This is a genomic window from Bacteroides cellulolyticus (assembly GCF_025567135.1).
Lineage (GTDB): Bacteria > Bacteroidota > Bacteroidia > Bacteroidales > Bacteroidaceae > Phocaeicola > Phocaeicola cellulolyticus.
The window spans coordinates 57672-98369 of record NZ_JAOQJJ010000012.1; the positions used below are offsets into that span (position 1 = coordinate 57672).

At 39.7% G+C, this 40698-nt stretch carries 31 protein-coding genes (1 of these 31 cut by a window edge); 23 read left to right on the top strand and 8 right to left on the bottom strand.

Going from position 1 to position 40698, the window contains the following annotated elements; translation table 11 throughout:
* The 4 genes from OCV82_RS11025 to OCV82_RS11040 form a co-directional block, all read right to left on the bottom strand.
* Positions 1-2445, bottom strand: the 5' portion of a protein-coding gene (locus OCV82_RS11025) for a carboxypeptidase-like regulatory domain-containing protein (RefSeq protein ID WP_154044433.1). The gene continues 126 nt to the left of window position 1, outside the view; only the first 2445 of its 2571 coding nucleotides appear in the window; the start codon lies at positions 2443-2445; the stop codon falls past the left edge of the window.
* A 2-nt stretch (positions 2446-2447) separates the two neighbouring features.
* Positions 2448-3263, bottom strand: a complete 816-nt coding sequence (locus OCV82_RS11030) for a FecR family protein (protein ID WP_154044434.1) — start codon at positions 3261-3263, stop codon at positions 2448-2450.
* Positions 3264-3329: 66 nt separating this feature from the next.
* Positions 3330-3842 (bottom strand): RNA polymerase sigma-70 factor, encoded by a 513-nt coding sequence (locus tag OCV82_RS11035; protein ID WP_154044435.1) that lies wholly within the window; start codon positions 3840-3842, stop codon positions 3330-3332.
* A 159-nt stretch (positions 3843-4001) separates the two neighbouring features.
* Positions 4002-4913: a cation diffusion facilitator family transporter gene (locus OCV82_RS11040; protein WP_154044436.1), complete on the bottom strand. Its 912-nt coding sequence runs from the start codon at positions 4911-4913 to the stop codon at positions 4002-4004.
* Between the two features lie 162 nt (positions 4914-5075).
* Between OCV82_RS11040 and fldA the strand changes: the two genes are divergently transcribed.
* The 6 genes from fldA to OCV82_RS11070 all read left to right on the top strand — a co-directional run bounded on the left by fldA (position 5076) and on the right by OCV82_RS11070 (position 8730).
* Positions 5076-5579, top strand: coding sequence for a flavodoxin FldA (gene fldA, locus OCV82_RS11045; RefSeq protein WP_154044437.1), 504 nt, complete (start codon positions 5076-5078; stop codon positions 5577-5579).
* Positions 5580-5607: 28 nt separating this feature from the next.
* Positions 5608-5976, top strand: a complete 369-nt coding sequence (locus tag OCV82_RS11050; protein WP_154044438.1) for a DUF2023 family protein — start codon at positions 5608-5610, stop codon at positions 5974-5976.
* 49 nt (positions 5977-6025) lie between these two features.
* Positions 6026-6400, top strand: coding sequence for a YbaN family protein (locus OCV82_RS11055; protein ID WP_154044439.1), 375 nt, complete (start codon positions 6026-6028; stop codon positions 6398-6400).
* Positions 6388-7383 carry an aminodeoxychorismate synthase component I gene (locus tag OCV82_RS11060; protein WP_154044440.1) on the top strand — a complete coding sequence of 332 codons (996 nt, stop codon included), beginning with the start codon at positions 6388-6390 and terminating at the stop codon, positions 7381-7383. Before OCV82_RS11055 ends, OCV82_RS11060 begins: the two co-directional genes overlap by 13 nt.
* A complete protein-coding gene (locus OCV82_RS11065; protein ID WP_154044441.1) occupies positions 7367-7972 on the top strand; it encodes an aminotransferase class IV family protein in 606 nt (201 codons plus the stop codon). The genes OCV82_RS11060 and OCV82_RS11065 overlap by 17 nt, the downstream gene beginning before the upstream one ends.
* Before the next feature lie 128 nt (positions 7973-8100).
* On the top strand, positions 8101-8730 hold the full coding sequence (locus OCV82_RS11070) for a DKNYY domain-containing protein (protein ID WP_154044442.1): 630 nt from the start codon (positions 8101-8103) through the stop codon (positions 8728-8730).
* 261 nt (positions 8731-8991) lie between these two features.
* Here OCV82_RS11070 and OCV82_RS11075 read toward each other — a convergent pair whose 3' ends face one another.
* Positions 8992-9864: a pyridoxamine kinase gene (locus OCV82_RS11075; protein WP_375338099.1), complete on the bottom strand. Its 873-nt coding sequence runs from the start codon at positions 9862-9864 to the stop codon at positions 8992-8994.
* A 197-nt stretch (positions 9865-10061) separates the two neighbouring features.
* Entirely contained in the window at positions 10062-10670 is a 609-nt protein-coding gene (locus OCV82_RS11080; protein ID WP_154044444.1) for an HU family DNA-binding protein, read from the bottom strand.
* A 388-nt stretch (positions 10671-11058) separates the two neighbouring features.
* Here OCV82_RS11080 and OCV82_RS11085 point away from each other — a divergent pair, with 388 nt between their 5' ends.
* The 14 genes from OCV82_RS11085 (at position 11059) to OCV82_RS11150 (ending at position 34580) form a co-directional block, all read left to right on the top strand.
* Positions 11059-12690 (top strand): InlB B-repeat-containing protein, encoded by a 1632-nt coding sequence (locus tag OCV82_RS11085; protein WP_154044445.1) that lies wholly within the window; start codon positions 11059-11061, stop codon positions 12688-12690.
* Positions 12691-12871: 181 nt separating this feature from the next.
* On the top strand, positions 12872-14188 hold the full coding sequence (locus OCV82_RS11090; RefSeq protein ID WP_154044446.1) for a DEAD/DEAH box helicase: 1317 nt from the start codon (positions 12872-12874) through the stop codon (positions 14186-14188).
* Between the two features lie 257 nt (positions 14189-14445).
* Positions 14446-15516, top strand: coding sequence for a 3-phosphoserine/phosphohydroxythreonine transaminase (gene serC / locus OCV82_RS11095; protein WP_154044447.1), 1071 nt, complete (start codon positions 14446-14448; stop codon positions 15514-15516).
* Between the two features lie 86 nt (positions 15517-15602).
* Positions 15603-16526, top strand: a complete 924-nt coding sequence (locus OCV82_RS11100) for an NAD(P)-dependent oxidoreductase (protein WP_154044448.1) — start codon at positions 15603-15605, stop codon at positions 16524-16526.
* A 14-nt stretch (positions 16527-16540) separates the two neighbouring features.
* The gene (locus tag OCV82_RS11105) at positions 16541-17788 is read left to right on the top strand and encodes a DUF1015 domain-containing protein (RefSeq protein WP_154044449.1); all 1248 of its coding nucleotides are present in this window, start codon (positions 16541-16543) and stop codon (positions 17786-17788) included.
* Between the two features lie 311 nt (positions 17789-18099).
* Positions 18100-22092 (top strand): hybrid sensor histidine kinase/response regulator transcription factor, encoded by a 3993-nt coding sequence (locus OCV82_RS11110; protein ID WP_154044450.1) that lies wholly within the window; start codon positions 18100-18102, stop codon positions 22090-22092.
* A 266-nt stretch (positions 22093-22358) separates the two neighbouring features.
* Positions 22359-23279: a glycoside hydrolase family 16 protein gene (locus tag OCV82_RS11115; RefSeq protein ID WP_154044451.1), complete on the top strand. Its 921-nt coding sequence runs from the start codon at positions 22359-22361 to the stop codon at positions 23277-23279.
* Positions 23280-23307: 28 nt separating this feature from the next.
* Positions 23308-26499 (top strand): SusC/RagA family TonB-linked outer membrane protein, encoded by a 3192-nt coding sequence (locus tag OCV82_RS11120; RefSeq protein ID WP_154044452.1) that lies wholly within the window; start codon positions 23308-23310, stop codon positions 26497-26499.
* Between the two features lie 33 nt (positions 26500-26532).
* Entirely contained in the window at positions 26533-28227 is a 1695-nt protein-coding gene (locus tag OCV82_RS11125; RefSeq protein WP_154044453.1) for a SusD/RagB family nutrient-binding outer membrane lipoprotein, read from the top strand.
* A gap of 38 nt (positions 28228-28265) precedes the next feature.
* Positions 28266-29561 carry a hypothetical protein gene (locus OCV82_RS11130; RefSeq protein WP_154044454.1) on the top strand — a complete coding sequence of 432 codons (1296 nt, stop codon included), beginning with the start codon at positions 28266-28268 and terminating at the stop codon, positions 29559-29561.
* Positions 29562-29590: 29 nt separating this feature from the next.
* Positions 29591-31930, top strand: a complete 2340-nt coding sequence (locus tag OCV82_RS11135; RefSeq protein ID WP_154044455.1) for a glycoside hydrolase family 3 N-terminal domain-containing protein — start codon at positions 29591-29593, stop codon at positions 31928-31930.
* Between the two features lie 107 nt (positions 31931-32037).
* Entirely contained in the window at positions 32038-32661 is a 624-nt protein-coding gene (locus tag OCV82_RS11140) for an IMPACT family protein (RefSeq protein ID WP_154044456.1), read from the top strand.
* A gap of 88 nt (positions 32662-32749) precedes the next feature.
* Positions 32750-33766, top strand: a complete 1017-nt coding sequence (locus tag OCV82_RS11145) for a L,D-transpeptidase (protein WP_154044457.1) — start codon at positions 32750-32752, stop codon at positions 33764-33766.
* A gap of 160 nt (positions 33767-33926) precedes the next feature.
* Positions 33927-34580, top strand: a complete 654-nt coding sequence (locus OCV82_RS11150) for a murein L,D-transpeptidase catalytic domain family protein (RefSeq protein ID WP_262543553.1) — start codon at positions 33927-33929, stop codon at positions 34578-34580.
* On the opposite strand, the gene OCV82_RS11155 is transcribed toward OCV82_RS11150, so the two are convergent.
* Positions 34575-35684 (bottom strand): sensor histidine kinase, encoded by a 1110-nt coding sequence (locus OCV82_RS11155; RefSeq protein ID WP_262543554.1) that lies wholly within the window; start codon positions 35682-35684, stop codon positions 34575-34577. The genes OCV82_RS11150 and OCV82_RS11155 overlap by 6 nt on opposite strands.
* A 181-nt stretch (positions 35685-35865) precedes the next feature.
* Positions 35866-37233 (bottom strand): sigma-54-dependent transcriptional regulator, encoded by a 1368-nt coding sequence (locus tag OCV82_RS11160; protein ID WP_154044459.1) that lies wholly within the window; start codon positions 37231-37233, stop codon positions 35866-35868.
* Between the two features lie 209 nt (positions 37234-37442).
* On the opposite strand from OCV82_RS11160, the gene OCV82_RS11165 reads away from it, so the two are divergent.
* The 3 genes from OCV82_RS11165 to OCV82_RS11175 are packed head-to-tail and all read left to right on the top strand — an operon-like array spanning position 37443 to position 40637.
* Positions 37443-38918, top strand: coding sequence for a TolC family protein (locus OCV82_RS11165; RefSeq protein ID WP_154044460.1), 1476 nt, complete (start codon positions 37443-37445; stop codon positions 38916-38918).
* A 20-nt stretch (positions 38919-38938) separates the two neighbouring features.
* Positions 38939-40186 carry an efflux RND transporter periplasmic adaptor subunit gene (locus OCV82_RS11170; RefSeq protein ID WP_154044461.1) on the top strand — a complete coding sequence of 416 codons (1248 nt, stop codon included), beginning with the start codon at positions 38939-38941 and terminating at the stop codon, positions 40184-40186.
* A 52-nt stretch (positions 40187-40238) separates the two neighbouring features.
* Entirely contained in the window at positions 40239-40637 is a 399-nt protein-coding gene (locus OCV82_RS11175; RefSeq protein WP_154044462.1) for a hypothetical protein, read from the top strand.
* Positions 40638-40698 lie beyond the last annotated feature (61 nt).

Consider the following 40698-nt stretch of genomic DNA (forward strand, 5'->3'; position numbering starts at 1 on the left):
ATACAGACTGACATTCCAGATTCTCTCAAATCCTCTTTTAGTGGTCTTGCGGAAGTTTATACCTAAATCCAATCTGTGATAAGCCGGAAGAGATACGTTGTTAGGGGATTCATAAACCATAATACTTTCGTTTTTATTCTCTGTTCCGGGTATGGCAGGTGCTTCTATCTTTTGCGTAGGGATTGTCATGCGATTTCCACTATGGAAGTTCCATGATGCGTATGCGTCAATCCTGTCACTGAACTTGTGGCTCAGGTTGATAGAGAATTTATGACGGTTGTCGAACTTGTCCGGGTACCATGACTGATGGAAGTCCGGGAAGAATCTTTTGCTCCACGAAAGGGTGTAGGATGCATCGACGGATGTTTTTCCGTTACTGTAACTGATGTCAGCTTCCGCACCATATGCCTTTCCTTTTCCTGTCCGTACATTCTCTTCCCAGTCATCAGCAGAAGGGTTGAGTTGGTTATCGCCATTGTATTCTATCAGATTGTTCATTGTCTTATAGAAACCTTCTATGCTTAATCTGATGTTATACGGAAGTCTGCTGTATATTCCTGCTGAGTATTGTCGCGACCTCATAGGGGTGATTTTTTCAGTAGAAGGTACCCAATAGTCTGTCGGCAGGTTCAGGTATGTAGCCGATAGCTGATGCATGAACTGACTCATCTCGGTATATGAAACCTTGAAACTTGCATTGTCGCATAGTTTGATGTTCATTGCTGCGCGTGGCTCTACAGAGTGATATTTTGTATTTGCAATTCCGAACATGGTGTAGTGTATTCCACCGTTCAGCTTCAGACGGCTGCCAAGCGAGATGTCATCTTCGGCATAGAGGGTAAATTCATTACTCTTGTACTGACTTTTTATTCTGTCTGTCAGTTCGTTGTTCGCCGCATTGTCGTACTTTGAGTAGAAATTCTGCGGCATGAAAATGTGGCGCATATAGTTTGAACCGAAACGGATGTGGTTCCATGTGTTGGGACGATAGTCGAACTCCATCCTGTAGCCGAAATCGTTTATGGTGGAATAGTTGTTCTGGATTTTTATTATTGCACCGTCCAATCCCTCTATATATCCCAAGCGTTCTTCACTCAGATAGTCGAATTTGGAGCGGTTATGGGTATATACTCCGGTAAAATTTGCAAACAGTTTGTGAGAAAAGATATATTTCCAGTTGACCGATGCGGTGAAGTTTCCCCATTGCAGATTGAATTTGTCTATATTTGAAAGTTCAGAAGAATAAGAATATGCCTTATTGTTCACTTTTAGAAGATCATTACCGGAATACAGGCTGATATCCGCACGACTCTTTTCAGAAAATATGTGAGTAACTTTCGCATTGATGTCGTGGAAGGCATATCTTGTATTTATCTTGTCCCTTCTGCTTGTATTCATTATGGCTAATGAGGGGGCTGTGAGTAAATCTATCCATGTGCGTCGCATAGCCACGTTGAAGGAGGTGCGGTCTTTTACTATCGGTCCTTCAAACTGTATTCTGCCTTCAAGAAGTCCGAGCGTGAAACTTCCGTGATACTCTTTCATGTTTCCGTCGTTTGTGCGGACATCCACTACCGATGACAGTCGTCCGCCGTAACGGGCTGGGAAGCCGCTCTTGTAGAAGTCGATGTTCTTTACAATGTCAGTATTGAATGCAGAGAACAGTCCTCCGGCATGATTCACCTGATATAGTGGTGTACCGTCGAGCAGGAAAAGGTTCTCGTCGTTTCCTCCGCCGTGTACATAAAGTCCGGAGATTAGCTCCGTACCGCTGGCTACTCCCGACAGACTTTGAAGCTTCTTCACTACATCAGGCGAGCTCATGAAGTTGTTTCCGCTTACAAAGTCCTTTGCCGTAAGCGAAACTTTTCCGGTCTGCGTAGTGTAGATAGGGGAGTTTAGGTCGGCAGTAACCACCACCTCATTTATGCGGTAATCAGCTTTCAGGTATATGTTCTGCGATTTGTTTCCTTTTAGTGTAATATCTTCCGTTTGCTCACCGCAGCTGATATGCGAGAAACGGATTTTATGTTTACCTTCGTTGAGTGTAAGACTGTAGAAACCATGTTCGTTTGTCAGTGTGCCTGTATTGGAGGTGATGTCCCAGACTGTGGCGTTTATCACTGTCTCGCCGTTCTCCTGATAGATATATCCGCTCAATGTATATGACGACAGTCTTTTCAGTATAACATAGTCACCGTTTATCTCCCATTTGATACCGGTATTGCTGAATATTGTTTCAAGGCTGTTTTCAAGGCTTACCATACTTGGTTTCTTGCCTGAATACGGTATGTTCAGCTTTATTGACGAGTCGTAAACAAAGCTTACAGGGTATATACTCTTCACCTGCTCCATCATGTCTTCTACAGTGACTCTGCCTTGTGCATTTATTGATGAAACGCATATTGTAGAAAACAGAAGGATTATTGATATAATTCTGTTCATGTTCAGTCTTTTTTACTTATTTTGATGTCTAGTGTTTTCTCTATAAGAGATATTATTTCATCTAAGCTGTCCGTTCTGAACTCGGCTGTAATGGTCTTGAAATGTTCGGACGCATAAAGGCTTGTTCCGTAATAAATTGAGAGTTCCTTCATTACGGCATCTATAGGAGTATTCTTGTAAACGAACTTTCCTGTAGCCCATGCTGACGGGTTAGGGAAGGCGGTGTTAGTCATTTCTGGCATTTCGTTTCCGTGCGTCAGTGTTCCGCTCATATCTTTTGTGAGGATAATTCCTTTGGAACTGTTCCTGCCCTTGAACATTACCTTTCCGGATTTTACATATACATTTGTTACAGTATCCTGCATACGCTCGTCAATTTCAAATTCAGTCCCGAGGACTTTGACCTGTGCATGCATTGCTGTGGCCGTGAATGGTGACTGCTCGTTTCTGCGGACAGAGAAAAAGACTTTTCCTGACATATTTACTTCTCGTAACTTCTTTCCGTAATTATAGGAGTCGTATTCCAAAGTGGAACCTTTGGAGAGTATGGCAAGTGTGCTGTCCGGCAGGAAATGTCTGGTGATTCCTGCATCCGCAGTGACTGATATCATGTTGTTGTCACTTCGGCTTAACAGTGTATAGCTTACTATACATATCAGTATTGCGGCAGCTACTCCAGACGAGTATATCCATAATCTGTGCAGATTATTCTGCTGCCTGATGCCTGTTATTTTGTTCAGGGCCTTGGCCGTGTCCAGTCTTCCGTATCTGTAATATCTGAGGACAAACTGCAAGTTTTTTTCTTCTTTATCTTTCATGATTGTACTTTGTTTTTAGATAAGACGCAAAGTATTGAAAAAACTACTATGCCGAAATGAAAAAAATTATCCGAAAAAGAACATATATACTTTGCGGATACCTTCTTTGATGTTTTTAAGAGCCTTGTTCATCTGATTTTTTACCGTGTTCACGGAGATGTTCATCCTGACGGCTATTTCCTCATACTTCATTCCGTCGCGTTTTGCAAGCAGGAACACTTCCCTGCACTTTTCCGGCAGTGAGTCTATTGCGGTCCATAGTCGGGCTTCGTCGTACGAACGTTCCTCGCATTCCTCTTCGGAGATGATGCCTTCAAGATCGGACGGCTGTACATTGTTGTCTATCAGTGAGTCTTTCTTTACGATATCTATACAGCGGTTCCTTACCATAGAATACAGATATGATTTTATATTAGAAATCTCCATTCCTGAGTCTTTCCGTTCCCAGAGTTCGGCAAAACAGTCCTGTACTGTGTCTTCCGCATTGTCTATATCGTGGAGATAATGCAATGCGAAAAGGCATAGCGGACGGTAGTACATACGAAAATTGTCCTTAAAAGTTTCGGTATTTATAGCCATAATGTGTTTATTCGTGCGTTTATATTTTAAGGAAGACTATAAATATATGTCATACTACTATGGAAAGGTTGGTTGATTTAACTATATTTAAAAGATTAAGCTTCGGTTTAGTATATGTTCAGTGAACAGTCACTGGATGTTCACTGAACACGTTATGAATTATTTACATGAGTATGCCTGACATTCCGTTCCTGCTGTTTCTGTCTCGATTGTGCAATGATGCACTCCTGATTTATGGAAAATCTCTCTTACTTCTGTCTTGACATTTTCCATGTCATTAAGGTCTTTTATAACAATGTGAATGGTAGCGGCAAAATCAGTGGTGCTGATAGCCCAGATATGAAGGTGATGCCAGCTTTCTATCTTGTTGTAATTGCGTAAGTCTTCGATGATGTGCTCTTTGTCAACGGATGATGGAACGGCATCAAGCGTCATAAGCAGACTCTCTTTGAGCAGATTATAGGTGGAGAACATGATTATTATTGCCAATACGATACCGATTATCGGGTCTATCCATATCCATTCCGTGTAACTTATTATAATTCCCGATACTACAACACCAACTGACACAAGTGTATCCATAAGCATGTGAAGGTATGCGCCTTTTACGTTTATGTCCTGCTTGCTTCCACCCATCAGCAGCCATGTGGTCAGTCCGTTTATCAGAATTCCAACTCCGGCAGTCCAGCTTATGGCTGTGCCTGATATAGGCTGAGGATTCTTCAGTTTATATATACTCTCTATTATGATGGCACCTACGGCAACAAGCAGTATCAGGGCATTAATCAGAGAAATAAGTATAGTGGCTTTCTTATACCCATACGTAAACTGTGGGGTTGATGCAGTTTTGCTCATTCTGAACGCGACAAGCACAAGTACTAGGCTGAAAACATCGCTAAGATTATGTCCGGCATCCGACAAGAGTCCTACAGAATTGTATAGTAATCCTACAACAGTTTCAATCCCTACGAATAAAAGATTTAGCGCAATGCAGAAAATGAAAATCTTGCTCATAGAAGCAGAAATTTCATGATGATGGTGATGATGATTGTGGTGGTGATGAGTGTCCATAACATATATATTTTTCTTCAAAGATATGGAATTAGTTATAAAACTACCAAAGGTTAGGTAAGAAACCTGTTTCTGCCGACATTAAAATCATTATTTTTAGGTATTTCAGAAACACTTTGTTTGCACTTATTTTGCAATGTCAAATCAATTAAATGTAAGGAAATGAAAAAGACTGGAATTTTTTATGGTTCCACTACAGGAACTACAGAAACGGTAGCAGGAATGATTGCAGGTAAATTGGGCGTTTCATCTGCCGATGTACACGATGTGAGCAAGATGACTGCGGATATGGTAAACTCATACGATGTTCTTCTGCTGGGTACATCTACTTGGGGTGACGGCGAGTTGCAGGACGACTGGTACGATGGTGTGAAGCTGTTGAAAGGGCTTGACCTCAGTGGCAAACTTGTCGGACTGTTTGGCTGTGGAGACTCTGAATCGTATGCCGATACGTTCTGCGATGGTATGGGAATCATCTATGAAGATTTGAAAGGTACCGGATGTGAGTTTATCAATGGAGTTTCTGATGCTGACTATACTTACTCTTCGTCTGTAGCGGTTGTTGACGGTATGTTTGTAGGTCTTGCCATAGACGAGATGAACGAGAGCGGCAAGACTGATGATAGAGTGACTGCATGGACTGACCATATCAAGACATTATTGTAAAAATATTTATACTTAAAACCAATAGCCTATGATGATGCAAAATGTAAATCCTACTGATATGAAGGTGTTTCTGAACCATGTGTATGAGTTCAAGAAAGGAGTGCGACAGATGGTGCTTTACACCATGAACAGGAAGAATCAGGAGTTTGCCGTGAACCGCCTGAAGAAACAGCGTATAAAGTTCGTCATACAGACCGTTGACGATGAACGCATCAACTTGTTCTTCGGCAAGGACGAATGTATCAATGCCATACGGATGATAGTCACCCGTCCGCTTAACCAGCTCACTCCGGAAGAGGATTTCATTTTGGGGGCCATGCTCGGGTATGACATCTGCGGGCAGTGCAAGCGCTATTGCGACCGCAAGATGAGAAAAAAATGTGTTATGATAAACTAAAATCAGGTTCGTATTTGTATTTCAGTACCAATCATACTATTTTTGCAATATGAAATACATATACAGTGTCATAGGCTTTGTTTCGGTGTTGCTGGGCATTATAGGAATATTTCTTCCTGTATTGCCCACAACACCTTTTCTTTTGCTGGCGGCCGCATTGTTTTTCCGCAGTTCGCCGCGTGCCTATAAATGGCTGACAGAACATCCGCAGCTGGGACCTTATATAAAGAGCTTTCGCGAGGACAAATCAATTCCTTTGCGAATCAAGGTTATATCCGTAGGAACACTGTGGATTACGGCTGTACACTGTATTGTTTTCATTTTTGATACTTGGTGGCTGAAACTTTTTATGGGGGTACTAGCCACTTGCATCACACTTTATATTCTTTCTTTTAAAACACGCAAAAACAAATGTCAAGACTAAACTTCCTGTCGCGCCAGGATGCCATAAAGAGAATGAACTATTATGGCAGAAGGGGAATCCCGTTCTTCTTTCTGATAGACTTTGATGAGGAAAACTGCATTGTCGAAGAACCTGACAATCTGCCTGACGATGAAATACTGTTCAGTTTCCCGTCCGGCGGAAATTATGGTGAAATGCCTTCTACTATGAAAGATCATTTCATGTGGGAGCCTCATCCGCAGACGATAGAGGAATATTCCCGTTCGTTCGACATTGTCTATAAAAATCTGTATGCAGGAAATTCATTCCTTACAAACCTTACTTGTGCAACACCGGTTGAAACCGATCTTACACTCTGGGATATATTCGTTCATTCGCGTGCAAAGTACAGGCTCATGATGAAAGGCCGCTTTGTAATGTTCTCGCCGGAAATTTTTGTGAGGATAACGGATGGTATGATCTATTCTTATCCGATGAAAGGGACAATAGATGCGTCATATCCTGATGCGGCTTCCGTGATATTGAACGATGAGAAGGAGTCGGCCGAGCATGCAACAATCGTGGATTTGATAAGAAACGATTTGAGCCAGATGGCATCAGAGGTGACTGTCACCAAATACAGATATATAGATGAGGTTCAGACGAACAACGGTACTTTGCTTCAGGTAAGCTCCGAAATACGAGGAAGACTGCCGGAGGATTTCTGCGATACACTGGGAGATATGTTTTTCAGACTATTGCCTGCAGGATCAGTGACAGGAGCACCTAAGAAAAAAACAGTTGAGATAATTCGTGAGGCAGAAACTTACGATAGGGGATATTACACAGGTGTTACCGGATTCTTCGACGGAAAAAATCTTGACAGTGCTGTTATTATAAGATTTGTGGAACAGCTACCTGACGGCTCTTTGGTGTTCAAAAGCGGTGGAGGTATAACCATCAAAAGTGATATGGAAAGCGAATACGAAGAAATGATTCAGAAAGTATATGTGCCGTTTTATTGAGACAATATGTATAAACGACGGAGTGATAGAGAATCTGTCGGCCCATAATGAGAGGATGAACAATACAATCCGTGTGCATTATGGCAGTTCTGTCATGCCTGTTTCTTTGAAGGACTTCATTACTGCTGAAGGCTGTAAAGGAAGAACCCGTTGCCGAGTGGAATATACTTCAGCGGTAGAAAAAGTGGAATATTTCCCGTACAGTATTCGTGAAGTGAAATCGCTGCAACTGGTAAACGACGATACGGTAGAGTATTCATTCAAATACGCTGACCGTTCGGTGCTGGATCGAAACTTTGCCTTGCGTGGCAATGCGGATGATGTAGTAATTGTCCGCTCCGGTATGCTGACTGACACTTCAATAGCAAATATCGCTTTATATAAAGAAGGAAAATGGTTTACCCCTAAATATCCATTGTTGAAAGGTACACGCAGGGCGAGACTTCTGGCGGAAGGTATTATCGAGGAGGATATTATTATGGCAGACAGTCTGCACAAATATGAAAAAATCCGCCTCTTTAATGCCATGATCAGCTTTGGTGAGGTGGAAATGGATATAAAAAATGTCTTTCCGATACTTGAAAAATAATTTTGCAAACAGTAATGGTATTTTTCTAAATGTCTTGGTCTTAATAAAAAAGGATGCAATATTGATGCAATCCGGTAAATATTTCTATATTTGTAAAACAGGTGTTTTAACTCATAAATTGAGATATTATGACAAGCAGACTTTCGAAACTATTTGTAATTCTATTATTGTTTGTGCCTTCTCTGGCGTTTGCACAATATTATTCGTATTCAAAGAGAAACGGTCAGGTTTATTATGACGGTAAGATCATTCATGGAGCAGATTCTCATTCCTTTTGTGATTTAGGTTACGGTTATGGTAAGGACAGAAATCATGTTTACAGATATGGAACAATATTAGAGTATGTAGATCCTTCCTTTTTTAGGGTTGACAGAAGATTTTCTGCCGATAATCGTCCGTCGCATGGTCGTCCAGATGGAGGGCATCATCATTGTGACAGACCGGGATATTATGTATCAACCTTTGATGTATTTTATAATGGAGAGAAGATTTCGGGAGCAGCAAGCAACAGTTTTGTTATCCTGAAAGAGGAATATGCTAAGGATGCATTCAACGTATATTGGATGGGAAAGAAAATTTCTGGAGCGTCAACTTCTTCCTTCGTCTGTCTTGGAAATGGTTATGCCAAGGATGCTTTCAATGCATATTGGGAAGGTCGCAGGATAAATGGAGCTTCAACTTCATCATTCAAGGTTACGAGGGGATTCTATGCCGAGGATGCTTTCGATGTGTATTTTAAGGGAGAGAAACTTAAATAATCGATCTCTTTTTAAGGCCTAAAAATCAAAACAAAAAGTTTTTTATTGACAGTTCTATTATTTAACTTTGTATTTAGCTTTATTTCTTATAGGTATTATGAAACATATATACTGTAAAGGCATATGGCGAAAGATCGATAAATTCATTGAAAGAATTATTGATTGTATAATTATCTTTTTCGGTTGAGAAGGATAAGGTTATTTGTGAATATAACATAATATAAAAGCGGTCAGAAGCAACTGACCGCTTTTATATTATTGTCATTCCAAAACCTCGTAACTGCTTATTTGTATCGGCATATCAAGATTGTGGAGTACCTTCTCAAGCATTATACCGTCAAGGTTGTTGTATTCATAACCGAAGGTAGCACGTATTCCCTGAAGGATGAATTGCGTGGCTCTGTCAAGTGCTATCGGAAGACTGTCTCCTTGCATAAGCGAACCGGTTATTACGCTTGTAAATGTATCTCCTGTGCCGGGATAGTGTGCCGGAAGATACGGACAGGTCACTTTCCAGTATCTGTTGCCGTGACGGTTATATGCAAAAACTGAAGTCATATGGGCGTTTTCAGGCACAGGTACACTTGTTGCTATCACAATGTCCGGTCCTGCGTCAGAGAGTTGTTTGAGATATGATTTCATCTCCTGTACACTGACCTCGCTTTTGTATTCTATATCCAGGAGTTTGAAGACCTCAGTCATGTTTGGGGTAATCACATCGGCATATTTTATGAGTTTCTTCATTTCTGTTACCATGTCTTCTGTGATTCCTTTGTAGAGATTGCCGTTGTCGCCAAGCACTGGATCCACCACCACCATATCTTGCGGACGGCGGAACTTTGATATGAAATTTTCTACTATCTGTACCTGTTGGGGCGAGCCAAGATAACCTGTGTAGAATGTATCGAACTTCATATCAAGCTTTTCCCAGCTCTCTATTATTCGTTTCATCTCCTCGGTCAGGTCAAGGAACGAATAGTGCGGATATTGTGTATGTGCCGATAGTACTGCCGTAGGCAAGGGACACACCTGTATCCCCATGGATGAAAGAATAGGTATTACAGCCATGAGCGATACTCTGCCGGCTCCGGACAGGTCGTGTACCGCCGCCACACGTTTGACATGGCTTTGCATGTATGTTTTCTGCATGCCTGAGCCAACTGCAGATGTATGTGCTGTGGATGTCTTTTTCTTTTTCATTCCCGATTTTTGCCATGCAGCCTTTCTTGCCTGATATTGCTCGTATTTGTTTTCTATATAATTATCTGCCATAATGATTATAAATGTATTGTGCAAATTTCGTTATTTTTATGGATATGGCAAATTTTTGTCTAATCATTCAATGTGTAAACAGGATGTGATTTGTATCCTATATTTTTTATTACTTTTTTTTCGACTAAAGTTTTTATTAATCTGCTTGCTTTATATCTTGTTATATTGAAAAGTCCTTCAAACTGTTTTCTTGTTATAGTTTTGTTTATTTTGAGATATTCTAAAAGTATATTTATTACATTATAATCCGAAATGTCAGAGGAGTGTTTTCCACGTGTTCTGGTAATTGGCATTAGTTTCTTTTTTGTTTCTTCGTTTAGTTCTTTACATGGTGATATTCTGATTCTCTTGAAGCCAATATCTTTTCCTTCTTCTCTTCCATTACATTTGCTGTTTTTTTTTGAACCTAAAATGAGTCGGAAACGGCATAGACCGTCAATATTGACTTTGTTTCCCTGAGCAAGAGCGTTTGTGATTTCATCTTTTAGTGCAATTAATACTCCATGGACATCTGAAGGGGTCATAGAACAAGAAAGGTGTATTCGCCTTACAAGTTCTTTCAAATCAATAATTTGTGAATTGTTAATTCTTATATGGTAACTTTCTGTTATATCCATATTGTTTGCCTTTGAAGGGTTGGCGAAAAAATCAAATTCAATATTTCCCATTTTTTTAATATTTAGATGTTATAGTTAGATTACATATGTATGTTAATATGTTTACATTTGTCAGTTGATTAAATTATATATGTGAGTATAATGACTTACATATGTGGACAATTAAAGATATTCTATGTTCTGTTATATTGTATTGCCTGATTTCATTGTATAATTTTTTTTCCAATTTATGAAAAGTAAGATTTGTATTTTGATTATTGTAAAATAATATAAGTTCTATGGTATAATCGTATGCAAATCTGTCCAAAAAATAATTTAATGTCAAATTTTTAGTAATAAAATTTCATGTTTTTTTTTTTTTGTTAACTTTGTGGGCGCTGATAATATAAGTTATCACATATTTTATAATATTTATAGTTCGTTTTTAATAGAATTACGTATGGGAAATTTAATGAAATTGATTGTGCCCATTATGATTGGGTTGTTTTGTTTTGTGTCTTGTGCAGACGACGCTACAGAAAATGAGGAGCGTTATTTTACTGTGACATTTAATTCCATGGGCGGAAGTGAGGTTAAGGAGCAAAAGGTAAAAGCCGGAGAACATGCCGTTAAACCAGAAAATCCAACTAAAGATGGTGTCGTTTTCTTGGGATGGTTCAAGAGCGAGAATTTCGAAAGTGAATGGGTCTTTGACGTGGATGTTGTGGATTCTGATATTACTTTGTATGCAAAATGGTTGGCGGAAATAGAAACTTGTATGATTTCTTTCGATACAAATGGAGGTGATGATATAGAGCCTGTGAGTGTTGAGAAAGGAAATACGATTACCGGTTTGCCAACTCCTGTAAAAGACGGATTTGTATTTGACGGATGGTTTACAGATGAATCTTTTACTAATCCGTTTGATGAATCAATGGTTATAACAAGTGATATGACTCTTTATGCCAAGTGGAAATCAGAAGTTGATGATACGGTAAAGAAACAACTGGAGGATTTGATAAACAAGGCAAACGGTTTGAATAAGGAAGATTATTCCGAAACGTCTTTCGAAAGGTTGGAAAAATACATTGAGTTTGCTAACGTGATAATTGAAGATGAAGACTCTACACAGGAAGATATGAAAAAGGCTTATGATTTATTAGATGAAGCTATAAAAGCTTTGTTCCCTGTTTTGCCAAATGAAGGAAAACCTTACGAGGTTAAATCAATAGAATATGAATTTTTACAGGATGGTAAGAAATATATTCTGATAAATGGAAATGGAGGATACCATTGGGGAATATCGTTTAATGTTTATGATGTTTATGGAAACTATGTTGATGAAGGAATAAATAAAGTGAAATTATCTTATGATGCTTCCAAATTAATAGAGTGGACTGCTGATGGAATAATTAATGAATACGAAGGTCAAATAGATTTCAAACTTAAGCCAAATCTTGCAGTTGGTGATGAATTGGAAATTACAGCAACATCTATTTCAGAATCTAATGTCTCAACAAAACTGATACTTAAAGTAGTTGATGGTATTGAAACAACAAAATCATTTCTTGATGTTGCGGGTGAAGTAACAAATACGACTATAACTTTTGATAACTATTTTGAATTAAAACAAAAGTCAGAACTTGCCATGGCTATGGCTTCTTGTCTGTTGGTTGAAGGTTATGATACAACTATAATCGAAGAACCGTATAATAAGCTTAGAACCTATATGGATGATTGGTGGAATTTTAGCTTTATTAAGGTGAAGGATAATTTTTATTGTTCACAGAATATGTTGTACTCATATACACAAAATGGAGGAAACTTCCCAGCTGGAGAGTTGATTTCTGATATTTACCTTGAATATGATGATATATATTATCAGGAAAAAACTGTGTTGACTTCCAATGAACTTTATGCTTATACTAGAGAGTTTTCCGGATCAGCAATCGGTGTTGATTGGAAGTTGGAGACGAAAGCAGAATATAAATTTATTCCTGGAGAAAATGGCGGTGGAACAATGATACTTCATTATTTAGATATAGATAGCGTAACGCGCGGTAAATTAAAGAGTAGGGTGATGTCCAGATAAAATCTTGTTTTTTCAGATTAAGATTATAACCTGCTATGGTAAGTTATGTAACATCAAAGTTGGTATAACATAACTTATCATTGCAGGTTTATTTAATTATATGAAATGTGATTTGTATGGAAATCTCACTTATTTATTGTATTTTTGCATATAATGGTTTAAATATAGTCAAATAAAATATATGGATATCCGTACAATACTGAAGAATCTGAAAATAGAAGAGTTGAACGCTATGCAGCAGGCAGCTGTAGATGCTTATAAGGAAGGAAACGACATAGTGCTGCTTTCGCCTACTGGTTCCGGAAAAACCCTGGCTTATCTTATTCCACTTGTGCAGTCACTGAAGAAGGATGCCGAGGGAGTGCAGGCTGTAGTGCTTGTTCCGTCACGCGAGTTGGCATTACAGATAGAACAGGTCTTCAAAGGAATGGGTACTGACTTCCAGGTAATGAGTTGCTATGGCGGACGTCCTGCCATGGACGAACACCGCACAATGAAAGGTATCCGTCCGTCGGTGATTATCGGTACTCCGGGACGTATGAACGACCATCTTGGAAAAGGCAATATAGATGCATCGACAGTGCGTGTACTTGTTATTGATGAGTTCGACAAGTGTTTGGAATTCGGATTTCAGGAGGAAATGGCAGATGTTATAGGCAAGTTGCCTGATTTGCGCCGGAGGTTCCTTCTTTCAGCTACTGATGCTGAAGAAATACCACGCTTTACTGGAGTAAACAAGAGTGTAAGGCTGAATTTCCTGAATTCTGATGAGCAATTGTCGGACAGACTTCATTTATATAAGGTGGAATCGCCGGTAAAGGATAAACTTGAGACATTGTATAAGCTGGTTTGTAGTCTTGGTTCGGAGCAGACACTAGTGTTCTGCAATCATCGCGAGAGTGTTGACAGGGTAGGCAAGTATCTGCATTCAATGAAGGTTTATAGTGAAACTTTTCATGGAGGAATGGATCAGGACGACCGTGAGAGAGCGCTTTATAAGTTCAGAAACGGCAGTTGCAATATCTTTATTTCTACTGACCTTGCTGCACGCGGACTTGATATCTCTGGCATAAAGAATGTAGTCCACTATCATCTGCCTATAGCTGAAGATGGGTTTATACACCGAAACGGACGTACTGCAAGATGGGATGCCGAAGGTAGTGCATATATTATTATGCATTCCGAAGAGAAAGTGCCTGATTATCTTCCTGCCGAGATTGATGTGTTCACTTTGCCGGAGATAACACCCAAACCTTCGAAACCGGAGTTCGTCACATTATATATAGGTAAGGGTAAAAAAGACAAGATAAACAAGATAGATATAGTAGGCTTCCTCTTCAAGAAAGGTGGACTAAATAAAGACGATGTGGGCAAGGTTGACGTTAAGGACCATTATGCTTTCGTGGCTATATCGAGAAAAAAGAGCCAACAAACGTTAAAGTTGATACAAAATGAAAAGATTAAGGGGGTAAAAACTTTGATAGAACTGGCAAAATGATAACTTTGTGTAAAGTTAAGTGCTAAATGACAGGTCACTGTCTCAATTTGCTATGGTTGGTATCACAAAAAACACCAGAGTATGATAGTTGTGTGTCAAAATGAAAGTAAAATTATGCTTCATATCATAAAATGAAAGAAAATTTCAATTGTGGGTGTAATTTTATTATATTAAAGTTTGGTCGTGTGGAAATAAATACATAAATTCGCAAACGTTTGATACTTAAAATATATGTAAAACCTAAAAACAACTGCCAAATGAAAAAACATAATTTTAATGCGGGACCATCTATATTGCCTCGCGAAGTAATAGAGAAAACAGCACAAGCTATATTGGATTTTAACGGCTCTGGACTTTCGTTGATGGAAATAAGTCATCGCGCAAAAGACTTTCAGCCGGTAGTGGACGAAGCTGTGGCTTTGTTTAAAGAGATACTAAATATCCCGGAAGGGTACTCAGTGATATTCCTTGGTGGCGGTGCTAGCCTTGAATTCTGTATGGTTCCATATAACTTCCTCGAAAAGAAAGCTGCTTATCTTAACACAGGTACTTGGGCTAAGAAAGCTTTGAAAGAAGCAAAAGCTTTCGGCGAAGCTGTGGAAGTTGCATCATCTGAAAAAGACGGATATACATATATTCCTAAGGATTATGTTATTCCTGAAGATGCGGAATATTTCCATATTACCACTAATAATACTATCTATGGAACAGAATTGCATTCAGATCCTGAAGTGAATGTTCCTTTGATTGCGGATATGTCATCTGATATTTTCTCACGTCCTATCGATGTTTCAAAATACATCTGTATCTATGGCGGCGCTCAGAAAAATCTGGCTCCTGCGGGTGTTACTTTCGTAATTGTGAAAGATGATGCGCTTGGCAAGGTTACACGTCATATACCTACAATGCTCGACTATAAGACACACGTTGACAAAGGTTCAATGTTCAATACTCCTCCTGTAGTGCCTATCTATGCTGCATTGCAGACTTTGAGATGGATCAAAGCTCAGGGTGGTGTGGAAGAAATGCAGCGCAGAGCTAAGGAACGTGCTGAGTTGCTTTATGCTGAAATTGACCGCAACAAATTGTTCCGCGGTACAGTGACTGTGAAAGAAGACCGCTCACTGATGAACATCTGTTTCGTAATGGCCGATGAATACAAGGATTTGGAAGCCGACTTCCTGAAGTTTGCTACCGAACGTGGTATGGTGGGTATCAAAGGTCACCGTTCAGTAGGCGGATTCCGTGCTTCATGCTATAATGCTATGCCATTGGAAAGCGTTAAGGCTCTTATCGAGTGCATGCAGGAATTTGAAAAATTGCATTAATCCGTATTAATTATCAAATAGGGACGTGACGGAGACTTCTCTTTTCACGTCCTTTTTATCTTTATATCACTTAAATTTTACTACACATGAAAGTCTTGATTGCAACAGAAAAACCATTCGCCAAGGTTGCTGTGGATGGTATTCGTAAGGAAATAGAAGCAGCTGGTTATGAACTCGTGTTGCTTGAGAAATATACAGAGAAAGCTCAATTGCTTGATGCTGTAAAAGATGTAAACGCCATTATTATCCGAAGTGACATTGTTGATAAGGAAGTGCTTGACGCTGCCAAAGAACTGAAGATTGTAGTCCGTGCAGGTGCCGGATACGATAATGTTGATTTGGCTGAAGCTACTGCTCACGATGTATGTGTGATGAACACTCCGGGACAGAACTCAAATGCTGTGGCAGAACTTGCTTTCGGTATGATGATTATGGCTGTCCGCAATTTCTATAACGGTAAGGCGGGTACAGAACTTATGGGCAAGAAACTAGGTATTCATGCTTACGGTAACGTGGGACGTAATGTAGCCCGTATCGCCAAAGGTATCGGAATGGATATTTATGCTTACGATGCTTTCTGTCCTAAGGAAGCTATCAAGGCTGACGGTGTTACTCCTGTAGATTCTGCCGAAGAACTTTATAAGACTTGCGATGTTGTATCACTCCATATTCCTGCGACCCCTGAAACACGCAAATCAATCAATTACGATATGGTGAACCTTATGCCTAAGAATGGTTTGCTAGTCAATACTGCAAGAAAAGAAGTTATCGATGAAGAAGGACTTCTGAAACTGATGGAAGAACGTCAGGACTTGAAGTATGTAACAGATATCATGCCTGACATGAATGAAGAATTTGCCGCTAAATGTGCAGGCAGATATTTCTCCACTCCAAAGAAGATGGGTGCCCAGACAGCCGAGGCCAATATCAATGCCGGTATTGCCGCTGCAAAACAGATTGTGGCTTACTTCAAGGATGGTTGCGAAAAATTCCGTGTAAATAAAAAGTAAAAACCTTTCTGCCTATGGCAATAGTTAAACCTTTCAAGGGCATACGCCCACCGAAATCAATGGTAGAGGAAGTGGCTTCCCGACCATACGATGTATTGAATTCAGAAGAGGCGCGTGAAGAGGCTAAGGGTAATGAAAAGTCATTATACCATATCATCAAGCCGGAAATAGATTTCCCGGTTGGAACTGACGAGCATGATTCAGCTGTATATGACAAAGCCGTTGAGAATTTCAAGATGTTCCAGGAAAAGGGATGGCTGGTGCAGGACGATAAAGAAAACTATTATGTATATGCACAGACCATGAACGGAAAGACTCAGTATGGTCTTGTTGTTGGCGCATACGTGCCTGACTATATGAATGGCGTAATAAAGAAGCATGAGCTTACACGCCGCGACAAGGAAGAGGACCGTATGAAGCATGTCCGTGTGAACAATGCGAACATTGAGCCTGTATTCTTTGCGTATCCGGATAATGCCGAACTTGATGCCATTGTCGCTAAATATACTGCACGCGAGCCGGAATATGACTTCATAGCTCCGGGCGACGGATTCGGTCATACATTATGGGTTATTGATGAAAAGGACGATATAGACAGGATTACTGCTTTGTTTGCTGATATGCCGGCTCTGTATATAGCCGACGGTCATCACAGAAGTGCCGCAGCAGCATTGGTAGGTGCCGAAAAAGCAGCCCAAAATCCAAATCACAAGGGCGATGAAGAGTATAATTACTTCATGGCTGTATGTTTCCCTGCATCGCAGTTGACTATTATCGACTATAACCGTGTGGTAAAGGATTTGAACGGACTGACAGCCGAACAGTTCCTGAAAGCATTGGAGAAAGACTTCATAGTCGAAGAAAAAGGCGAAAGTATCTATAAGCCTTCATCACTTCATAATTTTTCATTGTACCTTGCCGGAAAGTGGTACAGTCTCACTGCAAAACCCGGTACATACGATGATAACGACCCGATAGGAGTGCTTGACGTGACAATCTCTTCAAATCTCATCCTTGACGAAATACTTGGTATCAAGGATTTGCGTTCGGACAAGAGGATTGATTTTGTTGGTGGAATCCGCGGATTGGAAGAGCTGAAACGCAGAGTTGACAGTGGTGAAATGGCTATGGCACTGGCACTGTATCCGGTATCGATGAAACAGTTGATGGACATTGCCGATACGGGAAATATCATGCCGCCGAAGACTACATGGTTCGAGCCTAAGCTTCGTTCGGGACTGATTATACATAAGTTGGAATGATGCCAGTATTTTTATTTTATTGATATTTGTTTGGCGCCTGATGAAAATAAAGTGAACTAAGTTCACCTGTATTCATCAGGCGCAATTGTGTATATTGGAATATATAATACGGTTTAAACAATATTAATGTAGTCTGTATGTCTTTAAATTAGGTAATATTATTGGCCTGTAACTGTCTGTAGCATTTGATGCTTTCTCAGATAATGTTAGAAATAGGTTAACTAAATATAGTATTTGATATATTTTCGCTATATTTGTATCATATTAGCCTTTGTGAAATTTAAGGATGTAAGTGTCCGTTGATTTAATATATGAAGATAAATTTAAAATATATCTTATTAGTCATATCTTTTGTGTTGTCTGTTTATGCTTTATATGCCGAATCGTTTGACGGTATGTTTAGTGTTCGTCACATCGGGCGCACTGATGGATTGAGTAGCGAAAGAGTATTCTCGATAGTTGAGGATAATGACAATGTGATGTGGATTTCAACTAGAACTGGAGTGGACAGATATAATGGTCGTACAGTAAAAAATTATTCATTATCTGCTAATTACTATTATGGTGATTTGGCAGGGAGAATAATCAGGCTTTATTTTGATAATAAACTGGGACTTTTGGCATACGATCATACCGGGAGAATATATAAATATCAACCGAATACGGACAGCTTTGAATTATATTTGTTTTTGGGGGAGCATATTGAGGGGGAAATTATTCTTAATAAAATATTTTCTGATGAAAATGGAACGCTTTGGTTTGGATTGAGTAGAGGATTATATTCGAAAAAATCAGATGGTGCTTTATGTTGCGTTTTAGAAGACAATTATATAAATGACATAGCATGTTTGTGTGATTCTTTATTTGTTGGTACATCTAATGGAGTTTTTCGTTTATCATGTAGGGAAGATTCTGTTTCAAATCAACTTGTTGAAGATAAAAATGTACAAACTCTTTATTTCGATAAGTCTGAAAATAAGTTGTGGATTGGTACGTTCAACAGCGGATTGTGGACTCTGGATCTCGGAAATTATTCATTGCATCGTATAAAAGGTCAACATCTGTCTTTTTTAAATCCTATTCGCGCCATTACTCCTTATGACAATAACAGAATACTTGTTGGAATAGACGGTGGCGGAGTATATTTTGTGGACAAACATACCTCAGATACAAAGTTGTTTGTAAATACAGAGGATAGTGGGGAGTTCTTTTTACGTGGCAATGGAATCTATGCCGTAACCAAAGACTTTCAGGATAATATATGGATAGGCAGTTACACTGGTGGAGTGTCTGTGGCTATTTCTTTGAAGTATCCTATCAATATAATGACACATGAACGGGGAAATCCGCAGTCGTTGGTAAATAATAATGTGAATGATATAGAGGAGAATATAAATCATGATTTGTGGTTTGCCACGGATGATGGTATAAGTATTAGGAATAAGTCAGATCATCGTTGGAAACATATATTAAAATCTATTGTAATAGTAGATTTATGTAGTTCTGGTGATGGAAATATCTGGGCTGGAACTTATGGTGACGGTTTGTACCTGATAGATAAAGACGGGCGTGTGATAAGACATCATACTCAAAAGCCGGGAGGACTTACTACAAATTATATTTTCTCAGTGAAGGAGGACAAGGACGGAGATCTTTGGATTGGGGGACTTGACGGAAATTTAATTATAGCCGACAAACAAGGAAAACGTAAAAATGAGTTTGATATAAACTGGGTTCATTCCATGGAAGAAGTTGATTCTTTGAGAATGGCCGTTGCTACAGTAAATGGTTTTTGTATTGTAGAAAAATATACATCTCAGTTCAGACGTTATGCCACAACCAGTGAGTTCAATGATAAGAATGTCAGTGCTTATATCATTTCAATGTTGTTTAATGGTGACGGTACTGTATGGCTTGGCACGGAAGGAGGTGGACTGAATCTGTATGATATGAATTCAGGTGATGTAAAGACTATTACCACTAAAGAAGGTTTGCTATCGGACGACATATATAGCTTGCAACGTGATAATAAAGGGCGTATTTGGGCAAGCACAGGTAAAGGTCTTGCCGTTGTAAATGCCCTGAAGGTTTCAAATCTGAATTATATTCATGATACAGATAAGACATATAACAAATCGGCATGTATCAAACTTTCTGATGGTAGGTTTGCTTATGGAAGTACTTATGGGGCTATTTTTATAACTCCTGATGCGATGGCTGTTGAGGAATACGACGCACCTGTCAGGATAACAGATTTAAAATTGGAGTATATTTCTCCCGAGAAGGAAATACAGATGCGTCCGTCCATTTATGCAATGCTCATGGATAAGAAGGTTGATCTTGATTACAGTTATAATTCATTTTCTGTTACTTTTGAGTCAATAAATTATCGTTTTCAGCATGATATAGCTTATCAGTATATTCTTGAAGGGTATGAAAAATCATGGAGTGCGGTGTATTCGAATGGAACTGTCAGATATACTAATGTTTCTCCGGGAATGTATACCTTGAAAGTCAGAAGTTTAAGAAAAAGTAACGGAGAAATCATTTCAGAAGATTCACTTTCAATAAACATCAATCAGCCGTGGTGGAATTCATGGTATGCATGGATAATATATTTGTCTTTAGTTCTCGGTATATTTTATTTCATACTTAGATATAAGAGTAATCAGCTTCAGAAAAGGCATAATGAGGACAAAATAAAGTTCTTTGTAGAGACAGCACACGATATACGGACTCCTGTAACACTTATTATGGCTCCTTTGGAAGATCTTAGTAAGGAAAAAGACCTTTCGGATGATGTAAGTTACTTGTTGGAAACAGCGCGTAATAATACACGTAAACTACATACGCTTGTAAGTCAATTGCTTGAGTTTGAGAAAATAGACACAAATAAGAAAGATGTAACTCTTAAACCTATAAATATCAACGATTTATTAGTGAAGGAATGTGTAAGCTTCCAGTCGTATTGTGATAAGAAACAATTGCATATAAAGATGTCTTTGCCTGAACATGATGTGTTTGCAATGGCAGATGAGCAGATGATGGAAATGTTGCTTGACAATCTTATTTCGAATGCTTGCAAATATACCTTGGCAAATGGGACAATCAGCCTGTCACTTTCAACCGATAAAAAGAATGTAGTTATAGAGGTTCAAGACACAGGCATTGGCATTCCTGCTGATGCGGGCAGACAGCTGTTCAAGAATGTTTATCGTGCGGTTAATGCTAGGCAGACAAACGAACCAGGCACAGGATTCGGACTGTTACAGGTTCAGCGTTTGGTTAATATGATGCATGGAAAAATTTCATACAAGTCTGAAGTAAACAAGGGCAGTACGTTCTATGTTACGTTACGCAAGGCTGATATTGATTCTTCTTTTGATAATAATGTTATACATAAACAGATATCTCCGGTTATAGAAAATAGAACTGAGTATATTGGTGATGATTCTGAAAATATTAAAGAATCTTTGGATACATTGCTTATAGTTGAGGATAATGATGAACTACGCTGTTATTTAAAGAAGATTTTTGAACGTGATTATCGGGTTATAGATGTATCTGATGGAAGTAAGGCTTTGGAATGTTTGGCAGAAGAATATCCGGATCTTATTCTGTCGGATGTTATGATGCCTGGTATCCAGGGTGACGAGCTTTGTCGTATAGTAAAGGAAAATCCACAAACATCCGGCATACCGTTTATATTGCTTACTGCCAAAGTAACCCATGACGCCATGGTTAACGGTCTGAAAAGTGGAGCGGACGACTATATTCCTAAACCTTTCAGTGCAGAAATTTTAAGATTGAAGGTTCATAGTATTCTCGAAACCAGAAATCATCTTCGTGAATATGTTCTGAAAAATGTGGTGGCACAAATAGAGAAAAATGAAACTGTTGCCATTGATACTTTGAACAGTAAGGACGAAATAAGGCAAACAGACGGTGGCAATGTTCAGAATGATGCTGTACCGGTATCAGAGGATGATTTGAATTTTATCAAGCATGCAACACAACTCGTCATGGATAATATGGATGATGAAGAATTTAATATTAACCAATTGTGCCAGGAAATGGCTATGAGCCGTACCTTGTTCTACAACCGTTTGAAATCGCTTACAGGAAAGGCTCCACAGGATTTCATACGTCTGATTCGTCTTCAGAGAGCGGCAGAACTGTTGAAACAAGGAAAGCCTGTGGCAGATGTAGCCGCTGAAACTGGATTTGTGAATTCTAAATATTTCAGTATATTGTTCAAGAAACAATTTGGTATATCACCAAGCAAGTTTCTGGAGCAAAACTAATAGATAGTTCTATATTTATATTACGGGCTGACAAATCAATTAATGTTCATAAATAAGACATTATTGATTTGTCAGCCCGATTTTTATATGTTTTCTTGGTTAAAAAGCAAAAATGATAGTTTTCAACCCTTTTCTGTCAGCATTCAAACCCTGAAAAACAGGTTTATACCCAATTTTGCCAACAGCTTGGAAGCTGAATGTAATCTTTAGTTAACAGTAAAAGAGAAAGTGAAAATACATAATGTTTAACCAAAAAACTATCGGTAATGAAAACAGTAATTTTATTTCTATTATTCTTTTTTGGAGTAAATCTGCAATCGTGTTCGACAAATAATGAACCGGTAAAGCCTGATAATCCGGAAGAGGAAATCAAAGATGATAATGAAGGACAGGAGGAGGAACCTGAGCTGCCTGATGAGCAACCAGGAGATGAAGATGAACCCTCGAAACAGTGGAAACTCGTGTTTACAGAAGACTTCAACACATTTGATAATTCTGTTTGGACAAAAGAAACTCATGAGCCTGGGTGGGTGAACAATGAACTTCAGGAGTATATCGAAGCATGTGTTAGTGTAGGTAAAGATGGAGATAAGTCAGTTCTTATTCTTACGGCCAAAAAAGAAGGGGATAAATTTTATTCAGGTCGTGTAAACAGCAAAGGCAAGAAAAGTTTTCAATATGGTAAAGTAGAAGCAAGTATAAAACTCCCTAAAACAGCAAACGGATTATGGCCTGCATTTTGGATGATGGGCGACAACGATAGGCAGTGGCCTGCCTGTGGTGAGATTGATATAATGGAGATGGGAGAAAAAGCAGGCATAGCCAATAATACAACAGAAACATATATCAATACCGCAATTCATTATGGTCCTAATGTCGAAGGACATGAACAGGTATTCCAAACCAAGACAATGGAGAAAAGTCTACAAGATGGCAACTATCATGTCTATTCTTTGGAGTGGAATGAAAATGAACTTATCGTAAAGGTTGATGATATATTAATTAAGACATTCAATATCGGACCTGACAGTGGTCGTTTTGAGTATTTTAATGATAAATTCTATTTATTGCTTAATCTTGCAGTTGGCGGAGATTTTCCAGGCATTACAGATCCGGCACAGATTACAGCATTGAAGGATGGAGAAAAAGCCCAAATGTTTATCGACTGGGTGAAAATATATAATTAATCTTAATACTATTACTTATTAAAAACTTATGAGAAGATTAAACTACAAGTACACATTGTATTGCGGTACATTGTCCTTGTCTCTTTTGGGAGGAATACCGCAAGTGAATGCCGGAGTTGCAGAAGTCAATCTTGCAATAATGCAACAGAATCGACAGGTTTCCGGTAATGTTAAAGATGCGATGGGAGCGATAATCGGAGCTTCGATTGTTGAAAAAGGAACAACAAATGGAACCATTACTGACATGGATGGTAACTTTGTTCTGAATGTACAGCCGGGGGCCACATTGGTGGTAAGTTATGTCGGTTACAAAACAAAAGAAGTAAAAGTTGGTACTTCACCACTAGATATCACTCTCGAGGAAGATAGTAAGGTGTTGAGTGAGGTAGTCGTTACAGCGTTGGGTATAAAGCGTGAGCGTAAGGCGCTTGGTTATGGTGTAGATGAAGTAAAAGGTGAAGCACTGACAAAGGCTAAGGAAACCAATGTCATTAACTCAATGGCTGGTCGAGTACCTGGATTGGTTGTCAGTCAGACTGCCGGTGGACCTTCAGGTTCTACACGTGTACTTTTGCGTGGTAATACAGAAATGACAGGAAACAACCAACCTCTGTATGTCATTGATGGAGTACCCTTGGATAATACAAACTATGGCAGTGCCGGTACGGAAGGAGGTTATGACTTGGGTGACGGTATTTCAAGCATTAACCCTGATGATATTGAGAATATGTCTGTTCTTAAAGGTCCTGCTGCTTCAGCGTTGTATGGTAGCCGTGCCAGTCACGGTGTAATTCTTATCACTACAAAGAAGGCTAGCGGTAAGGATGGTGAACGTATGAGTGTTGAGTATAATGGTACAATGACATTTGAAACTCAACTTGCTAAATGGAACGAAGTTCAGCAAATATATGGTATGGGTAGTGATGGCACTTACAGTATAAATGCTGTTGCAAATACAAATAAGAGTTGGGGACCAAAAGCCGACGGTTCAAATATGCTTGATTATTTTGATGGCGTTTCGCGTCCGTATCTGATTATTCCTGATAACGTATCTGGTTTCTTCCGTACAGGTTTGACTGCAACAAATACATTAACTTTAAGTTCGAGCCATGGAAAGTCGGGAGTACGTTTTACTTACACTGATATGCGTAATAAGGATATAGTTCCTAATACAAATATGAGCCGTAACATATTCAATTTGCGTGCGAATACTAGTATGGGAAAAGTTGATTTGGATTTCAGTACAAACTATACACGCGAATCGGTAAAGAACCGTCCGGCTCTTGGCGACAGCAAAGGTAATGTCGGTAAAAATCTTATGACTCTTGCCACTACATATGACCAGGAATGGTTGAAAACATACCAGGATGCAAACGGTGAATACTCTAACTGGAATGGTTTGGATCCATACAATGTAAACCCTTATTGGGATGTTTACAAGAATTCAAACCAATCGGATAAAGATCAGTTCCGTTTCAATGGCAAGGCAATATGGAACGTTACAGATCATTTTAAACTTCAGGGTACAGTCGGAGCTGAATTCAACTGGTTTAAGTTTGAGGATTTCAAGGCTCCTACAACTCCTGGTTATGAAGCCGGCAGATTGCAGATAAGCAATTTCAGAAACCGTATGTACAACTTCGAAATGTTGGCTCTGTATAACAACTCCTGGGGTGATTTCGATTTCAATGCAACATTGGGCGCCAACTTGTATAAAGTGAATAATGAGACTACAATTACTACAGCTCAGGATATGAAGATACGTGAAACGGTGGCACTCATGAGCTTTAATGAAACAAGTGTGGAACAGAATTATTACAGAAAACAGATAAATTCTATTTATGGTGCAGTAAATGTTGGATGGAGACACCTGATATATCTTGATGCTACATTGCGCGGAGACCGTTCTTCCACATTACCTTTGAATAACAACACATATATCTATCCTTCATTCTCAGGTAGCTTTGTATTCTCTGAACTTATAAAGAATCACAATTTCCTGCCTTACGGAAAACTCCGTGTGTCATGGGCACAAGTAGGTAGCGATACTGATCCTTATCAGTTGGGATTGGTATATACGAAATCTAAATTTACTTATCCTGGATATACTTTAGGCTCTATCAGTAACACTACTATTCCTAATCGTGACCTAAAGCCTACAAGAACCAACTCATACGAAATGGGATTGGAATTGAAATTCCTGAATAGCCGTATCGGTCTGGATTTCACTTACTATAACCAGACTAGTAGAAATCAGATTATGGCTATGGCTAGTTCATGGGCTTCCGGTTATACATATCGTATGATTAATGCCGGTGAAATCCAGAACAACGGTATTGAAATTGCTTTGAACACTCGTCCTATTCAGACAAAGGACTTTTCTTGGGATTTGAACATCAACTTCTCTAAGAACAACAATAAGGTTAAGGAATTGGTTGACGGCATCGACTTATTTGAACTGGAAAAGGCTACATGGCAGGATGTGCAGATTGCAGCTGTAGTAGGAGAAAATTTTGGTTCAATTATTGGTCCGGACTTCAAACGCAATGAAAATGGTGATATTTTGATTGATCCAAGCACTGGTTTGCCACAATACGATAACAGTAACCATATATTGGGTAACGCTTCATGGGACTGGACAGGTGGTGTTGTAACAAATTTCACATACAAGAATATCTCTCTTGCTGCCGTATTCGATGTTAAGGTCGGTGCCGATTTGTATTCAATGTCAGCTCGTGCTGCATACGAATCTGGTAAAGCATTGGAAACATTGGAAGGACGCGAAGAATGGTATAAATCAGAAGAACAGCGTAAAGCTTTAGGCATAAGCGAAGCAAATTGGACACCGACAGGTGGTTTCATTGCTCCTGGTGTAATAGACAATGGAGACGGAACATACCGTCCTAATGATATCTACGTAAATCCTGAGGATTATTGGATGAATATCAGTCGTTATGCTCCATCAATGTTTGTTTACGACAACTCATACATTAAATGTCGTGAAATCACATTGAGCTATTCATTACCTAAAACATGGTTGAAGAATAAGGTTCAAGGATTGACTGTGTCTTTCGTTGCGCGTAATCCGTTTATTGTTTGGAAGAATATTCCTAATATCGATCCTGATTCGAACTATAACAATACTACAGGTATGGGTATGGAATACGGCTCATTGCCTTCACGTAAAAGCTATGGTTTCAATGTCAACGTTAAATTCTAATTAATTCTAAATCATTTCAAAAAGAAATACACAATGAAACGTTACAAATCATATATAAAAACAGCAATGTGCATGGCATTAGCACTTGCTTTTACAGCTTGCAGTGATGAATACATGAATGACATGAATACAGACCCGTCGAAAGCTGAAAATATTGACCCAAATTCACAGTTGACTTTTGCCGAACTACAAACATACGGCGACCTTGGAATGATAGAGATATACCGAAGCTATATAGGTGCCTTTACGCAGCAGCTTATGGGATGTTGGAATACAACAAACTACGGAGGTCAGCACAAAATTGACAATAACGAAATGAATCGTTTTTGGACAAATCTTTATACTACAGGAATCAAGAATCTTGTAGATGTTGAGGTAAAGACAGAAGGTGACGAGAACAAAGTGAACATACATGCCGCTGCTGTGATTTACAAAGTATATCTTATGTCTATCATAACAGATACATACGGTGATGCTCCATACTCAGAGGCAGCCAGAGGTTTTATCAGTGGTATGACAAGTCCACGTTATGATACACAAGAGGAAATCTACAACAGTTTCTTTACAGAACTGACTGAAGCCGCTGCCGCTTTAGACGATAAGAAAGATGAAATCACAGGTGATGTGATATTTAATGGAGATATAAGAAAATGGAAAAAGCTTGCAAATTCTCTTCGTATGCGTTATGCTATGCGTATATCTGATGTTTCTCCACAGAAGGCGCAGGAAGAGTTTGAAAAGGCATTTACAGATCCTGCCGGCTATATGACAAGTGCTGATGATGACGCATTGATTGAATATATGGAGCTTACATTCAATTTTGGTCAGGAAGCATATACAGATTACAGACGTAACGCTTTGTCACAGTTGTATTTTGGTAATGACCCTGCAAATAATCAGACTTATATCTGTTCTACTTTCTTCAATACTTTGAAGGACAATGACGACCCTCGTACTTTTGCACTTACCCGTTGTTATTTCGACAAGGGTCTGACTCAGTCAAATCCTAATAACCGTATTGATTTGACAGATGAAATGCTGGAACTGGGTGCGCAGTTCAATCCTTCAAAACCGGGTGAATTCTGGTATGAACCATGGCCGGATAATGGATATTGGAGTGAAATTATAGCGGACCTTAAAGAAAGGTATCCTGACAATACGAATTACTCAAATCCATGGTTACAGGATGCTACCCGTCCTAAATTGGCCCAGAATTTCCTTAAATCTGACAACCCGGGTGTTGTTATGACATATGCTGAGGTTGAGTTCCTATTGGCTGAGGCTAAACTTAAAGGATGGAACGTGGGCTCTACAACTGTTGAACAGCATTATGAAAATGGCGTTAGGGCTTCAATGGCATTCCTTGTTGATAATTATGATTGTGAAATAGACAATCAGGCTATAAACGATTATATTGCAAATCATCCTATCTCAGCTCTTAGTGACGAAGGTAAGAAAGAAGCTATAAATACTCAGGCTTGGATTCTTCACTTCCATAACCTGTCAGAGTGTTGGGCAAACATTCGTCGTTCGGGGTATCCAAAACTGAAATCTCCTGCCGAATATGGCTATGCAGCTGATAAGCTGACAGGAGGATACGACATCCCGGTACGTTTATGCTATCCTATTCTTGAGTCTTCATACAACAAGGAAGGCTATCAGGAAGCTTTGGACCGTATGGGTGGAACTAACAGTTGGAATATTCCTGTATGGTGGGATAAAGAATAAAAATCTAGTACACTAAACAATTTAAATTTCGTATTAAAATGAAAAATATATATTGGATATTATTTATATTGCTCGGTGCAGGTTTCTCTTTTACATCTTGTAGTGAAGAAGAGCCATTTTCTACTGCAACAGCAGATGATAACCCACGTATAATAGCACCGACATTTCCTGAACGTGATGAAAATGGCGGATTAGGAACTATTTCAGAAATTGACAGAGATGTGTTGTTCTCAATAACTGTTACAACGACACCTGCAGATTATACATCTGTGGTATGGACGCTTGATGGTGAAAATGTTGGGACAGAAAAGACACTCGAGATGAATCTTGAAGCAGGTATATATCATCTTAGAGTTGATGTCTCAACTCCTGTAGGAAAGACAACTTTTCGTGAAGGACTTGTAAAAATAAAAGCTTTGGCCGAAGATCCTCAGAGTGATGAAATCGTATTAGAACGCATTGTTGTACCAGGAGGATGGGCACGATTAAGCGGAACAAATCTTGACAAGGTAGCAAAAGTCGCTTTAAAGCAGATAAATGTTAGTGAATCTAAAAGTAATCCAGAAGTAGAAATATCTGATGTAACATACGTCGAATCAGGTGCCTATATTGAGTTTAAAATTCCTGCAGGATTGGCTGACGGTGAATATCGTGTGGCATTTGTTGATGTGAAAGGCAATAGATACGGTGCTAATACAATGGATGTTACTTCTAAGTCTTTGGTAACATCAGGCCCTGATAGTAAACAGCCAAATGCTAAGTGGACTCTTACAGGATTGAATATGGATAAAGTTGCTTCTTTGTCATTGGGTGGAAACGCAATCACTACATTCGTTGAACAGTATTCAACTCGTTTGACTTTCGTTTCACCTATAGTTGCAGATGGAGACTATGTACTGACTGGTATAACAAGTGATGGAGAAAGCGTTAATTTCTTTGTCGAAGACGAGATAAAGACAGAGCTAGCTGTTACAGTTAAGGATTCACCATCCGAAGTTGAATTATGGAAAGGACATTATTATGTTTCTTGGGAGGCTGGAGCATCAGAATCTGCAAAAGAATTTGGTGAAGTTAAAACAATGATTCAAGATTTGCCTCTAGGAAGTAAATTGAAAATATATTACACAATAGAGCCTAATGATACTTATCATCAGATTGGAACCAAAACTGCTTATTGGACGGATCTTCCAGGTTATCCTGAATCTGTATTCTCGGAAGATGGTGTTGTTGAAATTGTTTTGACTCAGGAGATAATTGACTTGTTGAAGGCTGAAGCTGGATTTATCTGTGTAGGTCATGGATATTATGTTGACCGTGTAACTTATGAAGAATAATTTATAAACAGCGAATATAATTGATAAATATGAATTTTAAAAGATTACTTTTAGTTTCGTCCATTATAGGAAATGCTGCCTGCCTCGTTCAGGCGGCAACTCCTGCAGGTTTGACGAAAGATGCAAATATTGAGAAAAAAGTTGAAGCCACACTGTCACGAATGACTTTGGATGAAAAAGTAGGACAGATGACAGAGCTTTCTATCGATGTCCTTGGTAGTGTAGTTGAAGGGGAATTCAAACTCGATAAGGAGAAAGTAAAAAATGCAATTGGAAAGTACAAAGTCGGATCTGTACTGAATGCTCCCGGGCCTGTTGCACAGAGCCGTGAGAAGTGGAAGGAAATTATCGGCTATATCCAGGAAGTATCAATGAAGGAGATAGGTATTCCTTGTATCTATGGTCTTGACCAGAATCATGGTACCACATATACACTTGGCGGAACACTTTTCCCGCAGAATATTAATCTTGGAGCTGCATTCAATCCTGAACTAACATACGAGTCGGCTGTCGTGACTGCCTACGAAACGCGTGCAAGTAATTGTCCGTGGACCTATTCGCCTACAGTCGATATGGCAAGAGATCCTCGCTGGTCACGTGTTTGGGAAAACTATGGTGAAGATTGTCTTATTAATGCCATAATGGGAAGCGAAGCTGTCCGAGGCTTCCAGGGAGATGACCCTAACCATATTCCAGAAGACCGTGTAGCGGCTTCTGTTAAGCACTACCTTGGTTACAGTATGTCGCGTACTGGTAAAGACCGTACTCCGGCTTATATATCTGAATCTGATTTGAGAGAGAAGTGTTTTGCTCCATTCAAGGCTTGTGTTGAGACTGGTGCGCTTACTATTATGGTGAACAGTGCTTCTATCAATGGTGTGCCGGTACATGCCAACAAGCAGTTGCTTACAGAATGGCTTAAAGAAGATTTGGCATGGGACGGGATGTTGATTACAGACTGGGCTGATATAAATAATCTTTATACTCGTGAAAAGGTAGCTGCCAACAAGAAGGAAGCAATAGAAATTGCAATCAATGCGGGTATTGATATGGCTATGGAGCCTTATGATCTTGATTTCTGTACACTGTTGAAGGAATTGGTAGAAGAAGGTAGAGTTCCTATGAGCCGTATAGACGATGCTGTTCGTCGTATTCTTCGTCTGAAATATCGTTTGGGACTTTTTGACAATCCTAACACTGATTATAAGGATTATCCTAAATTCGGAAGCAAGGAACATGCCGCAATCGCACTCAAAGCAGCTGAAGAATCAGAAGTGTTGCTGAAAAACAAGAATAACATATTACCATTGGCAAAAGGTAAGAAAATCCTTGTGACAGGTCCTAACGCAAATTCCATGAGATGCCTTAACGGCGGATGGAGCTATACATGGCAGGGGCATCTTGCCGACCGCTTTGCAGGCGAGTATAATACCATCTACGAAGCTGTAAGCAACAAGTTTGGCGCTGATTTGGTAACCCTAGAACAAGGAGTTACATACGTTGCCGAAGGAGCGTATTACGAAGAAAGCACTCCTGAAATAGAAAAAGCTGTGGCTGCAGCAAAGAATGTAGATGTAATCATCGCATGTATAGGCGAAAATTCATATTGCGAGACTCCTGGAAATCTGGCAGACCTTGCAATCTCTGAAAACCAGCGTAACCTTGTTAAAGCTCTTGCTACGACAGGCAAGCCTATTGTTCTTGTAATAAATGGCGGTCGTCCACGTGTTATAAGTGACATTGAACCTTTGGCAGACGGTGTAATTAATATCTTGTTGCCTAGTAATTATGGTGGAGATGCATTGGCAAATATCCTTGCCGGTGATGCAAATCCAAGTGCTAAGATGCCATATACATATCCAAGAAACCAAGCTGAACTTACTACATACGATTATCGTGTAAGCGAGGAAATGGATAAGATGGAAGGTGCATACGATTATGATGCTGTAATTTCTGTTCAATGGCCTTTCGGTTACGGTTTGAGTTATACTACTTTCGATTACAGGAATCTGCGTGTGAACAAAGATACTTTTACTGAAAACGAAAAACTGGAATTTACAATAGACGTTACAAATACTGGAAAGATTGCAGGTAAAGAAGTTGTAATGTTGTTCAGCAGCGATTTGGTAGCATCGCTCACACCAGAGAATCGCAGACTGCGCGCATTCAAGAAAGTGGAATTACAGCCAGGTGAGACCAAAACTGTAACATTGACTATCAAAGGAAGCGATCTTGCTTTTGTAGGTGCTGACGGAAAATGGATACTTGAGAAAGGTGATTTCCGTATGCAGGTAGGAAATCAAGTCTTGAATATTAAATGTTCTGATACACATAAATGGGAAACTGCTAATATCTGTGTTAATAAATAGCATTGTCTGATTACTTTTAACGAGCCTGGTCATTTTGAAATGGCCGGGCTTTTTTGTTTGTAAACATTAAATAATTACCTTTGCATTATCATTCAAAACATCACAAAATGCAGCAGGAAGATACATATAAGACCATAGAGGGGATTTCCGAATCAATTTACACAGAAAAGCGAAGCAAATTCATAGCCATAGCTCTTCCGGTCCGTACACTTGGGGAGATAAAGACATACCTTGAGGAATATCAGAAGAAATATTATGATGCCCGTCACGTGTGTTATGCCTATATGCTTGGGGATGAAAGAAAGGATTTCCGTGCCAATGACAATGGTGAGCCTTCCGGTACTGCAGGACGTCCTATACTCGGTCAGATAAATTCTTTCGGACTTACAGATATTCTTGTTATTGTGGTGAGATATTTCGGAGGAATAAAATTGGGAACAAGCGGACTTATAGTCGCATACAAAACTGCTGCCGCTCAGGCTCTTGAAGAAGCTGTAGTGATAGAGAAAACTGTTGACGAGGATGTGTATTTTGCTTTTGAATATCCTTTTATTAACGATGTAATGAGGGTTGTGAAGGAAGAGGAGCCGGAGATTCTCGAACAGTCGTATGATATGGACTGTCTGATGAAGCTGAGAATCAGAAAATCTTCAATGCCTAAGTTGAGGGCACGTTTGGAAAAAGTGGAGACATTGCGTTTTATTGATGAAAATATAGATACAGAGGTTTAATAATTTATAATTATCAGAAATATGCTTTTACTATTTGTGAACTAATTTTAAAATACTATCTTTGTGCCAAATAGATAATCAATCGACTATGAAAGCATTTGTAATTTCTTTACTTCTTGTTTTTCTTGTTTCCGGATGCGAAATAAGAAAAGGTGAAGGTGTTGTCCCGCTGGAGAAGGTAGAGGAATTACTTGAAAGTATCACAATTACAGAACTGTTTAAGGAAAAGCCGATAGCTGCAGAAGACATAATAATCACCAAAGAACTTTTATTTGATAAATATACTCTTGAGGATGTTTATCCTTACAAGGACACTGTACGTTCCATAAAGTGGGATGTTATAAAGAAGTGTCTGGCATACGTCGAGAATATGGAACCCGAATCGGGTAAATGGTGTGTCATACAGAATTACAGAAACAGAAACGGTGAAGCTGCATTGGTCAGAAGGTTTGTCAGAAATGAATACAAGCGTGTATCTGATACTTTGGGAGTGGAAAGATATCAGTCTGTGCCTTTGTATCTGTTGTCAGATACCGTTACCCCCGAGCGTTATGGTCGTGACGGCTCTTTAGCTTCTGTTCTTGGAAGAAAAGGTGGATATATTCATATACGTTCTGCCACGTTCGATGACGAATGGTATGTTCCGGAAAGATATGTCAAGATGCTTTCCGATTCTACAAACTTCCATCATGTCGTTTTCGTTGACCGTGGGGATCAGAATATAACCACTCTTGAAAGAGTGGCAAAGGCAGAATGGAAGGTGAGAAGCATTAACCCTGCTACTACCGGACGTCATTACCCTCCATACGCTCAAGAGACTCCGCTTGGTATGTATCTAATTCAGGAAAAGAAACAGAAGATGATTTTTCTGAAGGATGGTTCGAGTGCAGTAGGAGGTTATGCGCCGTATGCAAGCCGTTTTACCAATGGGGCATATATACATGGAGTGCCTGTGAATGTTACTGCCACAAAGATGATAGAATACAGCTGGAGTTTGGGTACCACTCCGCGTTCACACATGTGCGTTCGTAATGCAACTTCGCATGCCAAATTTGTTTACGACTGGGCTCCGGTGCAGGAAAGCCTGGTTGTAGTAATTGAATGAATATTCGATATAACATTTCATTGAGTTTTTTAACTAACTGATTTTCAGATATATTAATATAAAGTGCTATCTTTGCGGCTGAATTTTTCATTGATTTTTGATAATGCGCAATATATTAATATCTATATTTCTTGTTTGTTCCGGCTTTGTAGTTCCTGCCATGGCACCGTCTTTTGCCAGTGGTATGCTTGTACATTCTCCTTCAGAGGTTGACGAATGTGCCAATCTTTATGAATCTATGCAGCTTGATGGAGTTGTCAATTATAAGGCTTTTCGTCAGGCTGTAGAAGGATACAGGAAAATCGAAAACCGTCATCGTGATATTCTTACCCTTATAGATTTCTCCAAGCCCTCGACAGAGAAGCGTCTCTATGTATTTGACATGAAGAACCGCAAGATGCTTTTCAACTCTCTTGTATCGCATGGCAGAAACAGCGGGGAGAACTATGCCACATCATTCTCAAACGAATATGGTTCTTATAAAAGCTCTTTGGGATTCTATCTTACTGAGACTACCTATAACGGAGGTAACGGGTATTCGCTTATCCTTAATGGACTGGAAAAGGGGATAAACGATAAGGCAAAGGAACGTGCCATAGTGGTTCATGGAGCATCTTATGCCAATCCTTCAGTGATAAAGGGCGGTGGTCGCTTGGGTAGAAGTCTTGGATGTCCTGCGCTTCCTCAAAAGATTTCCAAACCAATTATTGATGCAATAAAGGGTGGAAGCGTGATGTATATTTATGCCGAGAAACCTGAATACTTCGCACAGAGTGAGATTCTGTCTGATGTGACTGACGGAAAGAAATCATGATTTTCCCATTATAATCGTAAATACTGTTCCGTAACCGACTTTTGATTCTACATTTATTAATCCGTCGTGCAGGGTAATTATCTGCTTGCAGAGGCTTAAGCCTATACCTGAACCGTTTGGTTTAGTGGTGAAGAACGGAACGAAGATTCTTTCCTTTACTTCAGGTATAATGCCTTCTCCGTTGTCGGATATGGTGAATTTTATAGAATCGTTTTTGTGATATACGGCTGATACTTCTATTCTAGGATTTTCTGTTTTTCTGCATGCTTCAATAGCATTCTTTATAATGTTCAGAAATACCTGTTCCAACTGTGCCCTGTCAGCAGATAGAGTCATATCATTGTCTTCCAGAGTAAAATGTATATAATCTGTAGCTGTAAGTCCTTCGATGTCCTTGAAAAAGTCATAAACTTTTATTTCGCTTTTTACTGGTGCTGATATTCGTGTAAGTTTTCTGTAGTTGTCAACAAATTCCATCAGTCCCTTACAGCGACGGTTTATTATTCCCAGTCCCTGAGAAATATTTCTCTGGGTACTTTCGTTTATCGGGAATTCTACGCTTCTTTCTTGCAGAGTGTCCGACAATGAAATGATAGGGGTAATGGAATTCATAATCTCATGCGTTAGCACCCTGATGAGCTTTTGCCATGCTTCCATTTCGTTCTTTTCCAGTGCAGAATGGATATTGCTCATGCTCACTATGAATTGTTCCTGCCCGTGAACGGAAATCCTGGTACATGAAACAGATAAATCAAGGGTTGATTCCTGCTTCTTTCTGTGTACTATCTTTTCCTTATTGTTCAGTGCATCCTGAATATCTTCCGGCAGTTTGAATACCTCCGGCCCTAAGATATTCTTTGCTGACTTGTTCATCCATATAATTCTTCCGTCCTTATATGTAGAGATTACGGCGGTATCTACACTGTTCATTAGGTTCTTGTAGTACTGGTATTTCGTCTCGTCTTCCATGGCAGAGCTTTTCAGGTCCTTTATGATGAACGTCAGAGTCTCTGCCAGTTCAGATATCTTCCTGTCCTTGAAAGGGGGAGTTATTATACTGCTTGTATCTTTCGATTTCAGGCATTCTATGGCTTTCCTTATCATCTTTGTCTGTTTGTTCTGCAGCCGGTATATGTTTATTATTACGAGCAGACATAAAACAGAACAAAGTAGACAGGAAAAAACGAGTTTAGTATGCATACAGTAAACCGTTCCTGCCATACACAGAAACAGCGCGACCGTATTTGTCAATATGTAGATATTGAATCTTCCCATACCTGATGAATTAGAGTTGTAGTTTGTCTATTTTTCTGTAAAGTGCGAATCTGCTTATACCTAAAAGCTCGGCAGCCATAGTGTAATTCCCGTTCGTTACCTTTATGGCTTTTTCTATCGCCTTTCTTTCCAAAGCCTCAAGGTTCAGTTCCTCGTCCGGCAGGCTTTTCTGTTCCTTGGTATTATGTGCGAAGATAAAGTCGTCGGTACGCAGCGAACTGTTGTCGCTCAATATTACAGCCCTTTCTATTATGTGCTGAAGTTCTCTCACATTTCCTGGCCATGAATATTTCATGAGTTTGTTTTTTGCGTCCCTGTTGATGCTGGAGATTTCTTTTCTGTACTTCCTGTTGTATATCTTCAGGAAATGCTCTGCTAGCAGGATTATATCGTTTCCTCTTTCCCTGAGTGGTGGAATGTGAAGCTCAATGGTGTTTATGCGGTAGAGGAGATCCTGGCGGAACTTTCCTTCGTCTATCATGGATTGAAGGTTTGAGTTGGTGGCGGATATCAGACGTATGTCTATCGGTGTATGTTCCACTCCTCCAAGTCTTGTGATATACCTTTTCTCCAATGCAGTGAGCAGTTTTGCCTGCATTGGCAATGACAGGTTTCCTATCTCATCAAGAAACAGTGTACCTCCCGATGCCATTTCCATTCTTCCCGGTTTTGACTTTCTTGCGTCTGTAAACGCGCCTTTTTCATATCCGAAAAGCTCACTCTCGAACAACTGTTCGGGTATGCTCCCAAGGTCTATGGTGATAAAACTTTCTCCGGCACGTGGCGAAAGGTTCTTCACCATACGTGCCACCATATCCTTACCCGTACCGTTCTCGCCTAAAATCAAGATGTTGGCATCCGTCTCAGACAGTCTGTATATCGTGTCCTTCAACTTTCTTACGGCCGGAGATTCTCCTATGAAGTCCGAAATCGGCGATTCGTTTCCCATAGCCGATACCTGTTCGCGCAATCTGTTGATTTCTTTGTTCGATTTGCTAAGTTTTATTGCAGACGACAGTGTGGCAAGCAGTTTCTCCTTTTCCCAGGGTTTTGAGATGAAGTCGGTTGCACCTGCCTTTATAGCCCTGACAGCCTTTTCTGTGTCGGCGTATGCTGTCATGAACACCACTACAGCTTTAGAGTCAATGCTTAATATTTGTTCCAGATATTCAAACCCCTCATTACCGCTTATTGCGTCGCGGCAGAAATTCATATCCAGAAGTATCACGTCCGGACTGAAAGTTTCCATGAAGTGCTTTATCCTCGATGGCTGAGTAGTTACCTTAATCTTTTCCATATATGGTTCCAGCAGAAGATTTAATGCAAACAGCACATCTTCATTGTCGTCTATTATAAGTATTTTTCCTTTGTCTTCCATGTTATTATCGTGTTTTTGCAAATATAATATTTAAAACAATGTGTTGTATGTGCGTTATCACACGTTTTTTGTGCGTAAACGCACGATATAGCGAATGATTTACTTCTTCTAAACATCTGAAAAATAATGATATAGCATAATGGCATAGTTTTTGATTTTAATATACCGGATAAATTATTTTCATTTAACTTCATTGACTTACAGTTGCCATGAAACGAATAAGAATATTTCTGACTTTAATTTTAATAGTTTGTACCGGAGGCATTGCCTATGCAGGTGATACAAACAGAAAACTTACGCTCACTCTCGAAGATGCCATATCGATGGCACACGATAATTCGCCGGAGGTACAGGCTGCAAGACATACATACCGTGCAGCCTATTGGAATTACCGTTCTTTCCGTGCCAACTATCTGCCGTCGGTAAGTCTGATTTCCAATCCATATCTTAACAGGCAGATTAACAAGATTACCCAGCCGGATGGAACTGAACAGTTCATCCGTCAGAATAATTTGAGTACCGACCTTGGATTGCAGATTAGCCAGAATGTATCTTTCACGGGTGGTAACTTTTTCGTACAGACCTCTACACAGAGGATTGACGAGTTTGGAAGCAATGGCAGAGCGTATAACACTCAACCGTTTTCAATAGGTTACACTCAGTCGCTTTTCGGATATAACTATCTGAAATGGGACAAGCGTATCGAGCCTGTGAAATACCGTGAGGCATGCAAGACTTATGCGGAGACTATGGAACTTATTGCGTCAAGAACATGTCAGCTTTTCTATGCCCTTGCCTCGGCACAGACCAATCTTAATATAGCACGTTCCAACTATGCTTCTGCCGATACATTGTACAGATATGCTCGCGGAAGATATAACATAGGCAGTATCACCGAAAATGAGATGCTTCAACTTGAAGTGAACAAACTGAATGAGGAAACAAACATGATGAATGCCGGAATAGAAGTTGAAGATGCCATGCTAACACTGCGTTCTTTTCTCGGAATAAATGACGATGCGGAGATAGAAGTTATTCCTGCAGACAGCATATACTATTTTAATGTACCGCTTGATGAGGCTCTCAGACAGGCGTACGAAAACAGTCCGGATATCGACCTGTATAAAAGGCAGAAACTCGAAAGCCGCAGTCAGCTTGCATCAGCTAAAGCGTCAAGAGGTTTGAAGGCTGACCTGTATTTGCAGTTCGGCCTGTCACAGACGGCAGACATTTTTAAGGATTCGTACAGAAATCCGCTCGACCAACAGTATGTGAGTCTTTCCATAGCAATACCTATATTGGATTGGGGACGAGGCAAGGGAAAAGTGAAAGTGGCAAAATCGAATGTGGAACTGGTGGAGACACAGGTGGCTCAGGCCATGACGGACTTCGAACTGAATGTCAGGAAAATGGTACGCCAGTTCAATCTTCAGTCGCAACAGGTAAGTGTCGCACGAAAAACGGAACGCACTGCCACGAAGCGTTACGAAGTGGCTCTCAAACTTTATCTTATGGGTAAATCATCTATACTTGATTTAAATGCGGCGACAACTGAAAAAGACTCTGCACTCCGTAACTACATATCAGCTATGCAGACATACTGGACTCTATACTATGGTCTGCGCAGTATAACACAGTATGATTTTATGAATAAATGTCCGATATGGCATAATCTTGAATTCTGATAATAAAAAACATTACATCTATGGATATAAAACTAAAGAAGAAACCCTGGTACATACGCTACAAGTACAGGATAGCAGGCGGGGCAGTAATCCTTGCCGGGATAGTTTATGTGATAGTTCTTGCGTCCGGTCCTCGCCGGTTGCGGATAGACATCGACAAAATACAAATTTCGGAAGTTACGGACTCGGATTTCATGGAGTATGTTGACGTAGAAGGCATAGTACAGCCCATTATGACCATTATGGTGAATGCGCGCGAAGCCGGGAATGTAAACAGCATCGTAGCCGAAGAAGGAAGACTGATGAAGAAAGGAGATACGATATTGATACTCTCCAATCCGAATCTGATGAGAGATATCGACGACCAGCGTGATGATTGGGAAAAACAGATGATAACTTACCGCGAGAAAGAGCTTGAAATGGAGCAGAAAACTCTAGTCCTGAAGCAGCAGACACTGGAAGCCGAATACGAACTGAATAAAATCAGGAAAAGTTTTGCCCTCGAAAAAGAAGAATACGAAATGGGAATACGCAGTAAGGCACAACTTGAAGTGTCGCGCGATGAGTATGAGTATAAGACGGAGTCCACACGACTTAAATTGCGCAGTCTTCGTAGCGATTCTGCCATGACAGTTATCAGAAAAGAACTTCTGAAGAACGATTATGACAGGGAACAGAAGAAACTCCAGCGCAGCCTTGAAAGAATAAATGACCTGGTAGTGCGGGCACCGGTGGACGGGCAGTTGAGTTTTGTGAAAGTAACTCTCGGTCAGCAGGTAGGAGCGGGAGAGAACATTGCCGAAGTAAAAGTCCTTGACCAGTTTAAAGTGCACACTTCGTTAAGCGAATATTATATCGTCAGAATAACAACAGGACTACCGGCTACTGTATCTAATCAGGGAGAGAAATATCCTTTGAAAGTCACAAAAGTAGTTCCAGAGGTGAAGGACCGTATGTTCGATGTCGATCTGGTCTTTACCGGAGATATGCCGGACAATGTCCGCCTGGGTAAGAGCTTCAGAGTACAGATAGAGTTGGGACAGCCGGAGCAGGCAGTTGTAATTTCGCGCGGTAATTTCTACCAGCATACAGGCGGCAGATGGATTTATAAGCTCAGTGATGACAAGACACGGGCATATAAAGTGCCAATAACCATTGGCCGTCAGAATCCGCGTCAATATGAAATAACCGAAGGTTTGCAGCCCGGTGATTGTGTGATTACGTCAGGATATGATAACTTTGGCGATGCGGAGGAACTGGTGTTTTAGTTAAAAATACAAAGCGTCTCGGTATTATTTATTTGAAAAAGGAATTTGAAGTATGAAAACTATAATTTATGCATGGCGTTTTCTGGTACGCCTTAAATCTTACACAATAATAAATATTGTAGGTCTGTCGTTAAGTCTGGCATGCTGTATCATATTGCTCCGTTACATAAACAGTGAATTGTCTGTTGACGATAACTGTGTGGACAAGGACTCTGTTTACGGAGTAAAATTCGTGTTAGATGGAGTAACTTATGGATTATCTATTGCGGAGTTGGACGGGCTAGATAGTATGTACGTAGATAAAAGATATATCAGCGGACGTGCCCAACTCACTATTTTGGAGCAAGATTACGTAGAGTATGAAGGTGAGCGCTATATTATGAACGGAATAGTGGCGGATAATGAATTCTTTAAAATAGTTCCTATGTTTAAAATCGGAAGTGACGGATAACATAAGATAGCACTAAAAAAGCTATACCATTATAGTTAACTTTGTATATAAGAGAAAAACA

What these genes read in the sequence shown, in the direction of transcription:
- OCV82_RS11030 (WP_154044434.1), bottom strand. Translation starts at nt 3,263, where the DNA reads ATGAAAGATAAAGAAGAAAAAAACTTGCAGTTTGTCCTCAGATATTAC.
- OCV82_RS11035 (WP_154044435.1), bottom strand. Translation starts at nt 3,842, where the DNA reads ATGGCTATAAATACCGAAACTTTTAAGGACAATTTTCGTATGTACTAC.
- OCV82_RS11040 (WP_154044436.1), bottom strand. Translation starts at nt 4,913, where the DNA reads ATGGACACTCATCACCACCACAATCATCATCACCATCATCATGAAATT.
- fldA (WP_154044437.1), top strand. Translation starts at nt 5,076, where the DNA reads ATGAAAAAGACTGGAATTTTTTATGGTTCCACTACAGGAACTACAGAA.
- OCV82_RS11050 (WP_154044438.1), top strand. Translation starts at nt 5,608, where the DNA reads ATGATGATGCAAAATGTAAATCCTACTGATATGAAGGTGTTTCTGAAC.
- OCV82_RS11055 (WP_154044439.1), top strand. Translation starts at nt 6,026, where the DNA reads ATGAAATACATATACAGTGTCATAGGCTTTGTTTCGGTGTTGCTGGGC.
- OCV82_RS11060 (WP_154044440.1), top strand. Translation starts at nt 6,388, where the DNA reads ATGTCAAGACTAAACTTCCTGTCGCGCCAGGATGCCATAAAGAGAATG.
- OCV82_RS11065 (WP_154044441.1), top strand. Translation starts at nt 7,367, where the DNA reads ATGTGCCGTTTTATTGAGACAATATGTATAAACGACGGAGTGATAGAG.
- OCV82_RS11070 (WP_154044442.1), top strand. Translation starts at nt 8,101, where the DNA reads ATGACAAGCAGACTTTCGAAACTATTTGTAATTCTATTATTGTTTGTG.
- OCV82_RS11075 (WP_375338099.1), bottom strand. Translation starts at nt 9,864, where the DNA reads ATGCAAAGCCATGTCAAACGTGTGGCGGCGGTACACGACCTGTCCGGA.
- OCV82_RS11080 (WP_154044444.1), bottom strand. Translation starts at nt 10,670, where the DNA reads ATGGGAAATATTGAATTTGATTTTTTCGCCAACCCTTCAAAGGCAAAC.
- OCV82_RS11085 (WP_154044445.1), top strand. Translation starts at nt 11,059, where the DNA reads ATGGGAAATTTAATGAAATTGATTGTGCCCATTATGATTGGGTTGTTT.
- OCV82_RS11090 (WP_154044446.1), top strand. Translation starts at nt 12,872, where the DNA reads ATGGATATCCGTACAATACTGAAGAATCTGAAAATAGAAGAGTTGAAC.
- serC (WP_154044447.1), top strand. Translation starts at nt 14,446, where the DNA reads ATGAAAAAACATAATTTTAATGCGGGACCATCTATATTGCCTCGCGAA.
- OCV82_RS11100 (WP_154044448.1), top strand. Translation starts at nt 15,603, where the DNA reads ATGAAAGTCTTGATTGCAACAGAAAAACCATTCGCCAAGGTTGCTGTG.
- OCV82_RS11105 (WP_154044449.1), top strand. Translation starts at nt 16,541, where the DNA reads ATGGCAATAGTTAAACCTTTCAAGGGCATACGCCCACCGAAATCAATG.
- OCV82_RS11110 (WP_154044450.1), top strand. Translation starts at nt 18,100, where the DNA reads ATGAAGATAAATTTAAAATATATCTTATTAGTCATATCTTTTGTGTTG.
- OCV82_RS11115 (WP_154044451.1), top strand. Translation starts at nt 22,359, where the DNA reads ATGAAAACAGTAATTTTATTTCTATTATTCTTTTTTGGAGTAAATCTG.
- OCV82_RS11120 (WP_154044452.1), top strand. Translation starts at nt 23,308, where the DNA reads ATGAGAAGATTAAACTACAAGTACACATTGTATTGCGGTACATTGTCC.
- OCV82_RS11125 (WP_154044453.1), top strand. Translation starts at nt 26,533, where the DNA reads ATGAAACGTTACAAATCATATATAAAAACAGCAATGTGCATGGCATTA.
- OCV82_RS11130 (WP_154044454.1), top strand. Translation starts at nt 28,266, where the DNA reads ATGAAAAATATATATTGGATATTATTTATATTGCTCGGTGCAGGTTTC.
- OCV82_RS11135 (WP_154044455.1), top strand. Translation starts at nt 29,591, where the DNA reads ATGAATTTTAAAAGATTACTTTTAGTTTCGTCCATTATAGGAAATGCT.
- OCV82_RS11140 (WP_154044456.1), top strand. Translation starts at nt 32,038, where the DNA reads ATGCAGCAGGAAGATACATATAAGACCATAGAGGGGATTTCCGAATCA.
- OCV82_RS11145 (WP_154044457.1), top strand. Translation starts at nt 32,750, where the DNA reads ATGAAAGCATTTGTAATTTCTTTACTTCTTGTTTTTCTTGTTTCCGGA.
- OCV82_RS11150 (WP_262543553.1), top strand. Translation starts at nt 33,927, where the DNA reads ATGGCACCGTCTTTTGCCAGTGGTATGCTTGTACATTCTCCTTCAGAG.
- OCV82_RS11155 (WP_262543554.1), bottom strand. Translation starts at nt 35,684, where the DNA reads ATGATAAGGAAAGCCATAGAATGCCTGAAATCGAAAGATACAAGCAGT.
- OCV82_RS11160 (WP_154044459.1), bottom strand. Translation starts at nt 37,233, where the DNA reads ATGGAAGACAAAGGAAAAATACTTATAATAGACGACAATGAAGATGTG.
- OCV82_RS11165 (WP_154044460.1), top strand. Translation starts at nt 37,443, where the DNA reads ATGAAACGAATAAGAATATTTCTGACTTTAATTTTAATAGTTTGTACC.
- OCV82_RS11170 (WP_154044461.1), top strand. Translation starts at nt 38,939, where the DNA reads ATGGATATAAAACTAAAGAAGAAACCCTGGTACATACGCTACAAGTAC.
- OCV82_RS11175 (WP_154044462.1), top strand. Translation starts at nt 40,239, where the DNA reads ATGAAAACTATAATTTATGCATGGCGTTTTCTGGTACGCCTTAAATCT.